At 41.9% G+C, this 54,625-nt stretch carries 49 protein-coding genes and 2 pseudogenes; 9 read left to right on the top strand and 42 right to left on the bottom strand.

The window, feature by feature from the left end; all coding sequences use genetic code 11:
• Positions 1 to 350 precede the first annotated feature (350 nt).
• Together mnmE and ODU50_RS08015 are read left to right on the top strand one after the other, a co-directional pair.
• Positions 351 to 1,724 (top strand): tRNA uridine-5-carboxymethylaminomethyl(34) synthesis GTPase MnmE, encoded by a 1,374-nt coding sequence (gene mnmE / locus ODU50_RS08020; protein ID WP_029172180.1) that lies wholly within the window; start codon positions 351 to 353, stop codon positions 1,722 to 1,724.
• A 203-nt stretch (positions 1,725 to 1,927) separates the two neighbouring features.
• Positions 1,928 to 2,740, top strand: a complete 813-nt coding sequence (locus ODU50_RS08015; protein ID WP_238145640.1) for a hypothetical protein — start codon at positions 1,928 to 1,930, stop codon at positions 2,738 to 2,740.
• 374 nt (positions 2,741 to 3,114) lie between these two features.
• On the opposite strand, the gene ODU50_RS08010 is transcribed toward ODU50_RS08015, so the two are convergent.
• The 14 genes from ODU50_RS08010 to cdaA all read right to left on the bottom strand — a co-directional run bounded on the left by ODU50_RS08010 (position 3,115) and on the right by cdaA (position 17,646).
• Positions 3,115 to 3,423: a hypothetical protein gene (locus ODU50_RS08010; RefSeq protein WP_009910392.1), complete on the bottom strand. Its 309-nt coding sequence runs from the start codon at positions 3,421 to 3,423 to the stop codon at positions 3,115 to 3,117.
• An 82-nt stretch (positions 3,424 to 3,505) separates the two neighbouring features.
• A complete protein-coding gene (locus tag ODU50_RS08005; RefSeq protein WP_105153426.1) occupies positions 3,506 to 4,975 on the bottom strand; it encodes a flotillin family protein in 1,470 nt (489 codons plus the stop codon).
• Positions 4,976 to 4,986: 11 nt separating this feature from the next.
• Complete coding sequence (locus ODU50_RS08000; protein WP_044755338.1) at positions 4,987 to 5,568, bottom strand: LemA family protein; 582 nt, start codon at positions 5,566 to 5,568, stop codon at positions 4,987 to 4,989.
• 71 nt (positions 5,569 to 5,639) lie between these two features.
• A complete protein-coding gene (locus tag ODU50_RS07995) occupies positions 5,640 to 6,422 on the bottom strand; it encodes a YgcG family protein (RefSeq protein WP_044755340.1) in 783 nt (260 codons plus the stop codon).
• Positions 6,423 to 6,493: 71 nt separating this feature from the next.
• Positions 6,494 to 7,072, bottom strand: coding sequence for a uracil-DNA glycosylase family protein (locus ODU50_RS07990; protein WP_044755341.1), 579 nt, complete (start codon positions 7,070 to 7,072; stop codon positions 6,494 to 6,496).
• Positions 7,059 to 7,517 (bottom strand): GNAT family N-acetyltransferase, encoded by a 459-nt coding sequence (locus ODU50_RS07985; RefSeq protein ID WP_044755343.1) that lies wholly within the window; start codon positions 7,515 to 7,517, stop codon positions 7,059 to 7,061. Before ODU50_RS07985 ends, ODU50_RS07990 begins: the two co-directional genes overlap by 14 nt.
• Before the next feature lie 519 nt (positions 7,518 to 8,036).
• Positions 8,037 to 9,437: a dipeptidase PepV gene (gene pepV / locus ODU50_RS07980; RefSeq protein WP_044755345.1), complete on the bottom strand. Its 1,401-nt coding sequence runs from the start codon at positions 9,435 to 9,437 to the stop codon at positions 8,037 to 8,039.
• 261 nt (positions 9,438 to 9,698) lie between these two features.
• Complete coding sequence (sstT, locus tag ODU50_RS07975) at positions 9,699 to 10,874, bottom strand: serine/threonine transporter SstT (protein ID WP_014638319.1); 1,176 nt, start codon at positions 10,872 to 10,874, stop codon at positions 9,699 to 9,701.
• Positions 10,875 to 11,272: 398 nt separating this feature from the next.
• On the bottom strand, positions 11,273 to 12,052 hold the full coding sequence (locus ODU50_RS07970; RefSeq protein WP_228475744.1) for a serine protease: 780 nt from the start codon (positions 12,050 to 12,052) through the stop codon (positions 11,273 to 11,275).
• Between the two features lie 175 nt (positions 12,053 to 12,227).
• The gene (locus ODU50_RS07965) at positions 12,228 to 13,004 is read right to left on the bottom strand and encodes a class I SAM-dependent methyltransferase (RefSeq protein ID WP_044755349.1); all 777 of its coding nucleotides are present in this window, start codon (positions 13,002 to 13,004) and stop codon (positions 12,228 to 12,230) included.
• 131 nt (positions 13,005 to 13,135) lie between these two features.
• A complete protein-coding gene (locus tag ODU50_RS07960) occupies positions 13,136 to 14,680 on the bottom strand; it encodes an ABC-F family ATP-binding cassette domain-containing protein (RefSeq protein WP_044755351.1) in 1,545 nt (514 codons plus the stop codon).
• 52 nt (positions 14,681 to 14,732) lie between these two features.
• Entirely contained in the window at positions 14,733 to 16,085 is a 1,353-nt protein-coding gene (gene glmM / locus ODU50_RS07955) for a phosphoglucosamine mutase (protein WP_023370847.1), read from the bottom strand.
• Positions 16,086 to 16,097: 12 nt separating this feature from the next.
• Positions 16,098 to 16,802 (bottom strand): YbbR-like domain-containing protein, encoded by a 705-nt coding sequence (locus tag ODU50_RS07950; protein WP_044755353.1) that lies wholly within the window; start codon positions 16,800 to 16,802, stop codon positions 16,098 to 16,100.
• The gene (gene cdaA / locus ODU50_RS07945; protein ID WP_002940536.1) at positions 16,792 to 17,646 is read right to left on the bottom strand and encodes a diadenylate cyclase CdaA; all 855 of its coding nucleotides are present in this window, start codon (positions 17,644 to 17,646) and stop codon (positions 16,792 to 16,794) included. The genes ODU50_RS07950 and cdaA overlap by 11 nt, the downstream gene beginning before the upstream one ends.
• A 181-nt stretch (positions 17,647 to 17,827) precedes the next feature.
• On the opposite strand from cdaA, the gene murT reads away from it, so the two are divergent.
• Positions 17,828 to 19,171: a lipid II isoglutaminyl synthase subunit MurT gene (gene murT, locus ODU50_RS07940; RefSeq protein WP_105105898.1), complete on the top strand. Its 1,344-nt coding sequence runs from the start codon at positions 17,828 to 17,830 to the stop codon at positions 19,169 to 19,171.
• A complete protein-coding gene (gatD, locus tag ODU50_RS07935; protein ID WP_105153429.1) occupies positions 19,171 to 19,956 on the top strand; it encodes a lipid II isoglutaminyl synthase subunit GatD in 786 nt (261 codons plus the stop codon). The genes murT and gatD overlap by 1 nt, the downstream gene beginning before the upstream one ends.
• Before the next feature lie 39 nt (positions 19,957 to 19,995).
• Here gatD and ODU50_RS07930 read toward each other — a convergent pair whose 3' ends face one another.
• From ODU50_RS07930 to licT, 16 genes and pseudogenes are all read right to left on the bottom strand, one after another.
• Positions 19,996 to 20,823: a putative RNA methyltransferase gene (locus tag ODU50_RS07930; protein WP_105153430.1), complete on the bottom strand. Its 828-nt coding sequence runs from the start codon at positions 20,821 to 20,823 to the stop codon at positions 19,996 to 19,998.
• Between the two features lies 1 nt (position 20,824).
• Complete coding sequence (locus ODU50_RS07925) at positions 20,825 to 21,301, bottom strand: helix-turn-helix domain-containing protein (RefSeq protein WP_105153431.1); 477 nt, start codon at positions 21,299 to 21,301, stop codon at positions 20,825 to 20,827.
• A 198-nt stretch (positions 21,302 to 21,499) separates the two neighbouring features.
• On the bottom strand, positions 21,500 to 23,398 hold the full coding sequence (locus ODU50_RS07920) for an ABC-F family ATP-binding cassette domain-containing protein (protein WP_105153432.1): 1,899 nt from the start codon (positions 23,396 to 23,398) through the stop codon (positions 21,500 to 21,502).
• A gap of 100 nt (positions 23,399 to 23,498) precedes the next feature.
• Entirely contained in the window at positions 23,499 to 23,864 is a 366-nt protein-coding gene (locus ODU50_RS07915; RefSeq protein WP_105153433.1) for a hypothetical protein, read from the bottom strand.
• Between the two features lie 10 nt (positions 23,865 to 23,874).
• Positions 23,875 to 24,012 (bottom strand): annotated as a pseudogene (locus ODU50_RS07910) (matrixin family metalloprotease); the annotation flags it as partial.
• A gap of 104 nt (positions 24,013 to 24,116) precedes the next feature.
• On the bottom strand, positions 24,117 to 24,722 hold the full coding sequence (locus ODU50_RS07905) for a protease (RefSeq protein WP_238145641.1): 606 nt from the start codon (positions 24,720 to 24,722) through the stop codon (positions 24,117 to 24,119).
• Positions 24,723 to 24,787: 65 nt separating this feature from the next.
• On the bottom strand, positions 24,788 to 25,564 hold the full coding sequence (locus ODU50_RS07900; protein WP_105153435.1) for an alpha/beta hydrolase family protein: 777 nt from the start codon (positions 25,562 to 25,564) through the stop codon (positions 24,788 to 24,790).
• A gap of 64 nt (positions 25,565 to 25,628) precedes the next feature.
• Positions 25,629 to 27,290 (bottom strand): ribonuclease J, encoded by a 1,662-nt coding sequence (locus ODU50_RS07895; protein ID WP_024406880.1) that lies wholly within the window; start codon positions 27,288 to 27,290, stop codon positions 25,629 to 25,631.
• Positions 27,291 to 27,545: 255 nt separating this feature from the next.
• Positions 27,546 to 27,950, bottom strand: coding sequence for a lipoprotein (locus ODU50_RS07890; RefSeq protein ID WP_002935678.1), 405 nt, complete (start codon positions 27,948 to 27,950; stop codon positions 27,546 to 27,548).
• A 5-nt stretch (positions 27,951 to 27,955) separates the two neighbouring features.
• The gene (locus ODU50_RS07885) at positions 27,956 to 28,441 is read right to left on the bottom strand and encodes a prolyl-tRNA synthetase associated domain-containing protein (protein WP_015647096.1); all 486 of its coding nucleotides are present in this window, start codon (positions 28,439 to 28,441) and stop codon (positions 27,956 to 27,958) included.
• Between the two features lie 182 nt (positions 28,442 to 28,623).
• Positions 28,624 to 29,382 carry an ABC transporter ATP-binding protein gene (locus tag ODU50_RS07880; RefSeq protein ID WP_029175674.1) on the bottom strand — a complete coding sequence of 253 codons (759 nt, stop codon included), beginning with the start codon at positions 29,380 to 29,382 and terminating at the stop codon, positions 28,624 to 28,626.
• A complete protein-coding gene (locus ODU50_RS07875; RefSeq protein ID WP_024382426.1) occupies positions 29,379 to 30,245 on the bottom strand; it encodes an ABC transporter permease in 867 nt (288 codons plus the stop codon). The genes ODU50_RS07880 and ODU50_RS07875 overlap by 4 nt, the downstream gene beginning before the upstream one ends.
• 22 nt (positions 30,246 to 30,267) lie before the next feature.
• On the bottom strand, positions 30,268 to 31,269 hold the full coding sequence (gene trpX, locus ODU50_RS07870) for a tryptophan ABC transporter substrate-binding protein (RefSeq protein WP_105153436.1): 1,002 nt from the start codon (positions 31,267 to 31,269) through the stop codon (positions 30,268 to 30,270).
• Between the two features lie 756 nt (positions 31,270 to 32,025).
• Positions 32,026 to 33,450 carry a glycoside hydrolase family 1 protein gene (locus tag ODU50_RS07865; RefSeq protein WP_105148398.1) on the bottom strand — a complete coding sequence of 475 codons (1,425 nt, stop codon included), beginning with the start codon at positions 33,448 to 33,450 and terminating at the stop codon, positions 32,026 to 32,028.
• Positions 33,451 to 33,464: 14 nt separating this feature from the next.
• Positions 33,465 to 35,306 carry a beta-glucoside-specific PTS transporter subunit IIABC gene (locus tag ODU50_RS07860; RefSeq protein WP_105148399.1) on the bottom strand — a complete coding sequence of 614 codons (1,842 nt, stop codon included), beginning with the start codon at positions 35,304 to 35,306 and terminating at the stop codon, positions 33,465 to 33,467.
• Between the two features lie 10 nt (positions 35,307 to 35,316).
• Entirely contained in the window at positions 35,317 to 36,156 is an 840-nt protein-coding gene (licT, locus tag ODU50_RS07855; protein ID WP_012775252.1) for a BglG family transcription antiterminator LicT, read from the bottom strand.
• A 305-nt stretch (positions 36,157 to 36,461) separates the two neighbouring features.
• Between licT and ODU50_RS07850 the strand changes: the two genes are divergently transcribed.
• On the top strand, positions 36,462 to 38,120 hold the full coding sequence (locus ODU50_RS07850; protein WP_105122015.1) for an NFACT family protein: 1,659 nt from the start codon (positions 36,462 to 36,464) through the stop codon (positions 38,118 to 38,120).
• Between the two features lie 25 nt (positions 38,121 to 38,145).
• On the opposite strand, the gene budA is transcribed toward ODU50_RS07850, so the two are convergent.
• From budA to ODU50_RS07835, 3 genes are read right to left on the bottom strand one after another with little or no spacing between them, the layout of a single operon-like run.
• On the bottom strand, positions 38,146 to 38,862 hold the full coding sequence (gene budA, locus ODU50_RS07845) for an acetolactate decarboxylase (protein WP_024385953.1): 717 nt from the start codon (positions 38,860 to 38,862) through the stop codon (positions 38,146 to 38,148).
• Between the two features lie 3 nt (positions 38,863 to 38,865).
• Complete coding sequence (locus ODU50_RS07840; protein WP_105122014.1) at positions 38,866 to 40,095, bottom strand: tetratricopeptide repeat protein; 1,230 nt, start codon at positions 40,093 to 40,095, stop codon at positions 38,866 to 38,868.
• Positions 40,085 to 41,251, bottom strand: a complete 1,167-nt coding sequence (locus ODU50_RS07835; RefSeq protein WP_105116404.1) for an AI-2E family transporter — start codon at positions 41,249 to 41,251, stop codon at positions 40,085 to 40,087. The genes ODU50_RS07840 and ODU50_RS07835 overlap by 11 nt, the downstream gene beginning before the upstream one ends.
• Positions 41,252 to 41,386: 135 nt before the next feature.
• On the opposite strand from ODU50_RS07835, the gene ODU50_RS07830 reads away from it, so the two are divergent.
• Positions 41,387 to 42,391, top strand: a complete 1,005-nt coding sequence (locus tag ODU50_RS07830; RefSeq protein ID WP_105153437.1) for a lactonase family protein — start codon at positions 41,387 to 41,389, stop codon at positions 42,389 to 42,391.
• Between the two features lie 63 nt (positions 42,392 to 42,454).
• Positions 42,455 to 42,640: a hypothetical protein gene (locus tag ODU50_RS07825; RefSeq protein WP_002935693.1), complete on the top strand. Its 186-nt coding sequence runs from the start codon at positions 42,455 to 42,457 to the stop codon at positions 42,638 to 42,640.
• A gap of 27 nt (positions 42,641 to 42,667) precedes the next feature.
• On the opposite strand, the pseudogene ODU50_RS07820 reads toward ODU50_RS07825, so the two are convergent.
• A pseudogene (locus ODU50_RS07820) lies at positions 42,668 to 43,315 on the bottom strand (HAD family hydrolase).
• A 337-nt stretch (positions 43,316 to 43,652) separates the two neighbouring features.
• On the bottom strand, positions 43,653 to 44,960 hold the full coding sequence (gene eno, locus ODU50_RS07815) for a surface-displayed alpha-enolase (protein ID WP_002935704.1): 1,308 nt from the start codon (positions 44,958 to 44,960) through the stop codon (positions 43,653 to 43,655).
• A gap of 149 nt (positions 44,961 to 45,109) precedes the next feature.
• Here eno and ODU50_RS07810 point away from each other — a divergent pair, with 149 nt between their 5' ends.
• Positions 45,110 to 45,562: a DUF1694 domain-containing protein gene (locus tag ODU50_RS07810; protein ID WP_105124120.1), complete on the top strand. Its 453-nt coding sequence runs from the start codon at positions 45,110 to 45,112 to the stop codon at positions 45,560 to 45,562.
• 6 nt (positions 45,563 to 45,568) lie between these two features.
• Here the strand turns inward: ODU50_RS07810 and ODU50_RS07805 are convergent, their stop codons facing one another.
• Entirely contained in the window at positions 45,569 to 45,799 is a 231-nt protein-coding gene (locus ODU50_RS07805; RefSeq protein ID WP_002939617.1) for a hypothetical protein, read from the bottom strand.
• Entirely contained in the window at positions 45,790 to 46,917 is a 1,128-nt protein-coding gene (locus ODU50_RS07800) for a glycerate kinase (RefSeq protein WP_398581393.1), read from the bottom strand. The genes ODU50_RS07805 and ODU50_RS07800 overlap by 10 nt, the downstream gene beginning before the upstream one ends.
• A gap of 107 nt (positions 46,918 to 47,024) precedes the next feature.
• Between ODU50_RS07800 and ODU50_RS07795 the strand changes: the two genes are divergently transcribed.
• On the top strand, positions 47,025 to 47,675 hold the full coding sequence (locus ODU50_RS07795) for an HAD family hydrolase (protein ID WP_044694110.1): 651 nt from the start codon (positions 47,025 to 47,027) through the stop codon (positions 47,673 to 47,675).
• A gap of 30 nt (positions 47,676 to 47,705) precedes the next feature.
• Here the strand turns inward: ODU50_RS07795 and serB are convergent, their stop codons facing one another.
• The 5 genes from serB to ODU50_RS07770 form a co-directional block, all read right to left on the bottom strand.
• Entirely contained in the window at positions 47,706 to 48,341 is a 636-nt protein-coding gene (serB, locus tag ODU50_RS07790) for a phosphoserine phosphatase SerB (RefSeq protein ID WP_105153439.1), read from the bottom strand.
• 51 nt (positions 48,342 to 48,392) lie between these two features.
• Positions 48,393 to 50,117 carry a septation ring formation regulator EzrA gene (gene ezrA / locus ODU50_RS07785; protein WP_105153440.1) on the bottom strand — a complete coding sequence of 575 codons (1,725 nt, stop codon included), beginning with the start codon at positions 50,115 to 50,117 and terminating at the stop codon, positions 48,393 to 48,395.
• A gap of 88 nt (positions 50,118 to 50,205) precedes the next feature.
• The gene (gene gyrB, locus ODU50_RS07780; protein WP_002939427.1) at positions 50,206 to 52,158 is read right to left on the bottom strand and encodes a DNA topoisomerase (ATP-hydrolyzing) subunit B; all 1,953 of its coding nucleotides are present in this window, start codon (positions 52,156 to 52,158) and stop codon (positions 50,206 to 50,208) included.
• A 181-nt stretch (positions 52,159 to 52,339) separates the two neighbouring features.
• Positions 52,340 to 52,879, bottom strand: a complete 540-nt coding sequence (locus ODU50_RS07775; protein WP_105153441.1) for a DJ-1 family glyoxalase III — start codon at positions 52,877 to 52,879, stop codon at positions 52,340 to 52,342.
• Between the two features lie 13 nt (positions 52,880 to 52,892).
• A complete protein-coding gene (locus ODU50_RS07770; protein ID WP_012027447.1) occupies positions 52,893 to 54,122 on the bottom strand; it encodes an FtsW/RodA/SpoVE family cell cycle protein in 1,230 nt (409 codons plus the stop codon).
• Positions 54,123 to 54,625 lie beyond the last annotated feature (503 nt).

Genomic DNA, 54,625 nt, shown 5'->3' with positions numbered 1-54,625 from the left:
TGAAAAATAGGGTTAAAAAACCTCCTTTTTGTGCGCCCTAAATACAAAAACTATTCCCGTCTTGTCATCAACTGCTCAGACGGGAATAGTTTCTTTAGCTACTTAAATGCTTAACTCAATGACATTGGGGTATACCCTTCGGTTTTCTTAAATTTTTATGTTTCTATTATAACATAGTCAACCTAAATTAATAGCAACACTTTTTGTATTTCTATCAAATTATCTTCTCAAATTAATTACTATATTTATTGACCTCTCAATACATTTCTGCACTCCTCATCCCTCATCTGTGCTTTTTTCATCATTCCATGATACACTAATAGATAAGACGATTTTAGAAAGTAAGATATATGATAACTAAGGAATTCGATACAATAACAGCCATTTCCACCCCTCTCGGTGAGGGCGCTATCGGGATTGTCCGCCTATCTGGGACGGATGCTTTTGCCATTGCCAGCAAGGTTTTCAAGGGAAAGGACTTAGCAACGGTTCCTAGCCACAGCCTCAACTACGGCCACATTATTGACCCTGCGACAGGGCAAGTGCTTGACGAGGTCATGCTGGGTGTCATGCGTTCGCCAAAGACCTTCACACGCGAAGATGTCATTGAGATTAATACCCACGGAGGCATCGCCGTTACCAACGAAATTCTCCAGCTCCTGATTCGCCAAGGTGCTCGAATGGCTGAACCAGGCGAGTTTACCAAGCGTGCCTTTCTCAACGGTCGTGTGGATTTGACCCAGGCCGAGGCCGTCATGGATGTTATCCGCGCCAAGACCGACAAGGCCATGCACAATGCCGTCCGCCAGCTTGACGGCTCCCTCTCCCAGCTCATCAACAACACGCGTCAGGAAATCCTCAATACGCTGGCACAGGTCGAGGTCAACATCGACTACCCCGAGTACGACGACGTCGAGGAGGCGACGACAGAGCTGGTCCGTGAGAAGACCCTCCAGTTCCAAGCTCTTTTGGAAAATCTCCTCCGTACTGCCCGCCGTGGAAAAATCCTGCGTGAAGGCATCGCAACCGCTATTATCGGTCGTCCAAATGTGGGAAAATCCAGCCTGCTCAATAACCTCCTCCGCGAGGAAAAAGCCATCGTTACAGATATCGCAGGAACAACCCGCGACGTTATCGAAGAATACGTTAACATCAAGGGCGTCCCCCTCAAGCTGATTGATACAGCAGGTATCCGTGAAACAGATGACATCGTTGAAAAAATCGGCGTGGAACGATCTAAAAAAGCCCTTGAGGAGGCCGACCTCATCCTGCTAGTCCTCAACGCATCTGAACCCCTGACCGAGCAAGATCGCAACCTCCTAGCCATTTCAGACCTGGCCAACCGCATCGTCCTGCTCAACAAGACCGACCTGGAAGAGAAGATTGAAGCAGACCAGCTGCCTGAGGATGTCATCCGCATTTCCGTCTTGAAAAACCAGAATATCGACCAAATCGAAGAAAAAATCAATCAACTCTTCTTTGAAAATGCAGGTCTGGTAGAGCAAGATGCCACCTACCTCTCCAATTCTCGCCACATTTCCCTCATTGAACAGGCAGTCCAAAGCCTACAAGCTGTTAACGATGGACTGGAAATGGGTATGCCAGTTGACTTGTTACAGGTTGACCTGACACGCTGTTGGCAGATTTTGGGAGAAATCACAGGCGATGCAGCTCCAGATGAACTCATCACCCAACTCTTTAGCCAATTCTGTCTTGGAAAATAGAAAGAGGCTAGGCAAGTCTTAAAAATAGAAAATAGCTTAGAATTACGTCGTAAGAAACCGTGATTCTAAGCTATTTTTAATGATTCAAATTGTGATTGAAGACGAAAGGTTCAGTTTTTGCACACTTTTTGTATATTAACAGATTAAAACTTGTCCTTCTCTAAAAAATAAACTATACTATGGATAGAAAGGAGACTTACCCTATGAAAAAAATGATAATCGCTTTACTTGCCGCTTTTTGCCTTATTTTTTCCTTTATCGCTTGGAAATTGGAAACCTATCAACACGCCAAAGTAGAACTCGATTCAAATGCTGACTTCTATCTAGTTTATCCAGGTAAAATCGAAGCCTTTCAATTATCTAATGACCAGCCAAAGCTCATTCACACTCAAAAAATGAATTCGGACAACTATTTCGGCTCTGGAAAAAACCACATTCTAGACAATCAATATTTAGTTTTTGCCAATGACCAGCAGAAATTTACCAATGACAATTTAGTTTCTATTGATTTCAAAACAGGAGAAATTCTTCGTAAGCTAAGCAAATACGCTACCTACATCAGCGGAACTGATGGACAACATTTTTATACAGCAGGTCCTTTCCATACCTTATCACAGTTCGATAATACGTTCAAATTAAAAAATCAATTAAAACTAGATGATGATTTTTTCCCACTTCCATATGTCTATGCAGATGATACATTCATTTATTTAAACGGCAATCAAATGACCACTGGTCAATCAGATTCTCAAAAAAATGTTCTCTATATTATCGATAAAACAAGCTTTACAAGATCAGATATAGTCGAATATGATAAAAATCTAGTAGCTCATGAAGGACTCCTTGCAAAGGATATACTCTATCTTCCAATCACTAGTCACCATGCTTTAGATTACAAGGATATTGAGACTTCCTATGATATTTTGACCTTCAATACAAAGACACGTACATTTTCCTCCATAACCTTATCACAGCCTGCACCAGGAAGCATCCAACCACTCACTATTATTCATTGAGCACGAAAGCGATTGGCTATCTACAATCTCTTTCACCATTTATAATACCCAAACAGGTCAAGAGAGCTACCATCGTCTAGACGAGCTTAATCCTCGTCCTTATTATATTGACCATGTCCGCCAACTAGACGGTAACAGATTATTATTGATTCTGGCTGGTAAGGCACTCATCTATGACTGGCAAGCAAAAAAAGTTTTAAGCCAAACCATTCTATCTGAGGATTATGTTAGCGGGGTGTGGCTAAATGACTGATAAACAAAAACGAATCTCAATAAAGATTGTAAAAGTCCCAAGATTACTCTTTCTTGGGACTTTCGCATATTCTATCGAAGTTGCACAGCACAATCAATGTACTTACAAATCCTAGGAACCACTATCTAATCGAAGTAAACGCCATTCCCAAAGCAGAACCAAAATAATATTTCCACCTTTCTTGCTCTAAATAGCGCTTAAACATCTTTAATTTATCCGATTGAATCCTATTCAAAGCTAGTTCTTCCAATACCCATGGATAAATTTTATACGAAAGATAGCTAATCTTACTACCTTTTTCACACAACTCCATTGCTTCCAACAACTGGAATTTCAATGCTTTGCTCAACTTTAATTCTGAATCAGATAATAGTTCATTTATTTTTTGTATAAACAACTTACTTTTTTTACTGTTTCTAAACATTTTCATCTTCGTAGGGATTTCTGAAACAATCATGCGATGGAAATGATGGTGCAAACCTACTCAGTCACCCATCTCTTCCAACTGCTTATTATTTTTCTTTGTCCCCTTCCACTTCTTTTGTTTCTTGGGCAGTCAGTAAACCTGTTGACATGGCACGACCAGTTAGGGTTGCGCTGATTAAATCACGGACATTGAGTCCTAGACCTTCTGTTGTCTTGTCCATGGTCGTCATCAGGTCTCCCACCATTTTTGAGGCATTCCCTTCGCCGTACATGGTAATCTTATCAACATTTCCAAGTGGTGCTGCAATATTCTTGGCGATTTCTGGAAGAACATTAACCACCATTTCTGTCACCGCTGCATCATTAAACTTAGCCATGGCATCCGCCTTCTTGCTGAGTCCTTCTGCCTCGGCTTCGAGTTTCAAACGGATGGCTTCTGCTTCGGCACGTCCTTTGGCCTCAATACCTGCCGCTTCTTGCTCCGCAGCATACTTGGCAGCTTCTGCACGCGCTTTTTGAGCTTCCGCTTCACGCTGCGTTTCGTAGAGTTCTGCTTCTGCCTTGCGTTGACGTTCAATCAAATCTGCTTCTGCTGCTTGTTGGCGAGCGTATTTTTCTGCCTCTGCCTGTTTGCGGATAGTAGCTGAGAGCTCTTGTTCACGGACCTTAACTTCCTCTGCTTTTACTTCTGCTTCTTTTTGTTGCTTGACAATATTGGCTTCAGCAGTTGCACGCTCGATTTCTTTCCGTTGAGCTTGCTCCTCAATGCCATAGGCTGCGTTTGCCTGTGCCAGTTGGACATCTGACTGACGTTTTAGATTAGCTTGCTCAATAGCTAGTTCATTCTGTTTCTTGGCGATTTCTAAGTCTGCAGCAACACGCGCATCATTAGCAGCCTTATCCTCACGGGCACGGACTTCTGCTTGTTCCCGCTCTGCTTTGGCACGAGCATTTGCGGCATCCTTCTGGATGGTCACAATATTGTCAATACCCAGGTTTTTAATGACATCGTTGTCATCTGTGAAGGATTGAACCGTAAAGGCAATGATTTCCAGACCCATTTTAGCCAAGTCAGGAGCTGCGTTGGATTGGACTTTTTCTGCAAAAGCCTGGCGGTTATTGACCATGTCTCGCAGTTCCATCTGGCCAATGATTTCACGCAGGTTTCCTTCCAAGACATCTTGAATAGAGGCAGAAATATCTGCAGTTTTCCAGTTAAGGAAGTTTTGAGCTGCCGCATTGAGCAATTCATCGGATACCCCAACCTTTACTTTTACGACCGCGTCAGCTTTTACGTTAATAAAATCAAGAGTCGGTACAAAATCTGTGGTCTGCACATCTGTTGAAAACTGCTCAATAGAGATATAGGAGCGTTTTTCGATAAAGGGAATCATAAAACCAGAACGGCCAATTAAGGTCCGAGGTTTACCCAAACCGGTAATGACAATCGCTTCGTTAGGCTTAGCAGACACATAACCAAATACAAACAATAAAACAAATAGTACAACAACAATAATTGGTATCATAATTGCCAATATATCAAATTCAAAGTCCATATTTATCTCCTTTATTCCTTATCACTCAAATCAACACTTGGTACAGTCGTCGCTGCATCATTTGTTGCCTGGAAGAGCTCTACTTTTTCATATCCGAATAGACCTGCATAGATGGAGGTCGGGAACCGCTTGATTTTTTTATTGTAGGTAGTTGCCATCGCATTATAGTCTTTACGGGCTACCAGTATCCGATTTTCCGTACCTTCAAGCTCTGTAATCAGGTCAGATACCTGTTGATTGGCTGTCAATTGAGGATAATTCTCAGCCACTACCAACAATCTAGATACTGCAGAATCTAGCTGACTTTGAGCTTGATTATAGTCACTCGTTCCCTGTTGACTGGAACCGATTTTAGCACGCGCTTCTGCAATAGCAGTAAATATTTCTTCCTCGTGTTCCATGGCGCCTTTGACAGCTGCGACTACATTGGGTATCAAGTCATAGCGACGTTGCAACTGTGTGTCTACATTGGCTTGTGCATTTTCAATCTCAGCATAACTGTCAACTAAGCCATTGTATTGCCCAACTGCTCCCATTCCTAAAAACAGCAGAGCTAGGACTGGTATGAGGATGACCAACCATTTCTTTTTCATAAGATTTCCTTTCTAACTACGATTAAATATTCGTAAAAAAGCAAACAACTATCAGAAGCCCTATACGAGCCTTACCATCCAGAAGAGGCTCCGCCACCGCCGCCTCCACCACCTGACCAACTACCTCCGCCAAAACTAGACGATGAGGAATTAGACGAGTGATGATTGTGATAGTGATGATGATCATCAACCAACATCCAGAGTAGATTACCTGGTCCGCCACCACCACGACTAGATTTGTCAATGATACCAAATAGGATAGCAATCAGAATAACTACGAGAAACAGCCAGAAGCCATCACCCTCCTCACTTGTACCTTCTTCTATAGCAGCTAACTGATTTTTACCATTGCTTGTCCCATAAAATCTATCCCCAATGGAGTTGACGATATAGGAAATTCCTCCACTGTAGTCCTCTTGACGAAAGAATTCCCTTGCATTCTCTAGAATATTCTTGGCCTCTACATCCGTGATGACTGTGGCAGCATTGTCTGAGGTTTCTATCCGAAATTCCCTGTCAGCTATGGCAACCACTAAAAGAACTCCGTTGTCCGTTCCTGCAAAACCGACCTGCCAGTGACGAAAGGTTTCATTAGCCAAACTTTCAATATCACTGGACAGACTTTCTGTTACATAAACACCAACCTGTAAAGCTTGCTCGGTGCTTGCCCAACTTCGATTGAGTTGATCAATTTCTGCAATGGTCTCACTCGAGAGTAACTGCGTCTCATCCACTACCGTTGTACCTGTGGGTCGGTCTGGAATCTGATTTGCTCTAGCTAGTGTGGGTGCAAATAGCAAGCAAACCGTTAGAATAGCGAAACAGCCAATGACAATTTTTTTCCATTTTCTCATCAGAACACCTCCTTCGATGAACAAAGATAAGAAAAATTTATTAGGTATATATGTACAATTATATCATATTATCATTTTCCCAACAATATATTTATGTTGTTTTTCAGTAACGGTAGAGTCTGTTCAACAAACCAAGGATGTTTAGCTTGCCAGATATTGTTCCTTGGCGATGGATGAGGTAGGGGAAAATAGGTGGGTAGGTAATCAGCTACATTCTCCACTCTCTCGGTCACAGTCCTATGGGATTCCCCTAAATAATAGTCCTGGGCATACTTACCAATCAACAAGGTCAGCTCAATCTGGGGTAGTTGCTTCATAATGAGCGGGTGCCATTTGGACGCAAAATCCTTGCGAGGCGGCAAATCTCCAGACTTCCCCTTTCCTGGATAATAGAAATCCATAGGAAGAATAGCAAAATAGCCAGATTCATAGAAGAATTCCCTATCTACTCCCAACCATTTCCGCAGATTCTCTCCACTAGCATCATCAAAGAGGCGACCTTTTTCTTGTGTTTTTAATCCCGGCGCCTGTCCAATAATGAGGATTTTTGCGGTAGAAGATGCTTGGAAAAGCGGCTTTATCCCATTTTTCGTAAAAGCTTGATTGGGTAAATCTTCCATAATCGCCTGACGAATATCAGCAAGTTCCATGATGTCCTACTTTCTTGACCATGGTCACATCTTCTTCTAAGGCACGAAAACCGCATTTTTTATAAAAGAAAAAGGCTGGAAGAGTGCGTTCGGTTTGCAGGAGAATATGAACAATCTTTCTCTCAATCAACTGCTCCTCAATTCTTTTTAGAAAGTCCTTACCAATTCCTCGTCCTTGGTAGTTGCGAGCAATACAGAGCTCTTCAATACGGTATTCGGTCCCCTCATACCAGTAGCGAATGTGCCCTAGAGAAAGGGCAATGAGGCTACCTTGGTCAAGCAATCCAAAGCAAAGTGCTCTGGGGTGTGATAGCAAATCGCCTAGATAGCGGTCCAGTTGTTCCTCGTCAGACCAATCATCATTCCATGGCTCCTGACTAAATACAGATAAGAAGAGCTGTTTGACCATTTCTATATCTGCAAGTGTGAGTTCTTTCAGTTCCATTTTCCCTCCTAAAAAAGACGGGCGAACCCGTCTTGATATGAACCCGTATTCACAAGTAAAGTACTTTGATATAAGAGATAGTTTTTCGCTAATCAAGGCAGTTTTTTGGGGCTGGGCTCAAGCCCAGCGCCACTTCTCAGAGTTTGTATCAACATCTCAGCGCAGTGGTTGATTGGGTTTAACAGTCCAGTGGACTGTTAAAGGTTGGAGATAGGATTTGTGAAGCAAATCTCGGCACTTCGTGTTTTACACTCCAAATCCGACCTCTACGACTGTTGCGAACAAGTTCGCTTCATTTCCAACCTCCAACAGTCACTACTCTGACTGTTGGAGCTGTGCGGGGGTGGGAGTGAAACAGTCTGGGGATAGACTGTTTCAGGTCAACAACTTGAAACGAAAATTTGTTGACGAACTCGTTTTGAGACCAATCGAGTTCTTTCTCACTCCCAAAAAACGAACGATGAGTAGCTGAAAAACTAGCCTTAGATAAAAGTGCTGTACTGTAAATATGGGTTCGTACTATTTGATCAATTCATAGATAGCTTCTGCGTAAATGGCAGCGGCGCGGTAGAGTTGCTCAACTTCGATAAATTCGTTGGCTTGGTGCATGGTGTTGACATCGCCTGGGAACATAGCTCCGTAGGCAACACCACGTTTGAGCAAGCGTCCGAATGTTCCGCCACCGATTACTTGTTCGTGACCTTTCAAACCTGTGTGTTTTTCATAAACAGATAAGAGAGTCGCAACCATTGGGTCATCGATTGGGCAATAATGTGGAGTGTGACCATGCTCAGACAGGCTGACAGCTTCTACGCCAAGTTTTTCCAAACCAGCCTTGATAGCTTCAGGGTTGGTATTTTTTGGATAACGGAAGTTGAGGGCAATGGTGTTATCAGATGAGGTTTCATCAAACTTAAAGACACCAGCGTTCATAGAAAGGGCACCCATCTGCTCGTCGTAGATGGCTACGCCGAGTTTTTGTCCATCGTGGTCTTCCAGAAGGACTTGACCAGCCAAATCAAGATAGGCTTTAGCTGCTCCGTCAAAGGCGAATTGGCTGAGGAATTTTGCCAAATAGGTTGCTCCGTTGACACCTTCTTCTGGGGTTGAACCATGGGCTGATTTTCCGATGACGGTGACTTGAACTTGACCGTTTTCAAGGGTTTCCGCGTCAGCTTTTAGGCCATAGGCTGCTGTGAAATCTGCCAACTTGCTGTCTAAATCTGCAAGGTCGCCAGAGATAATAGCTGTCGCAGACTCAGGCACCATATTCTCACGCAGGCCGCCTGTGAAGGAATGCAGTTTAGCAGCTCCGCTATTTTCCCCCGCAAAATGAAGATAAGCTGTGATATTGCCCTTTTCTCCGTTGATAATCGGGAACTCAGCGTCTGGAGAAAATCCGAAATCTGGTAATGGCAGACCAACGTTCTCAAAGTAGTAATCCATGTCCGCCCAGCCTGACTCTTCGTCGGTACCGACGATGAAGCGGACTTTTTTAGAGGTCGGAAGGCCCAACTCCTTGATGATTTTCAAGCCGTAGTAGCAAGCCATGGTCGGTCCCTTGTCGTCAGAGGATCCGCGGGCAAAGAGCTTGCCGTCAATGATTTGCGGCTCGTATGGATCAGTGTTCCAGCCACTTCCTGCTGGCACCACGTCCAAGTGACCGAAGATACCAAGGACTTCGTCGCCTTCACCAAACTCAAAGTGACCTGCGTAGTTGTCAACGTTCTTAGTCGGATAGCCATCACGCTGAGCAATTTCTAGAAACTTGTCCAAGGCACGTACTGGACCAGGTCCAAATGGATGCTGGGCATCTGCCTGGCTGTCGTCACGCTCAGAATTGATGCGTAAGAGGTCAAAGAGGTCCGCTAGAAACTCATCTTTGCGTTTGTCAAACTCTGCTCTAAAATCTACTGTCATATGTTCTCCTTTTCAGTATCGTCATTTGGTTTATCTTTTATTACTTCGACGAGCGAGGAAACATCGTTTCCTTATTTCCAACTTCAAACACTCCACTGGAGTGTTCGAACTCACCTTGCCTAACTCCAGTTATGCCTGCGGCTCGTTGCCTAGTTCTAAAAGTAACCCCAAAGACTATATCAAAGTAAGTCTATTTTATCACAAAATGAAAGAGATTTCAGAAGTAAAGCGAAGAAAAAAAGTTGGTCTCCCAACTTCTTTCTATTTTTTCCAAGCAGATCGTTCTGCTACAACTGTAAACAAAACATCGGTTGATGAGTTGAGGGCTGTTTCACAAGAGTCCTGAATCACTCCGACCACAAATCCGACTCCAACTACTTGCATGGCTAACTCATTTGGAATACCAAAAAGACTACATGCTACTGGTATGAGGAGAAGCGAGCCACCTGCTACCCCAGATGCTCCTGCTGCTGATAGTGATGCAACAACGGATAAAAGAAGAGCTGAGCTGAAATCAACACTGATGCCAAGTGTATGAACAGCTGCCATTGTTAAAATGTTAATCGTAATAGCCGCGCCAGCCATATTAATTGTGGCACCGAGCGGAATGGATACTGAGTATGTATCTGGATCCACTCCTAAACGTTTGCAGAGCTGCATATTGACAGGGATATTAGCTGCTGAACTTCTTGTAAAAAATGCCGTAACCCCACTAACCCGAAGACATTCAAATACCAGCGGGTACGGATTTTTCTTCATTACAAGAAAAGCAATCAAGGGATTGACAACAAGCGCGACAAAAATCATGCTTCCAACCAAGAGTAAGAGCAGTAAACCATAGTCTTTTAAAGCTGTCAGACCATTATTTGCAATGGTATCGAAAACCAAGCCCATGATACCAAATGGTGCCAGACCAATAATCCAGCCTACAACTTTAGAAGTCACTTCTGCCGCAGATTGCAATAAATCTTTGGTTGTCTTGCTTGCATGACGAAAGGCCAAGCCAAACACTGCCGCCCATGTCAACACACCAATATAATTAGCCGTTGCAAGAGCATTGATCGGATTGTCGACTATTTTCAATAACAAATCTTGGAATACTTCAGCAATCCCTTGTGGAGGAGTAATGTCCGTAGTCGTTGTAGTAGAAAGAACCAGTTTAATAGGGAATAAATAGCTTGCTCCTACAGCAATGAAGGCCGCCGCAAAAGTGCCAAATAGATACAAGCAAATAACTGTCCTCATATTCGATTTTTGACCAGCAGGAGCTTGTGATAGAGCATGTGCAACTAGTGTCAGAACCAAAAGAGGGGCTATAGCTTTCAATGCTCCTACAAATAGACTACCAAAGAGAGCAATGACCGTTATTTTGGGAGCAATTAAGCCTAGTAACACTCCCAAAACAACACCAATTCCGATTTTTCGGATTAAATTCATTTTTTTCCATACAGATATTATTTTATTCACTCATTTACCTCCAAACAAACATTTTTCAATCATAGCAGAAAAATCCAGTCAGGTCAATAGCCTTCGCTTCTAAAATCTATTTTCTGCATGATGCAATCTATGTGTGGCGCCCATATTTTTACGAATAAATATACATCTGTAATCAAAACAAAATACTTTATAAGCTTTATCTACTTACTGCCCAGACCTCAACGATTTACGCAATCATTTTTTTACCTAAACAGATAACTCCACTACTTACTTTTATTTCAAATGATAGCTAGGTAACATTGATCTATCATTTTTTTATGTGCGAAAAATGTGTTAGGATTGCAATTAAAAGCCCTGCCTTATCAGTAAAGCAGGACTTTGATAGCTCAAGAATATCTCTAGTAAATATCAATATTTTTGATACCATTCTTATCAAATAATTGTGTCTTCATCTCCATAGTCAACGGAGTAATAACGATTTTTGAATTAGAATCAATATTGGATACGACACCAATAATGCGACCATCTACAACAACAGGCGATCCGGATTGCCCCTTAACACCTGTGATATTGGTTTGAAGCAAACCGTCATAACGGACTTCCGTAATGGTTCCATATTCATATTCCCAACGTCCGTAGAGATTAATGCTGTTGCTGACCATTAGAAATTGGCGGCCAACTAGGTCATAGGTGTTACGGTAAATTCCTAGCCGAGCATTTGCCGTATTGGCTGTCTGTGTTTTTCTGCTAGGGGTGGTGATTTTCACAAGGGCTACGTCACGACTAGCATCCCATATTCCACCATATCCTGGCATCGGAATGAAGGGATTGAAGGTATTGGTTCTCTTAATTTCTAACAGTTCATAGTATGGTGAAGCATCACCCCAAACAGCATTTCCAGACCACGTTTGGCTGGTCACACGTCCAGTCCCATCATCAGCCACTACGTGAGCTGCGGTTAATAAAGTATTCGGAGCTATCAGAATGGCTGAACCTTTTTTGGTTTGACCGGAACCAACATTTACTTCCAAATAATGAGATAAATTATATGGATAACTATTGCGTAGAGCTGGATCTGAAACGTGAGTCGTCTGTGCTTCAACCTCTACTATTGTAGGAGGAGCCACCGATAGACCGACACTAAGAAGGGCTACGCCAAGCAGTAATTTCGTTTTCATTTGAAAACCTCCTGTTTTTTCTTTCATTATATCAATCCTAATTATAAAATGCAAGCGTTTCCAAGTTTTTTGTTCAACGATTTTAGCTCTTCTCATCCATTGACAATAGCTCAAAAATAGGACTAGTACTTATCTAACTAGCCCCGTTAAAATACTTTCTGTCAGAAGTATTTGCCTACCACTTTATCGATAAATTCGCTATGTAATCTGAGGCAAATTGAGTCAAGCGATTGCGACTGTCTGTGGATTCATAAAAATCAATCATGGCAAAACCAGCTCGTAATTGCCCAGCAATCTGTTCTTCTAAGGTGTGGCTAAATTCATAGCCATATTCTGGGTCAATTGTAATTTGTCCTGTTTCTTCTAATTGTCGTGCATTGAAAGGTAGGCTGTACATTGGAACCAATGCTCTGTCTGGATGCTCCCAAACATCATCAGCATCAAAGATATAAATCCAAGGGTTCATGTAACCGACCATGAGCAGTCCACCTTTTTTCAAGACCCGATATGATTCCCGCCACATATTGGTCAAATCTTCGATATAAACATTTGAAACAGGACAAAAGATGATGTCAAAACTCTCGTCTTCAAAAGGAAAGGCTTGTGTCATATCCGCCTGGACCGTTTGCAAATCCAGATTTTCTCGCTCAGCAACCAAGCGATCCTTGTCCAACTGTTCCTTGGAGAAGTCCATAATGGTCGTTTGGTAACCGTGAGCCGCAAACATCGGTCCCTGTTGACCACCACCACAGGCCAGCCCCAACAATTTCTTGCCTTGGGCCTTTTCAAACCAGTCAAGCGGTACTGTCTTTCCAACCGTCAGGGAAACAGATAAGGGCTTGTCTTTGGCAACAAGAAATTCCTCATGACTGAGCGGAACCGTATAGGCATTTCCCTGTCTAGCTGAAACTCGATTCCAACGTTCTTGATTGTAGTTTACATAATCTGTCATTCTTATCTCCTCTGGAGAGGCCTAGCAAATCTGACCTCGTTCTATTCTTTTCATATTTTTACCTCCTTTACTATGCTCATTCTATTATAGTATAAGCACAAAGAAAAAACCACCTTTCGGCAGCTAGTTTCTTAAGTCAATTCATTAAAATCCCACACATCGTCCACCCAGCCTTCATAGAAATCAGGCTCGTGGCAGACCATGAGAATTGAGCCCTTATAGGCTTGAAGGGCACGTTTGAGTTCATCCTTGGCATCCACATCCAAGTGGTTAGTCGGCTCGTCGAGAACTAAGACATTGTTTTCACGGTTCATAAGCAAACAGAAGCGAACTTTGGCCTGCTCACCACCTGAAAGAACTTGAATTTGGCTTTCGATATGCTTGGAAGTCAGACCACAACGAGCCAAGGTGGCTCGTACTTCTGCCTGGTTAAGGGCTGGAAAGGCATCCCAAACGGCTTCCAGCGGGGTCTGACGATTGCCGCCAGCTACTTCTTGCTCGAAATAGCCTAGTTCCAGATACTCCCCGCGCTCCACAGAACCGCCCAGCGGTGGAATAATCCCCAGCAAACTTTTAAGAAGAGTAGATTTACCGATACCGTTAGCACCGACAATGGCAATCTTCTGGTTGCGTTCAAAGGTCAAATTGAGCGGTTTACGTGTCAATACACGGTCATAACCAATTTCCAAATCAGTCGTTTGGAAGATAAAGCGACTTGGAGTTCGAGCCATTTTGAAATCAAATGATGGCTTTGGTTTCTCTGCTTGAAGCTCAATAATCTCCATCTTGTCCAATTTCTTCTGACGAGACATGGCCATGTTTCGAGTTGCAACTCGGGCCTTGTTACGGTTAACGAAGTCCTGCAAATCTGCGATCTCCTTCTGCTGGCGCTCATAGGCAGCCTCCAACTGAGCCCGCTTCATAGCATGGACTTCTTGGAATTGGTAGTAATCACCTGTGTAGCGAGTCAAAAGCTGATTTTCCACATGGTAGACAATGTTAATCACATCATTCAAGAAAGGAATATCGTGCGAAATCAAGACAAAGGCATTTTCATAGTTCTGCAAGTAACGTTTGAGCCAGTCAATATGCTCGGCATCTAGATAGTTGGTCGGCTCATCCAGAAGCAAGATGTCAGGTTTTTCCAAAAGCAATTTTGCCAAAAGAACCTTAGTCCGTTGACCACCCGATAACTCCGTCACATCCTTGTCCATGCCATAGTCCATGACACCAAGCGCACGCGCTACTTCGTCAATCTTGGCATCAAGTGTATAGAAATCACGGCTTTCCAGACGGTCTTGCAGCTCACCAACCTCTTCCATGAGGGCATCCATATCGGCACCCTCTTCTGCCATAGACATATAAATATCATTGATACGAGCTTCTGTCTTGAAAAGTTCATCAAATGCTGTCCGCAAGACATCACGGACTGATTGACCTTTTTCTAGTTTAGCATGCTGATCTAAATAACCTGCCGTTACATAACGTGACCATTCAACCTTGCCTTCGTCTGGCTGCAGCTGACCTGTCACGATGGACATAAAGGTCGATTTCCCTTCTCCATTGGCACCGACAAGACCGATATGTTCCCCTTTCAAGAGACGGAAGGAGACATTCTCAAAAATCGCACGGTCACCAAAACCATGACTCAAATTCTTTACTTCTAAAATACTCATAATTTCCTCACAAAAGAGGCTGGAAATCCTTCCAGTCTCTGTTTCATTCTTCTTAATCTAATCCGATTTCCGCACGGACCACATCGGCAATGGTGTCCACGTAGTAATCGACTTCAGCATCCGTTGGCGCTTCTGCCATGACACGCAAGAGGGGCTCAGTGCCACTTGGGCGAACCAAGATACGACCGTTGCCAGCCATTTCTGCTTCCATTTTTTCAATGATAGCTGCAATAGCAGGCACTTCCATTGCCTTGTCTTTCATGCTGTTTTCCACACGGATATTGACCAATTTTTGTGGGTAAATGGTCACTTCTGCTGCCAATTCTGACAACTTCTTACCAGTTTCTTTCATGATTTTGGTCAATTGCACAGCGGTCAACTGGCCGTCTCCTGTGGTGTTATAATCCATCAGAATCACATGTCCTGACTGCTCACCACCGACATTGTAGCCTTCCTTGCGCATTTCTTCGACCACATAACGGTCACCAACTGCGGTCACAGCTTTTTCAATACCTTCACGATCCAAAGCCTTATGGAAACCAAGGTTGGACATAACTGTAGTCACAATTGTATTTTTGGCCAATAGACCTCGATCAGCAAGGTATTTACCAACGATGTACATGATACGGTCACCGTCTACCAAATCACCATTTTCATCGACAGCAATCAAGCGGTCACTGTCACCATCAAAGGCAAGTCCAATTTGACTACCTGTTTCCTTGACCAGTTCTTGCAATTTTTCAGGATGAGTTGAACCAACGCCCTCATTGATATTCAAACCGTCTGGCTTTTCAGCCATTACTGTCAAATCTGCTCCCAAATCTACAAAAATTTGACGTGCAGATGTTGCTGCAGCACCATTAGCTGTATCGAGTGCAACTTTCATACCGTCCAAATCTGTACCAGTTGACACCAAGAATTGCTGGTACTTACGTAGACCTTCTGGATATTCTACCACATCTCCTAAACCTTGAGCAGATGGGCGTGGCAATGTGTCTTCCTCAGCATCAAGAAGAGCCTCAATTTCCGCTTCCAATGCATCATCCAATTTGAAACCATCACCAGCAAAGAATTTGATACCGTTATCTTGCGCTGGGTTATGACTTGCAGAAATCATGACACCTGCACTTGCTTTTTCAGTTTTGACTAGGTGAGCAACACCCGGTGTCGCCAAAACTCCCAATTTATACACATGAATCCCTACTGATAGAAGCCCTGCAATCAAGGCAGCCTCTAACATTTGACCTGAGATACGTGTGTCACGCGCCACAAAGACACGAGGAACATCCGTCTCATGCTGGCTAAGGACATAACCACCAAAACGACCCAATTTGAATGCTAATTCTGGCGTTAATTCTACGTTTGCTTCTCCACGGACACCATCTGTCCCAAAATATTTACCCATTTTCATAACCTCTTATTTTGTTTTTGTAAGTATAATTTGCATATTTGCTTCCGTCTGAGACAGTACAACTGGCAAGACATTGCCATCGCTGTCTACAGCCTGTAATTTAGCTGTGCCACTATAATTCTCAGACAGATTGCTCACATCCATCGCAACAGCTTCGACTCGATCAATCTTAGCCATTGTTTCTTCATCCGTTGTCACTTTAACGGTGTCTAGGTTGACTGAGACCTTAGACAAACTGTAACCTTCTGCCAATTGATTACTATAGACTCGACCTGCTACTGGGAATGCCTTGCTAACTTTTTTACCAATCTTGACGGTAATCGCATCAGGTGCCAGTGTCGCACTCACTCCTGCCGGCAAATTGGTCAATTGTAGCTTGACAGTTTGTGTCCCATCACTCAACTCTCTCAAATCCGCAGTCACTTGAAAAGTCCGAGTTGACTCGTCTGATTCTCTCTGTAGGAGAACACGATTAGAGCCCCTTAATTCAACTGCCACCGTCGAAGAAAATCCGGAAATAAAATACTTATTTGTATCATATTCAATCTCAATCGGTACATTGTTAAGTGTGTGAACATAGGTTTCTGACTCCGTGTTCTGTGCAGCTGATTCTGAATTTTTATAGTTGGTGGTTGTTGCATAGAAAAAGAGCAACAATGCTAGAAAAATAGATAAGGCTAAGTGACTTACAGCTTTAAACTTATCGTTCATGTTTGCCACCTCCTAATCGCTTCCAGATGGACTTTTTCTCTACATTTTCAGAAATAAAAGTCGCTCGCAACTCTGCTTCAAACTCATCCAAAGTCAAATCATGTTTAAATATCCCGTTTCGTGCAATAGAGATACTGCCAGTTTCTTCAGAAACAATAAACACAAACGCATCAGATACCTCCGATAAGCCAATGGCTGCACGGTGTCGTGTTCCAAATTCCTTTGAAATTCCTGCGCTCTCTGACAGGGGCAAATAAGCACAAGCAACAGCTACCTTGTCTTCCTTGACAATTACAGCCCCATCATGTAGCGGTGTATTCGGGATGAAAATATTTATTAACAATTCCTGAGATATATCCGCATTGAGTGGAATCCCCGTTGCTCTATATTCTTGCAATGTTTGGGCTTGTTCTACTGCCACAAGCGCTCCAATTTTACGCGGAGACATATAAGCAACCGATTTGAGAAAAGCAACAATTAACTTTTCTTCTGCACTCACTGTATTTGTCCCAAAAATCTGAGTTGTTCTACCGAGTTTTTCAAGCATAGCGCGCAACTCTGGTGCAAAAATAACTACTGCTGCAATAACCCCATACGTGATTACTTGATTAATCAGCCAAGCAATCGTCTGCAGACCGAATAAACTAGCTATAATCTGAACAATAATGAAGAGAAAAACCCCTCGAATCAATGTCATAATTTTAGTACCTGCAATAGACTTACTAAAATTATAAATCAAATAAACAACTATACTAATATCAATTAGGTGCAACAGTGCGGTCCAAGGACTGGCTATCAAACTCGACCAATACCCTGTATCCAGTAACTGGTTTAGGTTTAACATATCATTCTCATACTTTCTAACTCATACATAGTAATGTACTCATTATACCATATTTTTTCCCCTTTTCTTTAGAAAATAGTGACCTTCCTGTTAAAAATATTACAGATTTACTGCAGGAATATATCACGTTCCAACACACTCCATTCTAGAAAATCCTCAACCTTTATGATAAAATAGTCCCATGAAAATAAATACAGCTTTGGGTATTCTAGCAGGAAAAAGTTCCCAGTTCATTTTGAAAAAACTAGGACGTGGTACTACCCTACCTGGAAAAATTGCCCTCAAATTCGATAAACATATTTTAGATAGTTTGGCTAAGGATTATGAAGTCGTTGTTGTGACAGGTACCAACGGTAAAACCTTGACCACCGCACTGACAGTCGGTATTCTTCAGGAAGCATTTGGAGAAATCACGACCAATACCAGCGGTGCCAATATGATTACAGGGATTACGGCAACATTTTTATCTGCCAAGAAAAATAAAAAGGGCAAGAAGATTGCCGTCTTGGAGATTGACGAAGCAAGTCTTGCCCGTGTGACCGACTTTATCAAACCTAGCCTGATCGTCTTTACCAATATCTTCCGTGACCAGATGGACCGCTACGGTGAGATTTATACCACCTACCAGATGATTTTGGACGGGGCTGCCAAGGCACCAGAGGCGACCATTCTCGCTAACGGTGACAGCCCGCTTTTCAACTCGACGAACGTTATCAATCCAGTAAAATACTACGGTTTTGCAACGGAAGAGCATGAGCCTCGCCTGGCCCATTACAATACAGAAGGCGTTCTCTGCCCACATTGCCACCAGATTATCCAGTACAAGCTCAATACCTACGCTAACTTGGGCAGCTATATCTGTAACAACTGTGGCTTTTGCCGACCAGAGCTGGACTATAAGTTGACAGACTTGAAAGAAATCACCAATACTTCTTCTACCTTTGCCATTGATGGTCAGGATTACAAAATCAACATCGGAGGCCTCTACAACATCTACAATGCCCTAGCAGCTGTCAGCGTAGCAGAATTTTTCGGCGTATCTCCTGAAAAAATCAAGGCAGGATTTGACAAATCAAAGGCAGTCTTCGGTCGCCAAGAAACATTTAAGTTGGGTGAGAAGGATTGTACCTTGGTCTTGATTAAAAACCCTGTCGGTGCAACCCAGGCTATTGAAATGATGAAACTGGCTCCATACGATTTCAGCCTATCTGTTCTTCTCAATGCCAACTACGCTGACGGGATTGACACCAGCTGGATTTGGGATGCTGACTTTGAACAAATCACTCAAATGGACATTCCACAAGTCTTTGCAGGCGGTGTTCGTTCGTCTGAAATTGCCCGTCGTCTCCGTGTGACTGGCTATCCAGAGGACCAGATTATTGAAACGCCGAAACTGGAAGACATCATGACCTTGATTGAGCAATCGAGTAGCCAACACGCTTATATTCTCGCCACCTATACGGCTATGCTCGAATTCCGTGACCTGCTGGCTCAACGCCAAGCCGTTGGAAAGGAGATGAAATAATGGTCTATACATCATTAAAAAGTCCTGAAAAAGACTATCACTACGATCTCCACATCGCTCATCTTTACGGTGATTTGATGAACACCTACGGGGACAATGGCAATATTCTCATGCTCAAGTATGTGGCTGAAAAGCTGGGGGCTCGTGTCCAGGTGGACATCGTTTCCCTGACAGATGAATTTGATAAGGATTTCTACGACATCGCCTTTTTCGGTGGTGGTCAGGACTATGAACAATCCATTCTTGCAAAAGATTTACCGACTAAAAAAGACAGTCTAGCAGACTTTATCGAAAACGATGGTGTCATGTTGGCTATCTGCGGTGGATTCCAGTTGCTCGGTCAATACTACATCGAAGCTGGTGGCCGCAAGATTGACGGTCTAGGTATCATGGGACACTACACCCTCAACCAGACCAATAACCGCTATATCGGTGACATCAAAATTCACAATGAGGAGTTCAACGAAACCTACTACGGTTTTGAAAACCACCAAGGCCGCACCTTCCTAGCTGACAACCAAAAACCTCTGGGCAAGGTGGTCTATGGTAATGGCAATAACAAGGAAGACGGCGGCGAAGGAATGCACTATAAAAACACCTTCGGCAGCTACTTCCACGGACCAATCCTGTCTCGCAATGCCAACCTGGCCTACCGCTTAGTCACAACTGCCCTCCGCAAAAAATACGGACAAGACATCCAACTTGCCAGCTACGCTGATATCCTCAGCAAAGAAGTCGCTGAAGAATACGGCGATGTGAAAAGCAAGGTAGAATTTGAGAAATAAAGCAAAACCGCTTCTGGTATTCAGAGGCGGTTTCATTTTTTATAAAGTTCCAATCAAGAGCAGTCCCTCAATCGTTATCTCCGTCAATTGACTCAAATCCAGCTTGGACTGGTCCACTTGGAAAAAGAGGGGCGTCATGTCTGCCAAGACTTGGGCATGAGCGGCTGTAATCGGCAGGGTCCGGCTGACCAGCACTTGCTCCACCTGCCCCACGTAAGACCTGAAATGGTCCACGATATCCTGGTTATCATAGGCTTCCTTACGGAGTTGGTCTTTGGCCAAATGGCGGAGCTCCTTGAGGTGATTGGGTCCTGGGACCAGCTTGAGAATAGCCCCACCAGTTTTCAGTACTCTGGCAAACTCATGATAATTGGCTGGGGAAAAGATGTCCAAGATGCCGTCAATGGTCTTGTCTTGAATGGGCAACTTGGTCAAGTCACCGACAAACCATTTGACAGACTTGGTGCTGTCCGACCTTGCTGCCAAGAGAATGGAATCCTTGGAAATATCAAAAGCAAGAATGTCCAAGTTCATTTTCTCGGCTAATTTGCGGGAATAAAAGCCCTCCCCACAGCCGATGTCCAAGACAGACCGTAAGCCCAGCTCTGCTATTTTCCCCTCCAAAGCCTCATAGAGATGATCGTAATAGCCCGCCTCTAAAAAGGCCTGGCGGTTTTCAAAGCTAGACTTATGGTAGTTGGCGGACTGCTTGACCTGGGGTGCCAGATTGACGTAGCCCTGCTTGGCGATGTCAAAGGTGTGGCGGTTGGGGCAACGGAGGCTGTTTAGGTCAAGACCAAGAGCCTGCCCACAATGTGGACAGGCGAAAAATTGGTCGCTATTAAGGAAACGTGGGTGTTTGGTCATGTTAGGTATTTTCTTTTCTAAAGCGGTGCAGGGCTAGTCCTGATAGGAGCGTGGCAAGGGCTCCTGTAAAAACTAGCAAGTAGCCGACTGGGAGCAGGTAGAAGTTTTCGTGTAGAATGCCATTGGAATCGACATATTCGACGGAATTGGCCTTGATGAGAAAGCAGACAAATCCTAAGACCATGAGAAAGCTTCCGACAATGGTAATAGTCAGGTGCATCTGGGTACGGCGGCCTTCGCGACCGTCCTTGACAAGTTTTTCTGTCATGTTGTTCATGTCAGTTCCTCCTAAGATAAGTTGATCTAGGGAGATTGAAAAGACAGAGGACATGAGAATCAAGAGTTCCAAGTCGGGTAGGTTTTTGTCATTTTCCCAGTTGGAAACAGCCTGCCGTGTCACATTGAGCTTGAGGGCAAACTGTTCCTGGGTCAAACCTTCCTTCTTCCGTAAGTCTTTGATTTGTTGTCCAAAGTTCATTTCGTTCTCCTCACTAGGCCCTGTCTGGCAGGTCCTAACTTTATCTTAGCTCGTCGGTCGATCTTTGCCAAGAAAGGCTGGCTTGCAAATAACATTTTTGACCGCAAGAGAATTTTGCGACAGAGTTTTTTCATCGCAAGACCTGCTTGCAGGCTTGATTTGATAGCGTTTCTGACAGACTGTCAACTCCCTGTCAACCTAGCCCATCTGCTCGGATAATGCTTCCCATTCTTCCATGAGGCTTTCTTGTTGGGCTGTCAGTTGGTCGATTTCTTTCTGGTAATCGGTCAGCTGGTCGATGTCGTTTGTTTCTAGCATGGCTTGGTTGAGCTCGCTTAGGCGGTTTTCGATGTTGTCAATTTCTGCCTCGATTTGCTCGATGCGGCGGGCCAGTTTTCGTTGCTCTTTTTGGTTTTCCTTTTGGGCTTGGTAGTCCATGGCTCCGGCTGATTGGCTGGTGCTTTCTATCTGTTCAGGCAGGGCTTCTGCTTCCAGCTCTGCCTTTTTCTCCAAATAATAATCATAGTCGCCCAAATAGAGCGTGGAGCCAGTTTCCGAGATTTCTAGCACCTTGGTGGCGACGCGGTTGATGAAATAGCGGTCGTGGCTGACAAAGAGCAGGGTGCCGTCAAAGTCGATGAGGGCATTTTCCAGGACCTCCTTGCTGTCGATGTCCAGGTGGTTGGTCGGCTCGTCGAGGATGAGGAAGTTGTTGTTTTCCATGGACAGCTTAGCGAGGAGCAGGCGGGCTTTTTCCCCACCAGACAGCATGGACACGGATTTTTTGACGTCGTCTCCTGAGAAGAGAAAGGCTCCAAGGCGGTTGCGGATCTCCACTTCAGGTGTGGTCGGAAAGGCTGACCAGAGCTCCTCCAAGACGGTGTTGGAAGGCGTCAGGGCCGACTGGATCTGGTCATAGTAGCCCACTTCCACATTGGCACCGAGCTTGGCTTCCCCTTTGATAAATGGCAGAGCTCCGATGATAGACTTGAGCAGGGTTGTTTTTCCGATACCATTGGGACCGACAATGGCAATGGCATCCAGCTTTCGTTGGTCAATGGAAATAGGCTGAGAAAGTATTTCTCCATCGTAGCCCACCGCAGCATTTTCCACTGTCAAGATGATATTTCCTGAAGTCTTGTCTGACTGGAAGGTCATGTTGGCAGACTTCTGACCAGTTGTTGGCTTGTCCAGTCGCTCCATCTTTTCCAATTGCTTGCGTCTAGCCTGAGCACGCTTGGTGGTCGAAGCACGGACGATATTTTTCTGGACAAAGTCTTCTAGTTTGGCAATTTCCTTCTGCTGCTTTTCATAGTTTTGCATCTCTGTTTGCAACTTCTGCTCTTTGAGCTCGACAAACTGAGAATAATTGCCCACATAACGGTCCAAGGAATGCTTGGTCAAATCCAGTGTCAGTGTCGCCACCTTGTCCAAGAAATAGCGGTCATGGCTGACGATAATCAAGGCTCCCTTGTAATGCACGAGGTAGTTTTCCAGCCAGGCAATCGTGTCAATGTCCAGGTGGTTGGTCGGCTCGTCGAGGACCAAGAGTTCTGGGGTTTCAAGAAGCATTTTTGCCAGAGCAAGTCGAGTGTTCTGACCACCTGATAACTCAGAGATTTTCATGTCCCACATGGTCTGGTCAAACTTAAAGCCGTTCAAAATAGCACGGATGTCTGCCTCATAATTAAAACCACCAGCCAGACGAAATTCTTCCGACAGACTATCGTAGGTCTTCATGAGCTGGTCGAGTTCATTACCAGACAAACTGCCCATTTGCTCTTCCATAGACCGCAGGCGTTTCTCCGTCATCCGCAGGTCGTCAAAGACATGGAGCATTTCATCGTAGATTGTATTTTCCGACTCAAAACGGCTATCCTGTGCCAGATAAGAAAGGGACAAATCACGCTTGGTTGAAATGTCACCGCTGGTCGCTGCTTCTTCTCCGACAAGGATTTTGAGCAGAGTAGACTTGCCTGCTCCATTTTTTCCGACAAGGGCAATCCTATCCCGTTCGTCCACTTGAATGTTGATATTGTTAAATAAAACTTCGCCCGCAAATGAGCGTTCAATCTTGTTTCCACTTAGAATAATCATAAAAATATTGTACCATAATTTAGGGTAACAGTGCGGAATCCTTTTTCTGATTTCAACAAAAAACAGCGACTTTACCGTCACTGTCCTTCTCAAAAAATATTTAGACCAAACCGCTAAGCAATTCCTTATTCTGCCAGAGCAGGTAAAGACCACCGCCGATAATAATCAGCATGATGACAAACTTAATCAAGCCCTTGACAAAGCGGATGACCAACATCAATATCATAGATACAATCAGCCATCCCCAAGCGGAAGAATTGAGTAAGGTTTGCATACTCTCTAGACTTGCACCTGTCCAGGCCTTGATAGGTGCGGGGATTTTATCAAACCAGTTGCTATCTATACCGATTTGTTCCATAATCGAATGGCTGGTAGACTGCATCCATGCAAAAATCCCAGCATTATAGAGAAAGAGCAGAGCTTGCTCAGGATAACGTTTTATTGTGTTTGTAATTATTCGAAGCATATTTTCCCTTCTATTCTGAATACAAGGCAAGGACCGCATCAATATCTGCCTGCTGAATACCATGATTAGAACCTGCCGATTCCATAACGGAGGTCTGACTATCTTCATGATCTAGACCAATAGCATGGCCCAACTCATGCTCAGCTGTGGGAGCGGGAAAGAACTCAACCATTCATAGAAGAGTTCGTTTTCCCACCCCCGCACAGTTGATTAGGTTAGATTTGGAGTGTAAAACACGAACAAATCTGCCAATCAACCACTGCGCTGAGATGTTGACACTAACTTTGAGAAGCGGTGCTGGGCTTTTTGCCCAGCCTCATCATAACCATATTGGTCGTTTGATAAATAAAAACTATTTAGACGCACCGTTACAAAGCTATAATAATTTGTCAATAAGTTAGTCGTTGAATCGGCCTCACCTGCTACCTGGGTATTTCCATCATTCATCTCAGTCGCAATAATATCAGCCTGATTTGGATCACTTGTCATCACAAAAGTGAAGGCCCCTGTCGCATTCCAATTTGCAATGGCTGTTTCATAGGCAGCTACAAATGTTGGATTCTGGGTTTCAAGGTAAACAGTCGCAGTATTGCTTTCCCATCGACCATGATCGGCTGTATTGACCGTATCAGTAGTCAGGTGTTTAATGGTATTAACACCTTCTTCAATCGTCACTTCAGACTGCCCTTTGACCATCAATTGCACTTCTTGAGCTAGAGTTTGTAACATCTGAGGCGCTGCTTCCTGTTGAAAATAGAATAACAGACCTAGACCACAAGCCAATAACACCATTGATAACCAAATCAGACCCCAAAATATCCGCCAAATCCACCGTAGAATATTTCCAATAAGTTTCATAGACTATACCTCTTTCTAGAAATAGGTTTTAGTATAGCCATAATTTCTGAAACTTTTCTTAAAAACTAGGACAGTCTTTCTTCCAATTTGAAATCAATTGGCAACCAAGCCAATACCTTCTCAATCTGCTGATTCCAGTAGTACCACTCATGTTTACCAGGTCCGAAACTTGCCTCTATATCAAATCCCAGCTCTTTTAACTCCTCAACTGCCTTTTGATGCCCCTCAAAGAGAAAATCTTCCTCACCACACCAGGCATAAAATTTGGTCTTTTTATCGGATTGTTTAGCAATTTCTAACAAATTATTTGGATTCTGTTTATCAGAAATGTCACCAAATACTCCTCGCCAATACGAAAGACTTCCCAATTCTGCTGCCGCTGGATTATCAAAATCAAAATACAATGCGCCTGAAAGCGAAGCTGCGTGTGAAAAACGATTGGTCATCATGGCAATCTTGAAGGTCCCATAACCACCCATAGACAAACCAGCGATAAAATTCTTCTCCCGCTTGTCAGACATATTTGGGAAAAATCGTTTGAGAATTTGAGGTAACTCTACTGCAATAGCATTATAATAATTCATGCCATAGGTGGTATTGGTATACCAGCCTTTATCTGTATTGACCATAACCACGATAAGATTGGTATAACGAACCAACCGTTCCACTGTAGAACGATTCAGCCAGGAATCCTGATTTCCTCCCATACCGTGCAAAAGATATAGGACAGGAATGTCGTTGTCATCAGGATTTTCCACACGATTTCGATCTGGATATAAAACCGTAACCTGTCTAGACATATCTAGAGCTTCTGAGTGGTATTCAATTTTCATTATTGCCATAAATCTTCTCCTTATGGTAAAGAGCCTGAGTTTCCCTCGGCTCTTCTTATGTATATAAATCAGCTTACTTGACTTCCATAATTACCGGTAAAATAGCTGGGCGACGTTTGGTTTGGTCAAAGAGGAATTTTGCTAAATCATCGCGAACAGCACTCTTAAGCTCTGTCCAGTCAAAGCTATCCTTTGTAAAGTAATTTTCCACCGTTGTATTCACCAATTCTGATGCCTCACGCAAGATGTCCTTGCTCTTTTTCACGTAGACAAAACCACGAGTATTGACCTTGGCTTTAGAAATGATTTTTTTCTCACGGCGGTTGACAGTGATAGCCACGATAAAGATACCGTCTTCTGAGAGGATCTTACGGTCACGAAGGACGATATTTCCAACATCGCCCATGGCATTTCCGTCAATCATGACATCACCAGCAGGAACCGCTCCGCTATGGACAAAATCCCCCTCTTCAAAAGCCATGACATCCCCACGCTTAACGATGATAATGTTTTCTGGATACATACCGATTTCAAGCGCAGCCTTAGCGTGAGCATCCAATTGACGATACTCCCCTTGAACTGGGAAAAGATATTTAGGCTTCATGATGTTGAGCATAAGCTGCAAATCACGCGCATTCCCATGCCCAGATACGCGAAGATTCTTTGTGATAGATTTTACGGTACCACCAGCCTTGTAAATCAAATTCTCCACACGGGCAACAACCGCTTCTTTTGAAATACTTGGAGTGGTAACAATATAAACTAGATCACCTTCTTTGATTTCAACGTAGCGATGTCTACCGATAGACATTTTACGCAATCCATTTAACGGCTCGCCCATACGACCAGTTTCTAAAATAATCAATTCATGGTCTTCATACTTGTTCATATCCTTTGGTTTTACCAACAGGCGTTCGCTGACCAAACGAAGTTTTTTCAATTGAATCGCTGTTCGGACAATGTTTTCCACATCATGTCCTGTCAATACGACACGACGACCAGTTGCTTCTGCTGCATCAAAAATCTGTTGAATACGTACAATATTGCTGGCAACTGCTGCCACAATAACACGCCCATCACAGTCAGCAATCGTATTGAGAATTTCCTCCCCAGCCTCATGCATGCTCGCTACTTGAACATTGCTATCTGCGTTAGCTGAGTCTGACAAGAGGGCCAACACACCTTCGTTACCGATTTCAGCCAATCGCCCAAAATCCGTACGATAAAACTTATCTGCCGCCTGGTCAAACTTAAAGTCACCTGTGTAGACAATATTTCCTTCATCCGTCTTAACGACAATTCCTAAACTCTCTGGAATAGAGTGGGTCGTCTGAAAGAAAGATACCACTGAATCCCCGAAATCAATTTCAGTGTCAGCATTGATAACATGGAAATCATTAAATTTCTTAGTAGCATTATTCCCCTTGACAAGTAGCTTAGCCAATTCGATAGTCAAGTGCGAACCAAATACTGGCACTTTCACTTTCTCCAAGAGATAAGGAAGTGCTCCGATAGCATCCGCATGCCCGTGAGATAAAAAGACCCCTGCTACACGGTGCTTATTTTCTTCCAAATAATCGAAATTAGGGACGACTACATCCACACCTAACTGTTCATTCTCAGGATACTTTGCCCCTGCATCCAAAACAAAAATATGTTCATTCACTTCGGCAATGTACAGGTTTTTTCCATTTTCCCGCACACCCCCAAGAGCCATAATTTTAATTGTACTCATCTTTACTCCTTTTGGACATCCCACAGATGTCCATTTTATTTTTCTTACCAACGGTCCTTGGGAGTTCCAAGTCGAATTACAGTCTGCTATGTCGGAGCTCTATTTGCAAATGACACACTTTGGTTCAACATTATATTCAACCATCAAAGCAACTTTTAAATAGAAATTCCTAAATAGCTATCGCTTCTATTATACATTTTTTCAAGAAAATTTACAAAAAACTCCGCTGAAAATCAACGAAGTTCTACATATACATTAGTAACCATGTCCCTTATGTTCCCACTTACCACCAACATTCCGCACTAAAATCCATTTCCAATCCGTATGGGTACTATTAGGCTCTAAGGTGGGCTCTGCCCCCTCAGCTGCTACCTTAAAAGACGAAGTTAGGATAATAGCTTCCTCTGCACCATAGTGCTCCGCCCACTCATCAAATTCCTTTTCATTATCACCACTGTAACCGATAGTCAGCAATTTACAACTGTTAAAATGGTGATCAAAGTAATCTTGAACTACAAGAATAGCCGCCTCAATCTCTTTTTCCGTATACAATTCTGATTGTTCCATCGGTTCAATCTCTGCCTGATAAGCTGCTCCTGTCCGACATCCTACCAAAAAAAGACAACACAACAGACTACAAATAGCTAAACATTTTCTCATCTTTGTTACCCCAAGTCAACAATCGTTGCTGAAAAGCCAATCTCTTCGACAAAACGTAAAACATCCTCTGTCTTTACAAAAATTGTTTTCGTATTAACATTGGGGTGGAAGGTTAGAATGGGTTCGGATAGGATTTCTTTATCAAAAAAGACTTGAATATCCTTGTCAACATTATGTAACAAGCCAAAAACAGATACCGCACCCGCAGGCAAGTGCATTTTTTCCATCAAGCTATCACTCGAGGCCATCCGAATGCGGTTGGCTCCCACCAAATCACGAAACTGGTCCATATCCAGCTGCTTCTGGTCATCCATGATCAGTAAATAAAATGCAGTCTTTTTCTTATTAGTCAGAAACATGGACTTGGTCCGTACTCCTTCTAACCCTTCAATGTAACGGTCTGCTTCCTCAGTTGTCCGAGCTGGTGGATGCTCTACAATGGTGTAGTCCATTCCCAAGTCAGCTAAGCTTTCAAAAACCAATTTATCCATGACAGCACCTCTTGATATATTTAATATATTATACTGCTTTTTAACTAAAAATTCAAAGGATAATAAAAGCCTGGATTACTCCAGACTTTAGACCTGTATTCACAAATGATGTGTTTGATATAAGATTCAGTTTTAGCCAAAACCAAACTTGGTTGGAAGTTGCGAACTATCCACACAGGTTCTTAATCAAACAACTTATAATAATCTTCCAGTTTCATCTTGGATTTTTCTTCAGCCGTTTGGTCCTGAATAATCTGACCATTTTTCATGACAATCAAGCGATTACCGTGACGCAGCGCATCTTCCATCTGGTGAGTGACCATGAGAGCCGTCATTCCCTTGGTCGCAATCAATTCGTCTGTTAACTGCATCAAGGATTGACTGGTTTTGGGGTCAAGAGCTGCGGTATGCTCATCCAAGAGCAGGAGTTCAGGCTGTTTCAAACTCGCCATCAACAAACTCAATGCCTGACGTTGACCACCTGATAAGAGACCTGCTGGCGTATCCAGATGTTTTTCCAGACCATTTCCCACTCTCGGCAAAAGCTGGGCAAATTCTTCCGTCTGTTGGGCCAATCTGCGTGGCACTAAGCCCCGTCCCTCGCCACGATACTTAGCTATCAGTAGATTTTCTGCCACCGTCATCCGTGGCGCTGTACCCATTTTAGGATCTTGGAAAACACGTGCCAGATACTTAGCACGTTTTTCGGCAGGCCAATTGGTTACGTCCTCACCAAGAATATGGACTGAACCACTAGTCAAGGGTAGGGTTCCAGCAATGACATTAAAGAGGGTTGACTTCCCAGCCCCATTTCCACCCAAAATGGTAATAAAATCACCCTGATAGATGGTCAGATTGACATTGTCCAAAATCACACGTTCTTCATCAAAACCATTTGTCACCACCTTGGTGGCATTTTTTAATTCAACAATTGCTTTCATCGTGACAGACTAGCTCCTTTCAGAAGTTTATTTTTCAACTCAGGAACCATGAGGCAAGTTGCCAGAATCATGGCCGAGAAGATACGGAGGTAGCTGGTATTGATACCAAGGGAAATGACCACCAAAATTAAGAACTGATAGAAAATCGCTCCAACAACAATGGCCAAGAACCGTTCTAACATAGTAAGGTTACCATAAATTACCTCACCGATAATCAGACTAGCCATACCGACCACAATGACACCAATACCACGCGACACATCCGCATAGCCTTCTTGTTGTGCAATCAAGGCACCTGCAAGAGCGATGATCCCATTTGAAAGAACAAGACCTAGCAACTCCATTCGACTTGTATTGATACCAAAACTGCGAGCCATATCTGGATTATCCCCTGTTGCAATAAAGGCCTGTCCAAGGCGAGTATAGAGGAAGAACATCAAGGCACCAATCACCACCGCTAGGCTACCTAGACCTAGTAAGAGACCATTGATTTGCTCAGAAAAAGGAAGGAAATCTTGTAAACGTTTGGTATTCAGTAAGCCTAGATTTGCCCTACCCATGATAAATAGAATGACAGAGTGACAGGAAGACATGACCAAGATACCAGCCAGGAGAGTGGGAATTTTCCCCTTGGTATAAAGCAAGCCTGTGACAAAGCCCGCCAAACAGCCAACAAGAACTGCTGCTAGAGTAGCCAAGATAGGATGAACTCCTTGCGTCAATAAGGTAACAGCAACCGCTCCTCCAAGCGGGAAAGAGCCCTCTGTCGTCATATCAGGAAAATTCAGAATCCGAAAGGTAACGAATATTCCCAAACCTAGTACAGCCCATAAAAGAGCCTGTGAAACTGTTGATACAATCATATTTTTCCTTTTCTCTTATCTCTTATTCGATAACCTTGCTTGCTTTACTAATCACATCATCTGACAAGGTAATTCCTAATTCTTTAGCAACTTTTTGGTTGACAACAACGGTACCCTCGTTAAAGATTTGTACAGGTGTATCCTCTGGATTGGCACCATCAAGAATTTTCGCAGCCATCTTACCAGTTGCCACACCCAAGTCATATTGGCTAAGGGTAACAGATGCGATACCTCCGCCTTCTACCATATCTTCTACGCTGGTGAAAATCGGAGTTTTGGTTTTATTTGCCACAGATACGACAGTTGAAAATGCTGAGGCAACTGTGTTGTCTACTGGTGTAAAGAGAACATCTGCTTTACTACTTGCGACCTCTACTGTCGCTGCAATTTCATTACTAGAAGCAACTGCATATTCAAGAACAGTATAGCCAGCCTCTTCTGCTGCTGCCTTAAATTCCGCTACTTGAATTTTTGAATTGTCCTCATTTGAAGAATAGAGGACACCGATAGTTTTAGCGTCTGGTGTAATTTCTTTAATGAGAGAAACTGCGTCTGCTACTGGTGTTTGGTCAGATACCCCTGTGATATTTCCACCAGGATTTTTCAAATCCGTCACCAGGTTGGCTCCGACTGGATCTGTTACAGCCCCCATGATAATGGGTAATTCTGCGGTTGCATTAGCAAGACCTTGTGCAGCAGGTGTTGCGATACCAATCAATAATTCATTGCCATTGTCCACCAATTTTTTACTCATGGTTTGAACTTGGGATTGATCACCCTCAGCATTCATAAAATCAATTTCTAAATTATCCGTTGTGGTATAACCCCCTTCTTCAAGTCCTGCTTTGATTCCCTTGTAAATTTCGTCTAGTGAATCATGCGTCACAAATTGGAGGACCCCAATTTTAACTTTCTCCGTTGATGTAGATGAATTGCTCTGCTCTTTCTGTGTCATAAACAAAGCAGCAACTACCATAACAGTAAGGGCAACAATTGTAGCAAGTAAATTTTTATTTTTCAACATATTCATTCTCCTCGTAAAATACACAATATACAATTTCTACGTCATCAATATATTATCCCACCATCGCCATCGTTTCATCATGATTACCTCGTTTTGTTAATAATTGTCAAAGTAGATTGCTTTTAGATAAGGAACGGAGGCGCAGACATAACTCAAGTTAGGCAAGCCGAACGTGACGCAATATAAAAGCAATCTACGAAGACAATGGAAAAGCCCCCGCAGGAAAAAACTTCCTGCGAGGGCGTCAATGACACGGTGCCACCTCACTTATGGGAATTGTCTAGAATCCTCCCATATCTCATCTCCTCTAACAAGGAGTTGCACTGTAAGGTGTGCCGACCGAACTATCATTGTTTTAAGTTCATTTGCGTGACTGTTTTGGCTGATTACTTCGTTAGCTCTCCTTGCTATACCGCTAGTATAAGCTGCGTCGACCTGCCTCGTACTCAGCCAAAACAGTCTACGTAAAGTATGTTATGCCAAACAATCCTTGTGAATTTAGGGCATTTTAGGACTAGGCAGTCGGGCGAAGGCAGTACTGGTGGTACGGCAAGACCGACTAACGACGTCATAAAATAGACATAAATGCACATCAGCCCATTTCATAAAACTCCGCCACCCGTTCTCAGCACCACAGGCTCCCTGAAGACTTCTGCTTTACTACTTCTTCTGATTACAGATGATTATACGGTATCAAAATCACTTTGTCAATACTTTTGATTAAATTTTCTGAAAACTTTTTAATACCTTAAGAGTCTATTTTGAGCTATTGCCCAGGATACTGCCATTGGATTGAATAACTTCTTTATACCAGTAAAATGATTTCTTTCTATATCTAGTTAGACTGCCGCTTCCATCATCATTTCTATCAACATAAATTAGTCCATATCTTTTAGATAATTGTGCGGTAGACATAGATACACAATCAATACAGCCCCAAGAAGTATAACCCATGACTTCTACGCCATCCTGTATCGCCTCCGCAACTTGTAAAAGGTGTTCTTGCATGTATTGAATTCGATAATCGTCATGAACAGTCAAACCACCAGCCTCATCCTTCACTAGCTGATCTTTAGCTCCCAAACCATTTTCAACAATGAATAAAGGAATCTGGTATCGATCATAATAACGATTTAGTGTCAATCTTAAACCAATTGGATCAATCTGCCAACCCCAATCAGAAGCTTCTAAATAAGGATTGACCAAACCACCCAAGATATTTCCTTTTCCAGATGAATATTTTGATGGATCTGCTGCCTGAGTAATACTCATATAATAACTGAAGGAGAGAAAATCAACCGTATTATTTTTTAATAACTCTTCATCACCTTCCATGAAAGTAATCTTTATGCCATTTTCTTTAAAGTACCTTTTGGCATAATTAGGATAATATCCTCTAACATGTATATCCGAAAATAAATAGTTCAAATTTTCATAGGCATGAGCCGCCCAAACATCTTCAGGATTGGGTGTCATTGGATAGGTCGGCATAGCTAAGACCATACAGCCAACCTTACAGTCCGGAATAATTTCATGAGCAATTTTGGTAACAAGACTAGAAGCTACAAGTTCATGGTGAATGGCCTGATATAAATCTTGTTTTGAAAGTTCTTCATTCGGCAAGTCAATTCCACCACTTGTAAAAGGCAGTTCTAAGACAGAATTGACCTCGTTAAATGTCAACCAGTACTTAACCTTATCTTTGTATCGTTCAAAAACTGTACGAGCAAATTTTTCAAAAAATTGAATCATTTTTCTATCCACCCAGCCATGATATTTCCTTGCAAGATACAGGGGAGTTTCATAGTGAGAAAGAGTTACAAGAGGCTCTATACCATTCTTTAGAAGTTCATCAAAAAGTTCATCATAAAACTGTAGCCCTTCTTCATTTGGAAATTCTTCATCTCCATTCGGAAATATTCTACTCCAAGCAATTGATGTTCTAAATACCTTAAATCCCAACTCTGAAAACAGGGCTATATCCTCCTTGTATCGATGGTAAAAATCAATAGCTTTTAATTTCAAATTATCTTCCGTTGGTTCTTGGGTAGCTTCACCCAGTCCACCATTGGGGAGAACATCTTGAACGGATAATCCTTTTCCTCCCTCATTATATGCACCTTCTACTTGGTTTGCAGCTACTGCTCCTCCCCATAAGAAATTGTCTGGAAAAATTGACATATACCCTCCTCGAATTATAAGACTGCTAATAAATCATCAGCATAGTTGACTTCCTCTTTTGTCGAAAGCAAGAGAACATCCAGATATTCCTGTGTATTTGTAACAACTACAGGAGTCACTATATCGTACCCTTCTGCGACAAGCATTTCTACATCCACTTCCAGCATCAATTGACCCTTTTCAACTTTTTCCCCATCTGAAACATGACTTACAAAACCTCTTCCTTTTAGCTCGACTGTTTCTAATCCAAAGTGGATAAGCAACTCTACCCCTTCATCACTTGTTAAACCGATTGCATGTTTTGTTGGAAAAAGACTGGTAACAGCCCCGTCAAATGGAGCATAGACTTTTCCATCCTTAGGGATAATTGCAACTCCTTCTCCAAGCATTTTTTTTGAAAATGTTGCATCATTTACTTTTTCTAAAGGGAGAATTTGACCTGAAAGCGGAGAGAAGACATTTTTTCTACTTGAAATGCCAGGTGCTACTTTTTCTAAATTAACTGTTGACGTTTCTTCATCGATACCTAGGAAATAGGCCAAAATAAATGTGACAATAATTGAAATTGCCGCAGCAATCATAGCGTTAGTAATGTTTGAAGCTGCTTCAGAGTAAATAAATTGTGGCAAAGCAATGAGAGAAGGTACTGCAAAAAGGTATGCTTTTACACCTGTCAAACCAACAAATAATCCTGCTAGACCACCACCAATCATTGCTGCATACAATGGTTTTTTATACTTTAGAGTAACACCATATAAAGCAGGCTCAGTGACACCAGCAAATAAAGCTGAAAATCCAGCTGCAAAGGCTATTTGTTTCGTGTTACTATTTTTACTCTTAAATGCGACTGCCATAGAAGCGGCACCTTGTGCCAAGTTAGAACCTAACATCGCTGGTAGAATCAATACATCAGGTGTCGCGATTGAAGCTGCCAAGAAAATCGGTGCAAAAGCCCAGTGCATACCGGTCATAACGATAAATGGCATGATTGCTCCAAGAACTGCTAAAGTTAACCAACCAGCTACACCATGCATTTGTTCAACCAATTGCGATAATCCTTCACCAACAATAACGCCGAGAGGTCCAACAAGAACTAAAGCTATGAAACCTGAAACAAGCAGGACCAAGGTTGGCTGTAAGAAACTTTTCGTTACAGCTGGAGTGACCTTGTTGAAAACAGCTTCAATATACTTCATTAGCCAAACCATAATAAGAATTGGAATAACTGATGAACCATAGCTAGCAGGTGTAACAGGGGCACCTAAAAAATGAAGTGGATCACCTGAAGATACCATTTGAACAAAATTAGGATGTAGCAAAATACCAGCGACCGACATGGCTAAAGCAGGTGTAACTTTGAGTTTTTGTGAAGCTGAGTAGGCCAAAAAAATCGGCATAAAGTGATATGGTGCATCTCCAAAAAAGGCTAAAAATGAAATAGATTGGGAATCCGCTTTTAAAAGCCCCAGCATCGGTAAGACAATGACTAGAACTTTTATCATACCTCCACCAAGCATAGCTGGAATAAGTGGTGTCATAGAGCCAGCGATATACTCGATGACTTGTTCTAAGACATTTGCTTTTTTAACCTGTTGAACTGAATCAGAATCAAATTTTCCTAATGCAGTAAATTCTTTATAGTAATTAGTTACATCATTACCTAAGATAATTTGATACTGTCCATTTTTCTTCATAATACCGAGTACTCCAGAAATGGATTTAACACGTTCATCGGACACGATATTCTCATCTTTCAATTCCAGTCGCAATCTAGTAACGCAATGGGTTGCACGAAGAACATTCTTTTCTCCTCCGACTGCCTCTAGGATTGCCAATGCAGTATTCTTGTACTTCATAATAGACTCCTTATGATAAATTTTTTGTTAAACGCCGAATGTGAGCAATTAAATAGACTAATTCACTTGGACTCAGTAGATAATCATATTCTAACCGAATAAAGTCCGCTACTCGAGTTCCACATTGGTACTCTCTTGGATACTTCTTTTTCATTAATTCTAAAAGATCCACATCATCTTCATCATGGTATTCATTCCCCTCTACCAAACGATGAGCAAACAATTTAACATGTGTGATGAATCGGTAGTAATCAATAGAATCTTGATTGAATTCTGTAGAATAATAGTCTTGAATAATTTGTTCAATCTTCATGATAATTCCAGTAATACGATAAGATTCTTGAAAAATATTTTCCAAATTCGCATTGACAAAATGCAAAGCGATGAAGGCTGCTTCATCAACTGGGAGTTCGACATGTAAATCTTTTTTTATGATGGATAATGCTTTTTTCCCAAGTTCAAACTCCTCTTTATAATATTTGGCAATTTCCCATCTAAGAGGGTTCGTAACGACTACTCCTTCCTTATGTCTTTCTATACTAGAATTGATATGATCTGTCAAATTGATGTAAATAATCTCATCAAAATGATTTCCAAGTGTTATCTTTCCTAAATTTATTATTTTCTCACAAACATAAACCAACTCAATAGGAACATCGATAAATAGTTCCGTAAAGCGATTCATATTATCGCTATTCTTGAGCAAAAAACTTTTTTCTATCGAAGAAGGTGGGATCGCATCTCCGACCTTCTTTCCAAATGCAATTCCTTTACCAAACAACAAGATATCAACGTTCTTATTATTTTGTGCTATGACTGCATTATGATTTAATACACGCTTTATGATCATAAATTTTCCTTTAAACTTAAAATAAAAGAACCTACTTAAAAGAAATCGACATATATCGTATCGATTCATTTAAATAGGTTCCTGCTCGCCTTAAAGCGATAACATCCTTTTATTTCAATTATTAGTTGGTACTTCTAGCTTAAAAAATTTAATAACTCTGTAACCATTTTCAATTTTAATATAAATTAAAGAATTTGTCAATAATTTATAAAAATATAAGAATACTTCTTTTAGTCCCCTTCGTTAAAAAGTCACTGATTTATGATATACTAGACTGAGTTATAGCTATTAGAAAGAGGAAAACCATGTCTTTTGACGGATTTTTTTTACATCACATGACGGCTGAGTTAAGGGCCAATTTAGAAGGTGGGCGGATTCAGAAAATCAACCAGCCCTTTGAACAAGAGATTGTCCTCAACATCCGCAGCAACCGTCAGAGCCATAAATTGCTTCTGTCCGCCCATTCGGTTTTCGGTCGGGTTCAGCTGACCCAGTCGGACTTTACCAATCCAAAAGTGCCCAATACCTTTACCATGATTCTGCGGAAATACTTGCAGGGAGCCATTATCGAGGAGATTCGTCAGTTGGACAATGACCGTATCTTAGAATTTTCGGTGTCCAACAAGGACGAGATTGGCGACCATATCCAAGCAACCTTGATTGTGGAAATCATGGGCAAGCACAGCAATATCATCTTGGTAGATAAGTCTGAACAGAAGATTATTGAGGCTATCAAGCACGTTGGTTTCTCGCAAAATTCCTACCGAACCATCTTGCCAGGCTCCACCTATATTCGTCCACCGGAGACGCATTCTCTCAATCCTTATACGGTGTCTGACGAGAAATTGTTTGAAATCTTATCGACTCAGGAACTGAGTCCAAAAAATCTCCAACAGGTCTTTCAAGGTTTGGGTCGGGATACGGCTTCTGAACTGGCCAATCATTTGCAGATAGACCGCCTGAAGAACTTCCGTGCCTTTTTTGACCAGGCAACTCAGCCTAGCCTGACAGACAAATCCTATGCTGCTCTGCCATTTGCCAATAGCCCTGAAAACCAGCCACACTTTGAGAGCCTGAGCAGTCTGCTGGACTTCTACTATCAGGATAAGGCGGAGCGGGATCGGGTGGCCCAGCAGGCCAATGAGCTGATCAAGCGGGTAGCCAGTGAGTTGGAGAAAAATCGCAAGAAACTAATCAAGCAGGAGCAGGAATTGGCGGATACGGAGACGGCGGAGTTGGTGCGGCAAAAGGGCGAGCTCCTGACCACCTATCTGCATCAAGTGCCAAATGACCAGTCGAGTGTGCGGTTAGACAACTACTATACGGGCAAGGAACTGGAGATTGAGTTGGATGTGGCTTTGACTCCTAGCCAAAATGCCCAGCGGTACTTCAAGAAGTACCAGAAACTCAAGGAGGCGGTCAAGCACCTGACCAACTTGATTGAGGAAACCAAGGCAACCATTGTCTATCTGGAGTCCGTTGACACCATGCTAGGACAGGCTAGTCTGGCAGAAATCGATGAAATCCGTGAGGAATTGATTGAAACAGGCTACCTCAAACGTCGCCACCGTGAGAAAATCCATAAGCGTCAGAAACCTGAGCGATACTTGGCGACGGACGGGAAAACCATTATTCTGGTCGGGAAAAATAACCTACAAAATGATGAGTTGACCTTTAAAATGGCCAAAAAAGGCGAACTCTGGTTCCATGCCAAAGACATTCCAGGCAGTCACGTGGTCATCACAGATAACTTGGCCCCAAGTGACGAGGTCAAGACAGACGCAGCTGAATTAGCAGCCTACTTCTCTAAGGCCAGACATTCCAATCTGGTCCAAGTCGATATGATTGAAGCCAAGAAACTTCACAAACCGACAGGTGGCAAACCTGGTTTTGTGACCTACCGAGGTCAGAAGACCCTCCGTGTCACCCCAACTGAAGATAAAATAAAATCCATGAAAATCTAGTTCATGGATTTTTCTGTATTGAAGCCTACTCCGCCTTATCAATATCTTCTCTAACTTCCTTAGCATTGAACTTAGCGAAAAGATACTGGCGGTCTTGAACAGGAAAACGTTGGTCTAGTTGATCTACTGGCCCCACTTCCACCATTCCTTCTGAGATAACATAATCCATGACATGCCCGCCAAATGTCAAATCATCCGAAATAAAATGCAAATGATAGCCAGCTACACTGACCCCGTGAAAAATTTCTGGCGTCCAAATACCAACAATAGTACCTGAAATATTCTCAGCGGTATACTCAGGCTGGCGACTTGCCACCTCCGCAAAACGGACATCAGAAGCCGATTTTGGAATCATGCGCACGTGCATATGCGAAAACGCCCCTTTGATTTTGATGGAACGAAAAAGATTTTCACCATCATAATAGGATTCAATCCGCTGGTGCAATTCATCGCTAGTCATTTCAAAGCGTTGTTTGAAAATCACTTCTGCCTCATGGAAAATGACCGCCGCATAGGGAACCTTCATATCAGCTGGAACTTCAACCACTTCTGGTTTCTCCCCTGCTCCCTTGGCCTGATAAGCCTTTCCATCCAAGACAATCAGCTCACCATCAATAGAGTCCAGTGTACCTAAACCCAAATCACCATGTTCTAACAATTCACCTACTGTCAGAGACCCACCGTAAAGACCTGCCATCAAGGCACCTAAGGTATTGTATTGAAATAATCGATTTACTTGCATAACCTACTCTTCATTCAAAAATTCTTGCATGGCTAAATCGTCTGGCACCAATTGGATATAACGACTAGCTTGCTCTTTTGCCTCATCCAAACGACCAAGTTGACGTAAAACCGCTACGTAATCAGCCAAAAATTCAGGATTCTCAGCCAATTCTCCAGCCAATTCATCGTAAAGCTCACTCGCTTCATCATCTCTTTCTAGAGCTTGATAGGCCTTGGCCATGTTCCATCGAGCCAAAACATTCTCAACCTCTTCGTCAACGAGGGCAAGAACTTCGTCATAGCGTTCCTGCTCAAGATACAGATTGGACAAGCGCAGAGCTAGTTCGTTACTATCATCTGCCACCTCTTTTGCCCGTAGAAGATAATCTTCTGCCCCTGCCTCGTCATGCAATTCATAGGCATACTGTGAAGCCTGAAGCAATAAATTGGCATCAAAGTCATTTTTAGCCAGGCCTTTTTGAGTCATAGCCAAGGCATCATCAATCTTATGCTCGGCATGAAGCGACTGAGCATAGGCATATTCATAGCCCTCAAAATCAGGATTGATGGTATCCAGCTGCTTGAAGTAGAGATTGGCCTTTTGGTATTCTTCTCGTTCAAATAGCAGAGCTGCCAATTCAAAGACCGTCTGATCATCGTATTCCAACTCAACAGCTTTTTCCAAAAATTCAATTGCCGCTTCAAATTTCCCTAAACTTGCATAGGCAATACCAATTCGCTGATAGGTAGAAACTCCCGTTAATTCGTAGATTTCACGATTATCCAGCTGGGCATAGTAGGAAATAGCCTCATTAAAAAGCTCCAGTTCCATATCCAATTCTGCTAAGCCAAAGAGGATGATGGGTTCATCTGATAAGTGACTTGCTTCTAACAATTTTTCACGCGCCACCTCCGACAAGCCTTCTGCCTGATACAGGTCCGCCTTAACCAATAAGGCTTCCACATAGACAGAACTGTCTTCCGAAATTTCCTCCAAGTATCCGAAAGATTCTTCAACCAAGCCATCTTCAAATGCTATTTGGGCAAGATTGATCAGTACTTCGGGAAATTCTTCTTTGACCTGTTCATAGATTTGTCTAGCCTGTGGGAAAAAACCAATGCCTTCTAAATAGGCTGCCAAGGACAAAAGTGTTTCGCTATCATCTTGCGCCAAGGCGCGCTTGAAATACTTATCTGCCTTGTCTAAATCCTGTTGATCCAAACAAACCAACATTTTTTCACTATTGTTCATTCACAACCTCATTTTCTTCATCTTCATACAAACTACTGTGTGCCTTGTACCATTCAAATGCCGCTTTCACTAAAACCTTAATAGATGCATATATTGGAATTCCCAGAAGAACTCCTAGGACACCGTACATCTGACCAGCTGTCAATAATACAAATAAAATGGTAATCGGATGAATACTTAGGGAGCTTCCGATAATCAATGGTGTCACAAAACGACCTTCTATAGTCTGCTCAATCATAAAGACTACTAAAACCTTTATCAGCATGATTGGACCAGCAATCAATCCTAAAATAACAGCTGGAATCATGGCCAAGAAAGAACCCAAATACGGAATTAGATTGAGGAAACCAGCCATCACCCCCAAAGTTATTGGATAGCTAAGACCAATGATTGAGAACATCACTGAGAACATCAGGGCAACAATAATCGCAACGGTCACCTGACCACGAACATAGTTTGATAATTGCCCATTCACATCTGATAGTACTGTTCCAATCGGTTCTCTCCACTTGGTTGGTAGATATTGGGTGATGTGTTTATTCAAATACTGACCATCCCGTAACAGATAAAAGAGAATAAAAGGCATAATCAAAATAGCAACAATAATCTGCGAAGCGGTTGAAATCAAATTACTTGCCCAATTCACAGCACTTGAGGAAAACTTCTGAGCATAGGCAACGACCTGATCATTGACCTTATTTAACATCTCCAGAGCTGTTGGTCTAAATTGTTCAAAGCGCTGATCCTGTAGGAGCCCAGTTACCTGTCCTTCGATTTTCTGGATATTCGAAGGAAGATTTTGCGCAAAAGATGTCACTTGCTCTTGAATACTCGGAATTGCCACCGCCAGTCCCCAGATAATGAGAAGACTGATTAAAACAAATAGAATGGAAATACCAACTGTACGAGAAATTTTATGCTTTTCCATCCAGTCAACCATCGGATTTAACAGGTAATACAAAAGACCTGTTAAAATCATCGGTAACAATACAATTTCTAAAAAGCTTCCTATTGGTCTAAATAAAAAACTAATTTTACTAAAAATAAATATGGTCAAAAAAGTCAGCAAGGTTACTAATAAAAATATCACCGCTTGGCTATTCAAAAATAAGCGGAAAAACCAAGTCAGACTAAATTTTTGATGCTTATCCTCCATCTAATACACTCCTAGTCTTTTTTTCTATTGTAACATGGAGAAAGGATTTTTGTAAAAATCAACTACAGAATTTATACGACTTTCTCAGAAAAACATGGTATAATTTTATCAATCATTTCCAAAAAGGAGAATCCTATGACTATCTATTTCGGTACCTACACAAAACGTGAATCAAAAGGAATTTATAAAGCAAATTTTGACTCTGAGACAGGACAACTTAGCAATCTAGAATTGGTCACTGAAGAACCTAACCCTACCTACCTTGCCTTTGATAAGGCCGGACATCTATACTCCGTTGGCGCTGAAAATGGTCTAGGAGGTATCGCTGCCTTTAATGCTGACTATACTCTACTCAACCATGTTGTATCAGAGGGTGCACCACTTTGCTATGTCGCTGTAGATGAAGCAAGAGATTTAGTTTATGGCTCCAATTTCCACAAAGGGCAACTACTTGTTTATAAACGTTTGGTGAATGGTTCACTAGAATTAGCTGATGTCGCTCAACACGAAGGATCTGGGCCGCACGAAAACCAAGCTTCCGCCCACGTTCACTTTTCTGATTTGACGCCCGATAAATTTTTAGTAACCTGTGATTTAGGATGTGATCAAGTGGTAACCTATAAGGTATCTGACCAAGGAAAAGTAGAGAAAATCGCAACCTATCAGGCTGCGCCAGGAAGTGGTCCACGTCACATTGTCTTCCATCCTGTCGCAAAAATCGCCTATCTCATCTGTGAACTCAATTCAACTATTGAGGTGCTTATCTATGACGGCTGGGGACAATTTGAACACCTACAAACTGTCTCTACTCTCCCAGAAGACCATACTGGTTTCAACGGTACTGCCGCTATTCGCATCACAAAGGATGGTAAATTTATTTATGGATCCAACCGCGGAAACGACTCTATCGCAGTCTACAAAACGCTTGCTGATGCCAGCTTAGAATTAGTTGAAATCATCCCAACAAATGGAAAAACTCCTCGCGATTTCACGCTTAGTCCTGATGAAAAGCATTTGATTGTTGTCCATCAAGATTCTGACAATGCAACTATATTTGAGAGAGATGCCGAAAATGGCTGTTTGACTGAGCTTTCACACGATTTCTATGTTCCTGAAGCAGTTTGCGTTACATTTTTATAAGTCGTTTCAGTTGTGAAATCCGTCCAGTTTTGGTTTAATAGTCTCATAGGAGGTGATTTCAACATGAATCCAGTAGATCTTTTTAACCAAGTAAAAGAATTGATTGCAAATAAAGACTTTGATGGTGCAAAACAATTTATCGAAGAAAACAAGGACCAATTCGGTGAATACTTGGAACAAGCAAAAGGCTTGTTATCAGGTTCTGAAGGTGTTAACGGTCTTTTAGATAAAGTTAAAGGCTTGTTCTAATACATGTAAAAACTAGGCTGAGAATGTTCAGTCTAGTTTTTTTGTTTGTTCAAAAATATTTGTTATCTCTTGCAATGAAGGAATTACCCAATCGCTCTTCAATTTTTCATTTTCACTGGCATGCTTTCCAAAACCTGTCAGTATCCGTACAGTCCACATTCCCAAAGATTTAGCAGGCAGAATATCATTATCATACCTATCCCCGACATAGACAACTCTATCTACAGGGATATTTGTTTTTTGCAAGGCAAGTGTGAAAATAGCTGTATTTGGTTTAGATAAACCAACCTCTTCAGAGAGGATGATGAGTTGAAAATAAGACTCAATTCTCCACTCTTTAAGTAGTTCTCTAATACTACTAGACTGATTGGCAATAATCCCCAATCGATAGTTTTGTGATAACTTCTCTAGAACATCTATTGTTTCAGGATACAGGCTCACACCCTCATTTGTCCATAAAGGACGTGGCTCGGTCGGTGCAAAATAGTGCTAGGTCGCACGAATGGGATCCAGCGACTTATGAGCATACTCCACCATTTTCTTTTTATAAGAATCTGATGAAACCTCTATATCCAGAGACTCTAACTTCTTCACACACTTGTCTATATAATAACCATAAGCAGCCTCTTCATCTAAAAGCGTCGAACCCAAATCAAAAAATATCCACTCTATCATCCCGCTCTCCATCTCTTTTCAAAATGAGAATACTTAAGTTGATCCGCCTTTTTAGAATATCATTTTATCAATATCAAGGCAAAGAAAATTCCCTAGGAAAACCTAGAGAGTTTTACTAATCCCTCGCTATGCTAGCTTGGGGATAAATTAGTACACTGTACTACGAAAAACAAGTCTGGAAATTTCCAGACTTGTTCTTATTATAACCTTCGCTATTCTAGCTCAGGGATAAAACAGTCTACCAGACATTGAAAAACAAGTCCGAAAATTTTCGGACTTGTTCTTACTATAACCCTCGCTATGCTAGCTCGGGAATAAAACAGTCTCCCAGACTGTTTTATTTTTTCAAGTTGTAGAATGAGTTCAAGCCTTTGTAGACTGCAACTTCACCAAGTTGATCTTCGATACGAAGCAATTGGTTGTATTTAGCGATACGGTCTGTACGTGACAATGAACCAGTCTTGATTTGGCCTGCGTTAGTTGCAACTGCGATGTCAGCGATTGTTGAATCTTCAGTTTCACCTGAACGGTGTGATACAACGGCAGTGTAGCCAGCTTCTTTAGCCATTTCGATAGCTTCAAATGTTTCAGTAAGAGTACCGATTTGGTTAACTTTGATAAGGATTGAGTTAGCAGCACCTTCTTTGATACCACGTGCAAGGTAGTCAGTGTTTGTTACGAAGAAGTCGTCACCAACCAATTGAACGCGTTTGCCAAGACGCTCAGTAAGAGCTTTCCAGCCATCCCAGTCGTTTTCATCCATACCATCTTCGATAGTGATGATTGGGTATTTGTTAACCAATTCTTCAAGGTAGTCGATTTGTTCTGCAGAAGTACGAACAGCAGCGCCTTCACCTTCGAATTTAGTGTAGTCGTAAACTTTACGCTCTTTGTCGTAGAATTCAGATGACGCACAGTCGAAACCGATCATGATGCCGTTTTCGCCAGCTTCGTAACCAGCAGCTTCGATAGCTTCGATGATTGTTTCAACACCGTCTTCAGTTCCTTCGAACTTAGGAGCGAAACCACCTTCGTCACCAACAGCTGTTACCAAACCACGAGCTTTCAAGATTTTCTTCAAAGCGTGGAATACTTCAGCACCCCAACGAAGACCTTCTTTGAATGAAGGAGCGCCAACTGGCAAGATCATGAATTCTTGGAAAGCGATTGGAGCGTCTGAGTGAGAACCACCGTTGATGATGTTCATCATTGGAGTTGGCAATACTTTAGTGTTGAATCCACCAAGGTAAGTGTAAAGTGGCACTTCAAGGTAGTCAGCAGCAGCACGCGCAACAGCGATAGAAACACCGAGGATTGCGTTTGCACCCAATTTACCTTTGTTAGGAGTACCGTCAAGAGCGATCATAGCGCGGTCGATAGCTTGTTGATCACGAACGTCAAAACCGATGATAGCGTCAGCAATCACGTTGTTCACGTTGTCAACAGCTTTTTGAGTACCAAGACCAAGGTAACGAGATTTGTCACCGTCGCGAAGCTCAACTGCTTCGTGCTCACCAGTAGAAGCTCCTGAAGGAACCATACCACGTCCGAAAGCACCTGATTCAGTATAAACTTCAACTTCAAGTGTAGGGTTACCGCGTGAGTCAAGGACTTCACGAGCGTAAACATCAGTAATAATTGACATTATATTACTCTCCTTTGAGTTTAAAATTGTTACATAGCTATCATACCCTAAAAGAAGGGATTTTTCAAGAAAAAACAGGTTATTTTACTGAAAGAAATAATGTAAACGCCTTCCTTTTCAAAGTTAACTGAGTATGTTATACTGAAACCATGAACGATTTAAATACTACCATACTACAGAAAGCCTCTGGCGAAACACGATTGAATCCAGATGAACAACGTCTATACATGGGAACCTATCGCGAACGGGTTGTCCTGCTCGTTTCCTTTGACGATTTGAGTAATGAAGTTGTCGGAAATAAGTTCGATACAATTTGCCAAAAACTAGCAAACAGCTACTCTCCTCTATTCCTCAAACTCTCGCCAGCCCTGTCTGACAAGCAACAAATTTCACTACTAAAAATTGCTCAGAACTTCGGCATTACTACCGCTATCATCGATGAAAAAATAGGACAGTCTCCCTACGCACTTGTCTTTCACACAAATCACGCTGTGGATAATGAAGAAGTTAGCTTAGAATCCATATTTCCAAATCTTATCTCAAAACCAGAAGAAAAAAAGGAAGATGCAAAACCTTCCTTCTGGAAAAAATTATTTGGTTAGACTTATTTATCGATAAAGCAGTATAAATATTAAAGCAAAAATAATACAGGTTAGACAAAGGATTCCTAGCAATCTGCCTCTTTCATTTTTTTCATTGAAAAAGAACATTGCTCCGTTTGCCTTTATTACATTCGTTTCCGTTCCTCTTTCTTTTTCGGAAAGTCTCATAACGGATACTAGCTTTGCAAGACAAATAAAAATAAATAAGATAATAGCCACATATTTCACTAATTCCATCTTTGTTGGCCTCCTAATTGAAGAATTCTTGCCACCTGCTCTGCCGTGCGGACCAGGTTTTTTTCTGCTTTCTGAAGCGTGTCCTCCAAACTTTCAACGCTTGCAATTATCGGAAAAGCGGCACAGATATTTTCAAAAGGAAACTCGGGAAGATTGTCTTTGAGGCTACCACAAATTGCAATGATGGGAATCCCAGTCGGCGTACGTCTAGCTACTCCTATCGGAGTCTTCCCTGATAAGCTTTGGGCATCCATCCGCCCTTCTCCGACCACAACCAGATCCGCTTTGGTGACGCGATGATCAAAGTCCAACTGATCCAAGACAAAGTCGATGCCTTTTTGAATGCGAGCACCTGCAAATTGAACTAGACCTGCTGCCATACCTCCTCCAGCACCCGCTCCTGCCAAATCGAGTAGCATTGGATTAACCAATTTATAAAAGGACTCCATTTTCTTGTCTACTAGTTCAAATTCAGCAGGGGCAAGACCTTTCTGACCTGCAAAAACAAATGTGGCACCCGCTGGTCCGCAAAGCGGATTCTCCACATCCGTTACCAAATCAATCCTGACCTGAGATAGATCTACCAACATATCCTCTGTGGAAAAGCTGACAATCTCCCCGATATGAGCTCCAATTGCCTCTACTTCTTTTCCAGCTCGATTATAAAATTTCACTCCTAAACCTGCCGCCATTCCGATACCACCATCATGACTGGCAGAGCCACCTACTCCTATAAATATGCGTTTAATACCATTTTGAACGAGCTCCACAATCAGCTCCCCAACCCCTTGTGTCTTAATAAAGAGAGGACTCCTTCTTTCATGCGGGATACTTGCCAGCCCTACAATCTCAGCCATTTCAAAAACCGCAAGATCATCTTTAACCGCATAGGAAACCTTAATTTTATCTCCAAATGGACCTGTCACCCAAGTCTGGGTTCCATCCAAGGATAAGGCCTGCATTAGACTCTCAACTGTCCCTTCGCCACCATCTCCTAGGGGAATTAAGTCATACCCTGCTTGTGGGTAAACTTTAGAAAATCCTTTTTTAATCGCTTCAGCAACCTTTGTAGCTGAAAGAGACTCTTTAAATGAATCCGGAGCAATGAGAATATGCATAGTACTAACCTCCTTTATATTATTAGTATATCACGCTCCTATTCAGCTTTCAATAAATCTTTTCTGTTTTTCATCGTCTGTGTTATACTGAAAGAAAGGAGATGAGTATGTATCAAACTATATTATTTGACTTAGATGGAACTCTTACTGATTCTGGACAAGGAATCTTAAACTCCGTCGCCTACGCACTAGAAAAAATGGGAATCGAAGAACCAGATACAGCCAATTTAAACCGATTCATCGGCCCGCCACTCTATGAATCTTTTTCACGATTCTACCAACTCAGCCCTGAAGATACACAAAGTGCAGTTGATGCTTTCCGTGTCTATTTTAAAGAAAAAGGAATGTTTGAAAATCAACTCTATCCTGGAATCATCCCTCTGCTTGAAGAATTGAGAACAGCTGGAAAAACACTAGTAATTGCTACCTCAAAGCCAGAAATATTTGCCAAACAGATTCTAGAACATTTTGGTATCGCTCACTACTTTGATGTCATTGCCGGTGCTAGTCTGGATAGTAGTCGCATCAGTAAGGCGGACGTCATCGGCTATGCTATAAATCAATTAGAAGCATTTCCAAACAATGCTGTGATGATTGGAGATAGGGAACATGACATTGAAGGAGCACGCAGGCACCAACTTCCCGCCATCGGTGTTCTTTACGGCTATGGGAGCAAGCAGGAATTTGAAAAGGCTGGGGCCACCATGATAGTTGAAACCGTCCAAGATTTGAAAAGGGTTTTACTGACAACAGAATAGAAGAAAAGCCAGCACTCAGCTGACTTCTCATTATTTACTATCTAAAATCTCTATTAGTTTATAGAGATTTTTTTCATTTATTTGGTAGGGTGCCTGTTCTTGGACAATCGGTTTAGCACAGAAAGCTACTCCAATTCCTGCTCGTTGAATCATTGGTAGATCATTTGCTCCATCCCCCATAGCAATCGTTTGAGATAGACTCAGCCCATTTTCTGTCGCCCATTCTTCTAAACATGCTTTTTTAGTATCTTTCGTTACAATTTCCCCCAACACTTGTCCAGTCAATACTCCATCTACTACTTCTAATCGATTAGCCCGAACATAATCTAACTCTAACTGTGCAGCTAGTCGATCGACTGTTTCATGAAACCCGCCTGAAACTACTGCTACCTTATAGCCTCGCATTTTTAATTCTGAGACTAATTCTGCTGCTCCAGGCGTAAAGTGGATTTTTCTGATAATTCGATCAAACACAGAAACAGGCAGTCCCTTTAACAACGCCACACGTTCACGTAAGGCTTCTTCAAAATCCAATTCCCCACGCATAGCACGTTCGGTAATTGCTGCAACTTTCTCTCCTAAACCAGCCTCTTCTCCAAGTAGATCTATTCCTTCTTCCAAAATTAATGTTGAATCAACATCCATAACTAATAATCCAGTTGTCATTTCCGATATTCCTTTCAAAGTATAAAAATAAAAAGCCAAATGGCTTTTTATCTAGTAGCGAATGGCTTCGCGAGTTTTTTCGTATGAACGTACAAAACGCTCTGTTACACCAGGTTCAACGGTTTCCAAAGCAAATGAAATTTCTTCAAATGCTGCTTGGTAATCAAAATCCTTTTCAAAAATTGATAATGAACGGTTAAATGCTTTTTGCACACTTTCATCGAATGAACGATAACGGTTAGAGTATTGTAGCAACTGCTCTGTTAAAGTCGCATTTTGCACAATCAAATACGCTAACTCTTCCAATTGATTCATATCATACGTTGCATTTTCCAACAAACGGTTAACAACTTCGATGTTGATTCGTTTATAGTCTAACTCGGCAATTAAGGCTTCCACATGATCGCTCGTTCTAAAGAAGTTTGTTAAAAATTCAGCTGGAATTCCTGGAAGGTTTCGTTTTTCCATATAACGCTTAAGGGTATGCAATTTATTGATATAAAGTGTAGCTTTCCTACGCGCTGTGTTCTCTGACAATTCTTGTGATTTAAGATAGTCAGCTAAAACAAGCTGATCCTCTTCGATTTCTTTCAAGCTTGCCAATGAATGGTCCAAACGCTCTTCCAGAATAGAATATGCAACTTGTGGATTTTCAATGTCTTCCACACTTTCTGTAACAACAATTTCAATCGATTCCAAACGAGCTTTAAGCTGATTGATCCGTGAAAGTTTGCTATCTGCCAGCAAGTAAGTTGTGTTTAGGCGCTGGCTTTCCTCATCCAAGAGCTGTGTATTTTGGACAACATGCTCCAAGAATTTTGGCAAGTTTTTACTAATCTTAACAGCTTCCTTATTCGCTTCGATTTCACGATTGAAGACTTTATACAAATGATCAATTTTTGCTTGAATTCCCTCATTTTCAGCTTCTGCCGCATCCAAATCAAAGGAAACAATCAAAGCAGTATTTTCACGAATTGAAACACGAATATTTTGGAACTGTGACTCGATGTTAGCTTCTGTGAACAAATAATTCTGCTCAACCAGTTTACGATAACCCGACTCCAAATCTTCCAATTGCTCTGGGAAATCTTTTGTAACTCGTTCAATCAAACTTGGAATGCGATCCATGATTTGATTGAGAGCAATCATATGCTCTTCAGTCTTATCAAGGATTTCAGAAGCTTCAATCGGGTCACCTGAGGAATTGAGCATCACAAATTCAGAAAACTCAACTTCAATATTTTTCAATTGTTTCTCAAGTTCTGGTAGTGTCTCACCGTAGCTATCTGGATTTTCACGAACAGCTTCCTGTAAACTATCGAACAAGTTTAACGCATGTTTTACGCGACCAGAGTTTTTCTCTTCTTGCTCCTTCAACTCCATCAAACCATGACGGATAGAGGCGATGTCTTCTTCAATTAAATCAATTTGGCTTTCGATACTGTCGATAGCATTCTTTGCACTCACAAAGCGAAAAGCATTGTTATAGCCTTCTGCCTCAAAGATATGATTTTCAATATCGGCAAATGAATTGAGCGACAAATCAACCCATTTTTGATTCCATTCACGGAATGACACCTGACTTTGACCAATCAAATGAAGTGCTTTGACAGCTTCAACTTCTTCATTAACTGGAAGGTTAAATAGCTCTTCCTTACGTTCTTCCAATGCAACCAAAAGGTTGTCATTTCGTTTACGAACAATCAGGCAAGCTACATAGGCAATGATTAAAATAATAACAATCGAAACGATTAAGATGATTGTTCCTGTAGGCATGTAAATCTCCTTAGCTCATAGTAATTACTAGAAAATATCGCTTAATTATACCATAAATCTCTAGTATATGCACTTGTTTTTTTAGTTTTTAGACATCCAATGTTGAATAAACAGCATTTTCCTCGATAAACTCTCGACGAGGTTCAACCTTATCCCCCATTAGCATGTCAAAAATCTTATCGGCTTCTGCCGCATCATCAACTGAAACGCGTGCCATGAGACGATTTTCAGGATTCATCGTAGTTTCCCACAACTGATGATCATCCATTTCTCCCAAACCTTTGTAACGTTGGATCGTTGGCTTGGACCGTCCCGTACTATGTCTTTCTAAGGCATCTTGCAATTCTTGCTCTTGATTAACCCCAGGTTGAATATATTCTTTTATCTCACTTCCAACCTTGATACCGTAAATAGGTGGTTGAGCGATATATACGTATCCCGCTTCTACAACAGGACGCATGTAGCGGTAAAATAATGTCAGAAGGAGTGTCCGAATATGGGCACCATCGACATCGGCATCTGTCATAATGACTAATTTTTGATAACGTGCCTTGCTAACATCGAAATCCGCACCAAAACCAGTTCCCATAGCTGTAAATAGACTACGGATTTCTTCGTTGGCCAAAATCTTGTCCATGCTGGCTTTTTCTACGTTCAAAATCTTACCACGAATCGGTAAAATAGCCTGAAATTCACGGTCGCGACCGGATTTAGCTGAACCACCGGCTGAGTCCCCCTCAACGATGAAAAGCTCTGTCTTCGTTGCATCATTTGAGGAACAGTCTGCTAACTTACCTGGGAGGTTTGAAATCTCAAGACCTGATTTCTTACGAGTTACCTCACGCGCACGCTTAGCAGCAATACGAGCCTTGCTTGCCAAAATCCCTTTTTCAACAATCCGTCTAGCAATCTGTGGATTTTCCAAAAGAAATTCTGCAAAGGCATCAGAGAAAAGGCGGTTGGTAATTTTGACCACTTCACTATTCCCAAGTTTTGTCTTAGTTTGTCCCTCAAATTGAGGACCTGGGTGCTTAACAGAAATGACCGCTGTCAAACCTTCACGCACATCTTCACCAGTCAAATTATCCTCATTTTCTTTGAGAATTTTATTTTTCTTGGCGTAGTCGTTGATAACACGTGTCAGAGCTGTACGGAATCCTTGCTCATGGGTACCACCTTCATGTGTGTGAATATTGTTGGCAAAACTAACTACGTTTTCATGATAACTCGTCGTATATTGCATGGCAACCTCAACGGTAATATCATCCATTTCACCTTCTGTATAGATAGGGGTCTCAAAAATGACATCCTTGTTCTCATTAAGATACTCAACGTAGGAAGCAATACCACCTTCATAGTGATATTCCTTTGTTTGCTCCACTCCCTCACGTTTGTCCGTAATAGAGAGATTTAAACCACGATTTAGGAAGGCCAATTCTTGGATCCGCTTATTTAATTTTGCAAAGTCGAACTCAGTCGTCTCAGTAAAAATTTCTGGATCAGGTGTAAAGTGTACAGTTGTACCAGAACGGTCTGTTTCTCCAACAACCTCCAAATCTGCAACGACTTCACCTCGTTTATACTCTTGGAAATAGACCTGACCATTTTTGTAGACATGGACGTCTAGCTGAGTAGATAGGGCGTTTACGACTGATGAACCTACGCCGTGCAATCCACCTGAGACCTTATAACCGCCTCCGCCAAATTTACCACCTGCATGGAGCACTGTAAAGACAGTTTCTACCGCTGGACGACCAGTTTTTTCCTGAATATCTACCGGAATCCCACGTCCATTATCAATAACCGTGATGGAGTTATCTGGCTCAATATAAACTTCAATTTTATCCGCAAAACCAGCCAGCGCCTCATCGATTGAGTTATCGACAATTTCCCAAACCAAGTGATGGAGACCTTCTTTAGATGTTGAGCCGATATACATCCCTGGACGCATTCGAACAGCTTCAAGACCTTCCAAGACTTGAATCTGACTGGCATCATATTCTTGAGCCTTCTCTTGTAAATCTTTGATTTCTTCTGTCATTTCTTTTCCTTATTTTCTATTTGTTGCTCCTTAAAAATAGAAAAGCCAATCCATCTGGATAAAAGCGAAACATATTTTTAGAGCAAAAATCATTCTAACGAATACCCTTTATTATACCATATTTTCTAATATTTTGATAGAAAAAAGAAGAGGAAACATTAGCTCCATCTTCTTCATTACTTTAACTATGATAAACCATTGTTTGAGCTAGGCTTTCCCCATCTCCACCAAATAAATCAACCAATTTATAGGCGAAATCCAAACTTGTTCCAGCACCTCGGCTAGTGATAATTGGACCATCAACGACCACATCCTCTTCCAGATGAATACCTGACGGAATGTCTTTTTCTTTCCCTGGGAAACATGTATAGTGACGACTATCTAACAAACCAGCCTTATCCAGAACAATTGGAGCCGCACAGATTGCTGCTACTGATTTTCCTGATGCAACCGCTCTTTGCAATTCCGTAATCAGTGACTCTGAATCTCTAAGGTGAACAGAACCTGGCATTCCTCCTGGTAAAACAATCAGATCAAAGGAAGACATGTCCCCATCAAAGACTTGGTCAGTTTGAACACGAATACCGTGCGATCCCTCCACTTCATGACTATCTAAACCAACAATCTGACAGTCAAAATGAGCTCGACGGAATACATCTACAGGGGCCAATGCTTCGATTTCTTCAAAACCATCGGCTAAAACAACCGCAACTCTTGTCATATAAACCAACTTTCTAACGTTTTATCGTAATTTTTCTATAGCGACGTGATCGATTTGTTTCCTTCTCATCAGCTAGTCGTGACTGATACCCCATTGACAGCACTAGACCAACACCAATCAGATTTGAAACCATGGACGAGCCACCTTGGGAGATAAACGGCAAAGGAATACCTGTTAAAGGTAACAAACCCGTTGCAGCGCCAACATTTTCAAACACATGGAACAAGAGCATCATGATATAGCCAGTTGATATGTAGGTGTAGTATCGATTGTTTGACTTCAACGTTACCCGCAGCATTCGATAAATGAGCAACAAGTATAGTCCAATCAATACCGTCCCACCAATAAAACCAAAGTCCTCTCCAATCACCGTAAAAATCATATCACTTTCTCGAACAGGGATAAGAAGATTTGTTTTATTGAAACCTAGTCCTTTTAGGCCACCACTTCCGATAGCTATCAAACTTTGAGCTTGCTGGTAGGTCGTTGATTGGGCATTTTTAAAGGGATCAAGCCAGGCTGCAATACGATTGATTTTATAAGTATCCATCCCCAAATTGTGGAGGAATGTTGTTCCACCAGGAGAAATAAAAATCAGCATAAATCCACCAACCAAAACGATCCCCGTTAAGGCAGTCGGTAATAGAATTTTCCAAGAAACTCCTGATAATAGAAGCATTCCGCTAAAGATTGCTACAAATACTAAGGAGGTTCCTAAATCTTTCTGTAAGGCCAACAAAATCAGGACAGGGATAGTAAACAGTGTCATATAACCAATCAACATAAAATCCTCACGAATTTTTCGATTTGGATAATATTTATGAAAGGTGACAATCACCCTTGACAACATAATGATGTAGGCTATTTTCATAAATTCGGATGGTTGAAAGAGAGTCATTCCACCAATCGTTACCCAGTTTTTTGCTCCCGTTGACGCTACTAAGTCTGGACTGTAGAAAAACAAAGGCAATACCATAAGTCCTAGCCCTAGTACGTACAAGTAAGGTGTGATTTGCCACAGAAACTTAGTGGAAAAGAACATGACCAAAAAAGCTGCTACTGTTCCAATTCCTATCCAAGCAATTTGTTGACCAACCATCTGTACAACATTATCCGGATAATCTTGACTAACCGCAATGTAGAGAGAAATAATCCCCACAACTAATAAAAAAAAGACCGGTAAAATAAGTGAGTAGTCTACTCGACTATCGATTGTTCCCCTGTTTTTCATCAATTTCCTCATACTTTCACTTCAAATTCTTACTCGTTCCATTATAGCAGAAATCATCTCTCATTGAAACTAAAAATCTAGTTACATCAGCGGGGATACGATTTATACTCAACGAAAATCAAAAGTAGCCTAGGAAACGAAGTCGAAGATAGAACTGGAGTTCATCAAGGCAAGTTGACAACGGATAACTTTGATTTTCGAAGAGTATTACTAGTGCACAAATCATAAAATACGTATATCTTCATACCTTCGAACAGGCTGAAATATGACGCTTTACCTTCACACACCCCATAAGTTTGCTCAATTCATGAGCATGTAAACCAATGGCAATCATTTTGGTAATCACGTACGAAAAAAGCACTCTTTTATTTCTAGAGTCAAAGAAAAAGAGACTGGGCAAAAACTAGCCAGTAAATAAAAAACACAGATAGATTCAAGCTGATTCTGATGAAATTCAGCCGAACTGTCTGTGTTTTTCTTTTTGTTTCTATTATCATGGACTAATTTCTTCGCCA

The organism is Streptococcus sp. 2020WUSS084, assembly GCF_044427445.1.
Classification (GTDB): domain Bacteria; phylum Bacillota; class Bacilli; order Lactobacillales; family Streptococcaceae; genus Streptococcus; species Streptococcus suis.
Note: the sequence above shows the minus strand (reverse complement) of the source record. Positions and strands in the feature narration are given on the sequence as shown.

Excerpts from the sequence above, each read along its gene's own strand:
- mnmE (WP_029172180.1), top strand. The coding sequence starts at position 351 with ATGATAACTAAGGAATTCGATACAATAACAGCCATTTCCACCCCTCTC.
- ODU50_RS08015 (WP_238145640.1), top strand. The coding sequence starts at position 1,928 with ATGAAAAAAATGATAATCGCTTTACTTGCCGCTTTTTGCCTTATTTTT.
- ODU50_RS08010 (WP_009910392.1), bottom strand. The coding sequence starts at position 3,423 with ATGAAAATGTTTAGAAACAGTAAAAAAAGTAAGTTGTTTATACAAAAA.
- ODU50_RS08005 (WP_105153426.1), bottom strand. The coding sequence starts at position 4,975 with ATGGACTTTGAATTTGATATATTGGCAATTATGATACCAATTATTGTT.
- ODU50_RS08000 (WP_044755338.1), bottom strand. The coding sequence starts at position 5,568 with ATGAAAAAGAAATGGTTGGTCATCCTCATACCAGTCCTAGCTCTGCTG.
- ODU50_RS07995 (WP_044755340.1), bottom strand. The coding sequence starts at position 6,422 with ATGAGAAAATGGAAAAAAATTGTCATTGGCTGTTTCGCTATTCTAACG.
- ODU50_RS07990 (WP_044755341.1), bottom strand. The coding sequence starts at position 7,072 with ATGGAACTTGCTGATATTCGTCAGGCGATTATGGAAGATTTACCCAAT.
- ODU50_RS07985 (WP_044755343.1), bottom strand. The coding sequence starts at position 7,517 with ATGGAACTGAAAGAACTCACACTTGCAGATATAGAAATGGTCAAACAG.
- pepV (WP_044755345.1), bottom strand. The coding sequence starts at position 9,437 with ATGACAGTAGATTTTAGAGCAGAGTTTGACAAACGCAAAGATGAGTTT.
- sstT (WP_014638319.1), bottom strand. The coding sequence starts at position 10,874 with ATGAATTTAATCCGAAAAATCGGAATTGGTGTTGTTTTGGGAGTGTTA.
- ODU50_RS07970 (WP_228475744.1), bottom strand. The coding sequence starts at position 12,052 with ATGAAAACGAAATTACTGCTTGGCGTAGCCCTTCTTAGTGTCGGTCTA.
- ODU50_RS07965 (WP_044755349.1), bottom strand. The coding sequence starts at position 13,004 with ATGACAGATTATGTAAACTACAATCAAGAACGTTGGAATCGAGTTTCA.
- ODU50_RS07960 (WP_044755351.1), bottom strand. The coding sequence starts at position 14,680 with ATGAGTATTTTAGAAGTAAAGAATTTGAGTCATGGTTTTGGTGACCGT.
- glmM (WP_023370847.1), bottom strand. The coding sequence starts at position 16,085 with ATGGGTAAATATTTTGGGACAGATGGTGTCCGTGGAGAAGCAAACGTA.
- ODU50_RS07950 (WP_044755353.1), bottom strand. The coding sequence starts at position 16,802 with ATGAACGATAAGTTTAAAGCTGTAAGTCACTTAGCCTTATCTATTTTT.
- cdaA (WP_002940536.1), bottom strand. The coding sequence starts at position 17,646 with ATGTTAAACCTAAACCAGTTACTGGATACAGGGTATTGGTCGAGTTTG.
- murT (WP_105105898.1), top strand. The coding sequence starts at position 17,828 with ATGAAAATAAATACAGCTTTGGGTATTCTAGCAGGAAAAAGTTCCCAG.
- gatD (WP_105153429.1), top strand. The coding sequence starts at position 19,171 with ATGGTCTATACATCATTAAAAAGTCCTGAAAAAGACTATCACTACGAT.
- ODU50_RS07930 (WP_105153430.1), bottom strand. The coding sequence starts at position 20,823 with ATGACCAAACACCCACGTTTCCTTAATAGCGACCAATTTTTCGCCTGT.
- ODU50_RS07925 (WP_105153431.1), bottom strand. The coding sequence starts at position 21,301 with ATGAACTTTGGACAACAAATCAAAGACTTACGGAAGAAGGAAGGTTTG.
- ODU50_RS07920 (WP_105153432.1), bottom strand. The coding sequence starts at position 23,398 with ATGATTATTCTAAGTGGAAACAAGATTGAACGCTCATTTGCGGGCGAA.
- ODU50_RS07915 (WP_105153433.1), bottom strand. The coding sequence starts at position 23,864 with ATGCTTCGAATAATTACAAACACAATAAAACGTTATCCTGAGCAAGCT.
- ODU50_RS07905 (WP_238145641.1), bottom strand. The coding sequence starts at position 24,722 with ATGAAACTTATTGGAAATATTCTACGGTGGATTTGGCGGATATTTTGG.
- ODU50_RS07900 (WP_105153435.1), bottom strand. The coding sequence starts at position 25,564 with ATGGCAATAATGAAAATTGAATACCACTCAGAAGCTCTAGATATGTCT.
- ODU50_RS07895 (WP_024406880.1), bottom strand. The coding sequence starts at position 27,290 with ATGAGTACAATTAAAATTATGGCTCTTGGGGGTGTGCGGGAAAATGGA.
- ODU50_RS07890 (WP_002935678.1), bottom strand. The coding sequence starts at position 27,950 with ATGAGAAAATGTTTAGCTATTTGTAGTCTGTTGTGTTGTCTTTTTTTG.
- ODU50_RS07885 (WP_015647096.1), bottom strand. The coding sequence starts at position 28,441 with ATGGATAAATTGGTTTTTGAAAGCTTAGCTGACTTGGGAATGGACTAC.
- ODU50_RS07880 (WP_029175674.1), bottom strand. The coding sequence starts at position 29,382 with ATGAAAGCAATTGTTGAATTAAAAAATGCCACCAAGGTGGTGACAAAT.
- ODU50_RS07875 (WP_024382426.1), bottom strand. The coding sequence starts at position 30,245 with ATGATTGTATCAACAGTTTCACAGGCTCTTTTATGGGCTGTACTAGGT.
- trpX (WP_105153436.1), bottom strand. The coding sequence starts at position 31,269 with ATGTTGAAAAATAAAAATTTACTTGCTACAATTGTTGCCCTTACTGTT.
- ODU50_RS07865 (WP_105148398.1), bottom strand. The coding sequence starts at position 33,450 with ATGTCAATTTTTCCAGACAATTTCTTATGGGGAGGAGCAGTAGCTGCA.
- ODU50_RS07860 (WP_105148399.1), bottom strand. The coding sequence starts at position 35,306 with ATGAAGTACAAGAATACTGCATTGGCAATCCTAGAGGCAGTCGGAGGA.
- licT (WP_012775252.1), bottom strand. The coding sequence starts at position 36,156 with ATGATCATAAAGCGTGTATTAAATCATAATGCAGTCATAGCACAAAAT.
- ODU50_RS07850 (WP_105122015.1), top strand. The coding sequence starts at position 36,462 with ATGTCTTTTGACGGATTTTTTTTACATCACATGACGGCTGAGTTAAGG.
- budA (WP_024385953.1), bottom strand. The coding sequence starts at position 38,862 with ATGCAAGTAAATCGATTATTTCAATACAATACCTTAGGTGCCTTGATG.
- ODU50_RS07840 (WP_105122014.1), bottom strand. The coding sequence starts at position 40,095 with ATGAACAATAGTGAAAAAATGTTGGTTTGTTTGGATCAACAGGATTTA.
- ODU50_RS07835 (WP_105116404.1), bottom strand. The coding sequence starts at position 41,251 with ATGGAGGATAAGCATCAAAAATTTAGTCTGACTTGGTTTTTCCGCTTA.
- ODU50_RS07830 (WP_105153437.1), top strand. The coding sequence starts at position 41,387 with ATGACTATCTATTTCGGTACCTACACAAAACGTGAATCAAAAGGAATT.
- ODU50_RS07825 (WP_002935693.1), top strand. The coding sequence starts at position 42,455 with ATGAATCCAGTAGATCTTTTTAACCAAGTAAAAGAATTGATTGCAAAT.
- eno (WP_002935704.1), bottom strand. The coding sequence starts at position 44,960 with ATGTCAATTATTACTGATGTTTACGCTCGTGAAGTCCTTGACTCACGC.
- ODU50_RS07810 (WP_105124120.1), top strand. The coding sequence starts at position 45,110 with ATGAACGATTTAAATACTACCATACTACAGAAAGCCTCTGGCGAAACA.
- ODU50_RS07805 (WP_002939617.1), bottom strand. The coding sequence starts at position 45,799 with ATGGAATTAGTGAAATATGTGGCTATTATCTTATTTATTTTTATTTGT.
- ODU50_RS07800 (WP_398581393.1), bottom strand. The coding sequence starts at position 46,917 with ATGCATATTCTCATTGCTCCGGATTCATTTAAAGAGTCTCTTTCAGCT.
- ODU50_RS07795 (WP_044694110.1), top strand. The coding sequence starts at position 47,025 with ATGTATCAAACTATATTATTTGACTTAGATGGAACTCTTACTGATTCT.
- serB (WP_105153439.1), bottom strand. The coding sequence starts at position 48,341 with ATGACAACTGGATTATTAGTTATGGATGTTGATTCAACATTAATTTTG.
- ezrA (WP_105153440.1), bottom strand. The coding sequence starts at position 50,117 with ATGCCTACAGGAACAATCATCTTAATCGTTTCGATTGTTATTATTTTA.
- gyrB (WP_002939427.1), bottom strand. The coding sequence starts at position 52,158 with ATGACAGAAGAAATCAAAGATTTACAAGAGAAGGCTCAAGAATATGAT.
- ODU50_RS07775 (WP_105153441.1), bottom strand. The coding sequence starts at position 52,879 with ATGACAAGAGTTGCGGTTGTTTTAGCCGATGGTTTTGAAGAAATCGAA.
- ODU50_RS07770 (WP_012027447.1), bottom strand. The coding sequence starts at position 54,122 with ATGAGGAAATTGATGAAAAACAGGGGAACAATCGATAGTCGAGTAGAC.